Annotated in this window: 41 protein-coding genes and 1 pseudogene (1 of these 42 only partly in view); 13 read left to right on the top strand and 29 right to left on the bottom strand. The window is 38.8% G+C overall.

Going from position 1 to position 57,671, the window contains the following annotated elements; translation table 11 throughout:
• The 7 genes from H3Z82_RS06640 to H3Z82_RS06610 form a co-directional block, all read right to left on the bottom strand.
• Positions 1 to 364, bottom strand: partial view of a type I restriction endonuclease subunit R gene (locus tag H3Z82_RS06640; protein ID WP_182203937.1) — the beginning only. Its footprint begins 2,696 nt before the window's first position; the window shows 364 of its 3,060 coding nt (coding positions 1–364); the start codon lies at positions 362 to 364; its stop codon lies off the left edge, out of view.
• 11 nt (positions 365 to 375) lie between these two features.
• Positions 376 to 1,500 carry a Fic family protein gene (locus tag H3Z82_RS06635; RefSeq protein ID WP_182203934.1) on the bottom strand — a complete coding sequence of 375 codons (1,125 nt, stop codon included), beginning with the start codon at positions 1,498 to 1,500 and terminating at the stop codon, positions 376 to 378.
• A 241-nt stretch (positions 1,501 to 1,741) separates the two neighbouring features.
• Positions 1,742 to 3,118 (bottom strand): restriction endonuclease subunit S, encoded by a 1,377-nt coding sequence (locus H3Z82_RS06630; RefSeq protein WP_182203932.1) that lies wholly within the window; start codon positions 3,116 to 3,118, stop codon positions 1,742 to 1,744.
• 1 nt (position 3,119) lies between these two features.
• Positions 3,120 to 3,389, bottom strand: a complete 270-nt coding sequence (locus H3Z82_RS06625; RefSeq protein ID WP_182203930.1) for a hypothetical protein — start codon at positions 3,387 to 3,389, stop codon at positions 3,120 to 3,122.
• Between the two features lie 113 nt (positions 3,390 to 3,502).
• Complete coding sequence (locus tag H3Z82_RS06620) at positions 3,503 to 4,435, bottom strand: transposase (RefSeq protein WP_182203928.1); 933 nt, start codon at positions 4,433 to 4,435, stop codon at positions 3,503 to 3,505.
• Between the two features lie 183 nt (positions 4,436 to 4,618).
• Positions 4,619 to 7,006: a type I restriction-modification system subunit M gene (locus H3Z82_RS06615; protein ID WP_182203926.1), complete on the bottom strand. Its 2,388-nt coding sequence runs from the start codon at positions 7,004 to 7,006 to the stop codon at positions 4,619 to 4,621.
• Positions 7,007 to 7,423: 417 nt separating this feature from the next.
• Positions 7,424 to 7,816: a hypothetical protein gene (locus H3Z82_RS06610; RefSeq protein ID WP_182203924.1), complete on the bottom strand. Its 393-nt coding sequence runs from the start codon at positions 7,814 to 7,816 to the stop codon at positions 7,424 to 7,426.
• Between the two features lie 358 nt (positions 7,817 to 8,174).
• Between H3Z82_RS06610 and H3Z82_RS06605 the strand changes: the two genes are divergently transcribed.
• Together H3Z82_RS06605 and H3Z82_RS06600 are read left to right on the top strand one after the other, a co-directional pair.
• Positions 8,175 to 8,732: a porin family protein gene (locus H3Z82_RS06605; protein WP_182203923.1), complete on the top strand. Its 558-nt coding sequence runs from the start codon at positions 8,175 to 8,177 to the stop codon at positions 8,730 to 8,732.
• A 317-nt stretch (positions 8,733 to 9,049) separates the two neighbouring features.
• On the top strand, positions 9,050 to 9,853 hold the full coding sequence (locus tag H3Z82_RS06600; protein WP_182203922.1) for a class I SAM-dependent methyltransferase: 804 nt from the start codon (positions 9,050 to 9,052) through the stop codon (positions 9,851 to 9,853).
• A gap of 45 nt (positions 9,854 to 9,898) precedes the next feature.
• Here the strand turns inward: H3Z82_RS06600 and H3Z82_RS06595 are convergent, their stop codons facing one another.
• The 11 genes from H3Z82_RS06595 to H3Z82_RS06545 form a co-directional block, all read right to left on the bottom strand.
• Complete coding sequence (locus tag H3Z82_RS06595; protein ID WP_182203921.1) at positions 9,899 to 11,575, bottom strand: glycoside hydrolase family 10 protein; 1,677 nt, start codon at positions 11,573 to 11,575, stop codon at positions 9,899 to 9,901.
• 174 nt (positions 11,576 to 11,749) lie between these two features.
• Positions 11,750 to 12,568: a GIY-YIG nuclease family protein gene (locus H3Z82_RS06590; RefSeq protein WP_182203920.1), complete on the bottom strand. Its 819-nt coding sequence runs from the start codon at positions 12,566 to 12,568 to the stop codon at positions 11,750 to 11,752.
• A 29-nt stretch (positions 12,569 to 12,597) separates the two neighbouring features.
• Positions 12,598 to 12,900 carry a hypothetical protein gene (locus H3Z82_RS06585; RefSeq protein WP_182203919.1) on the bottom strand — a complete coding sequence of 101 codons (303 nt, stop codon included), beginning with the start codon at positions 12,898 to 12,900 and terminating at the stop codon, positions 12,598 to 12,600.
• A gap of 383 nt (positions 12,901 to 13,283) precedes the next feature.
• Entirely contained in the window at positions 13,284 to 14,774 is a 1,491-nt protein-coding gene (locus tag H3Z82_RS06580) for a calcineurin-like phosphoesterase C-terminal domain-containing protein (protein WP_182203917.1), read from the bottom strand.
• Positions 14,775 to 14,847: 73 nt separating this feature from the next.
• Entirely contained in the window at positions 14,848 to 16,311 is a 1,464-nt protein-coding gene (locus tag H3Z82_RS06575) for an NHL repeat-containing protein (RefSeq protein ID WP_235982391.1), read from the bottom strand.
• Positions 16,312 to 16,337: 26 nt separating this feature from the next.
• A complete protein-coding gene (locus H3Z82_RS06570; RefSeq protein WP_182203915.1) occupies positions 16,338 to 19,124 on the bottom strand; it encodes a M16 family metallopeptidase in 2,787 nt (928 codons plus the stop codon).
• Positions 19,125 to 19,127: 3 nt separating this feature from the next.
• Positions 19,128 to 19,589 (bottom strand): hypothetical protein, encoded by a 462-nt coding sequence (locus tag H3Z82_RS06565; protein ID WP_182203913.1) that lies wholly within the window; start codon positions 19,587 to 19,589, stop codon positions 19,128 to 19,130.
• A gap of 38 nt (positions 19,590 to 19,627) precedes the next feature.
• Positions 19,628 to 21,046 (bottom strand): RagB/SusD family nutrient uptake outer membrane protein, encoded by a 1,419-nt coding sequence (locus tag H3Z82_RS06560; protein WP_182203911.1) that lies wholly within the window; start codon positions 21,044 to 21,046, stop codon positions 19,628 to 19,630.
• Positions 21,047 to 21,055: 9 nt separating this feature from the next.
• The gene (locus H3Z82_RS06555; RefSeq protein ID WP_182203909.1) at positions 21,056 to 24,355 is read right to left on the bottom strand and encodes a SusC/RagA family TonB-linked outer membrane protein; all 3,300 of its coding nucleotides are present in this window, start codon (positions 24,353 to 24,355) and stop codon (positions 21,056 to 21,058) included.
• A gap of 131 nt (positions 24,356 to 24,486) precedes the next feature.
• Positions 24,487 to 25,599: a FecR family protein gene (locus tag H3Z82_RS06550; protein ID WP_182203906.1), complete on the bottom strand. Its 1,113-nt coding sequence runs from the start codon at positions 25,597 to 25,599 to the stop codon at positions 24,487 to 24,489.
• Positions 25,600 to 25,703: 104 nt separating this feature from the next.
• Positions 25,704 to 26,234: an RNA polymerase sigma factor gene (locus H3Z82_RS06545; protein ID WP_182203904.1), complete on the bottom strand. Its 531-nt coding sequence runs from the start codon at positions 26,232 to 26,234 to the stop codon at positions 25,704 to 25,706.
• A gap of 789 nt (positions 26,235 to 27,023) precedes the next feature.
• On the opposite strand from H3Z82_RS06545, the pseudogene H3Z82_RS19765 reads away from it, so the two are divergent.
• The 7 genes and pseudogenes from H3Z82_RS19765 to H3Z82_RS06510 all read left to right on the top strand — a co-directional run.
• A pseudogene (locus H3Z82_RS19765) lies at positions 27,024 to 27,380 on the top strand (alpha-ketoglutarate-dependent dioxygenase AlkB); the annotation flags it as partial.
• 217 nt (positions 27,381 to 27,597) lie between these two features.
• Positions 27,598 to 28,665, top strand: a complete 1,068-nt coding sequence (locus H3Z82_RS06535) for an endonuclease/exonuclease/phosphatase family protein (RefSeq protein ID WP_182203902.1) — start codon at positions 27,598 to 27,600, stop codon at positions 28,663 to 28,665.
• A 52-nt stretch (positions 28,666 to 28,717) separates the two neighbouring features.
• On the top strand, positions 28,718 to 29,539 hold the full coding sequence (locus tag H3Z82_RS06530) for an alpha/beta hydrolase (protein WP_182203900.1): 822 nt from the start codon (positions 28,718 to 28,720) through the stop codon (positions 29,537 to 29,539).
• A 391-nt stretch (positions 29,540 to 29,930) separates the two neighbouring features.
• Positions 29,931 to 31,136, top strand: a complete 1,206-nt coding sequence (tyrS, locus tag H3Z82_RS06525; RefSeq protein WP_182203898.1) for a tyrosine--tRNA ligase — start codon at positions 29,931 to 29,933, stop codon at positions 31,134 to 31,136.
• Between the two features lie 259 nt (positions 31,137 to 31,395).
• Positions 31,396 to 32,586, top strand: coding sequence for a di-heme oxidoredictase family protein (locus tag H3Z82_RS06520; protein WP_235982390.1), 1,191 nt, complete (start codon positions 31,396 to 31,398; stop codon positions 32,584 to 32,586).
• A 10-nt stretch (positions 32,587 to 32,596) separates the two neighbouring features.
• On the top strand, positions 32,597 to 33,037 hold the full coding sequence (locus H3Z82_RS06515; RefSeq protein WP_182203893.1) for a QcrA and Rieske domain-containing protein: 441 nt from the start codon (positions 32,597 to 32,599) through the stop codon (positions 33,035 to 33,037).
• Positions 33,009 to 34,247 (top strand): hypothetical protein, encoded by a 1,239-nt coding sequence (locus H3Z82_RS06510; protein ID WP_182203891.1) that lies wholly within the window; start codon positions 33,009 to 33,011, stop codon positions 34,245 to 34,247. The genes H3Z82_RS06515 and H3Z82_RS06510 overlap by 29 nt, the downstream gene beginning before the upstream one ends.
• A 228-nt stretch (positions 34,248 to 34,475) precedes the next feature.
• Here H3Z82_RS06510 and H3Z82_RS06505 read toward each other — a convergent pair whose 3' ends face one another.
• Positions 34,476 to 35,702 carry a C40 family peptidase gene (locus tag H3Z82_RS06505; protein WP_182203888.1) on the bottom strand — a complete coding sequence of 409 codons (1,227 nt, stop codon included), beginning with the start codon at positions 35,700 to 35,702 and terminating at the stop codon, positions 34,476 to 34,478.
• A 397-nt stretch (positions 35,703 to 36,099) separates the two neighbouring features.
• Here H3Z82_RS06505 and H3Z82_RS06500 point away from each other — a divergent pair, with 397 nt between their 5' ends.
• Both H3Z82_RS06500 and H3Z82_RS06495 read left to right on the top strand, forming a co-directional pair.
• Complete coding sequence (locus tag H3Z82_RS06500; RefSeq protein ID WP_182203886.1) at positions 36,100 to 37,488, top strand: MATE family efflux transporter; 1,389 nt, start codon at positions 36,100 to 36,102, stop codon at positions 37,486 to 37,488.
• A gap of 188 nt (positions 37,489 to 37,676) precedes the next feature.
• Entirely contained in the window at positions 37,677 to 38,615 is a 939-nt protein-coding gene (locus H3Z82_RS06495) for an N-acetylmuramoyl-L-alanine amidase (RefSeq protein ID WP_182203883.1), read from the top strand.
• Between the two features lie 650 nt (positions 38,616 to 39,265).
• On the opposite strand, the gene H3Z82_RS06490 is transcribed toward H3Z82_RS06495, so the two are convergent.
• The 5 genes from H3Z82_RS06490 to H3Z82_RS06470 form a co-directional block, all read right to left on the bottom strand.
• Entirely contained in the window at positions 39,266 to 40,324 is a 1,059-nt protein-coding gene (locus tag H3Z82_RS06490) for a CaiB/BaiF CoA transferase family protein (protein ID WP_182203880.1), read from the bottom strand.
• A complete protein-coding gene (locus H3Z82_RS06485) occupies positions 40,324 to 40,761 on the bottom strand; it encodes an acyl-CoA thioesterase (protein WP_182203878.1) in 438 nt (145 codons plus the stop codon). The genes H3Z82_RS06490 and H3Z82_RS06485 overlap by 1 nt, the downstream gene beginning before the upstream one ends.
• Positions 40,758 to 41,966, bottom strand: a complete 1,209-nt coding sequence (locus H3Z82_RS06480; protein ID WP_182203876.1) for an acyl-CoA dehydrogenase family protein — start codon at positions 41,964 to 41,966, stop codon at positions 40,758 to 40,760. Before H3Z82_RS06480 ends, H3Z82_RS06485 begins: the two co-directional genes overlap by 4 nt.
• 507 nt (positions 41,967 to 42,473) lie before the next feature.
• Complete coding sequence (locus H3Z82_RS06475; RefSeq protein ID WP_182203873.1) at positions 42,474 to 44,615, bottom strand: 3-hydroxyacyl-CoA dehydrogenase NAD-binding domain-containing protein; 2,142 nt, start codon at positions 44,613 to 44,615, stop codon at positions 42,474 to 42,476.
• A gap of 23 nt (positions 44,616 to 44,638) precedes the next feature.
• Positions 44,639 to 45,838 carry an acetyl-CoA C-acetyltransferase gene (locus H3Z82_RS06470; protein WP_182203871.1) on the bottom strand — a complete coding sequence of 400 codons (1,200 nt, stop codon included), beginning with the start codon at positions 45,836 to 45,838 and terminating at the stop codon, positions 44,639 to 44,641.
• A gap of 186 nt (positions 45,839 to 46,024) precedes the next feature.
• Here H3Z82_RS06470 and H3Z82_RS06465 point away from each other — a divergent pair, with 186 nt between their 5' ends.
• Both H3Z82_RS06465 and H3Z82_RS06460 read left to right on the top strand, forming a co-directional pair.
• On the top strand, positions 46,025 to 46,681 hold the full coding sequence (locus H3Z82_RS06465) for a transglutaminase-like domain-containing protein (RefSeq protein ID WP_182203868.1): 657 nt from the start codon (positions 46,025 to 46,027) through the stop codon (positions 46,679 to 46,681).
• Positions 46,682 to 46,707: 26 nt separating this feature from the next.
• A complete protein-coding gene (locus tag H3Z82_RS06460; RefSeq protein ID WP_182203866.1) occupies positions 46,708 to 47,307 on the top strand; it encodes a TetR/AcrR family transcriptional regulator in 600 nt (199 codons plus the stop codon).
• Between the two features lie 274 nt (positions 47,308 to 47,581).
• Here the strand turns inward: H3Z82_RS06460 and H3Z82_RS06455 are convergent, their stop codons facing one another.
• The 5 genes from H3Z82_RS06455 to H3Z82_RS06435 form a co-directional block, all read right to left on the bottom strand.
• Positions 47,582 to 49,177 (bottom strand): glycoside hydrolase family 10 protein, encoded by a 1,596-nt coding sequence (locus tag H3Z82_RS06455; RefSeq protein WP_182203863.1) that lies wholly within the window; start codon positions 49,175 to 49,177, stop codon positions 47,582 to 47,584.
• 229 nt (positions 49,178 to 49,406) lie between these two features.
• Complete coding sequence (locus H3Z82_RS06450) at positions 49,407 to 50,198, bottom strand: DUF4397 domain-containing protein (RefSeq protein ID WP_182203860.1); 792 nt, start codon at positions 50,196 to 50,198, stop codon at positions 49,407 to 49,409.
• A 10-nt stretch (positions 50,199 to 50,208) separates the two neighbouring features.
• Positions 50,209 to 51,825: a SusD/RagB family nutrient-binding outer membrane lipoprotein gene (locus tag H3Z82_RS06445; protein ID WP_182203858.1), complete on the bottom strand. Its 1,617-nt coding sequence runs from the start codon at positions 51,823 to 51,825 to the stop codon at positions 50,209 to 50,211.
• A 12-nt stretch (positions 51,826 to 51,837) separates the two neighbouring features.
• A complete protein-coding gene (locus H3Z82_RS06440; RefSeq protein ID WP_182203855.1) occupies positions 51,838 to 54,933 on the bottom strand; it encodes a SusC/RagA family TonB-linked outer membrane protein in 3,096 nt (1,031 codons plus the stop codon).
• A 607-nt stretch (positions 54,934 to 55,540) separates the two neighbouring features.
• The gene (locus tag H3Z82_RS06435; RefSeq protein WP_182203853.1) at positions 55,541 to 57,079 is read right to left on the bottom strand and encodes a beta-N-acetylhexosaminidase; all 1,539 of its coding nucleotides are present in this window, start codon (positions 57,077 to 57,079) and stop codon (positions 55,541 to 55,543) included.
• Positions 57,080 to 57,671: the final 592 nt, after the last annotated feature.

The following is a 57,671-nucleotide window of genomic DNA, read 5'->3' as shown; positions in this document are numbered from 1 at the left end:
TGAAATTAGCGTCATCAACTTGTAAGCCTTTTTTAAGTAAATGCAATACCCCGTATTTTTTTATCATACGATCATAGCGATTTAGGATTTTTAATTTCCAATCACTTTGCTTTTGTAGCTTCTCTAATTCTTCTTTTTGTGTAGTTTCTAAAAAATCCCAAAAGAACTGTTCATCTATAGCAAACTGTGCATTAAAATTAGCAGGCTGCCCAATATAGTAGCCTTTACCTGTTCTATACAGTGCAGCTTGTTCGTTTACGGCATCCACAGATTGCCCTTGCTGTTTAATATCCTCAAGGCAGGTTCCTGTTAAGGCTTTCTCTATAGCAGCCTCTAAAGCTTGTTCGTTGGTTTGGCTATGCATTCTTTTAATTATTAATCGTTAAATAAGTTGACATATTCTTTAAAAAGATAGAGGCGTCCTCGCTGTGCCCCAGTTATTTCAGTAAGGATGTCCAGATCCTCCAATACGTTTATGAGATTGTAGGCAGGTCTCATTGATTTTCCCGTTATCTCACTTACTTTATGAGCCGTAATAATGGGATGGGAATATAAATATTGCACTACTTTAAAAGCATCACCACTACGTGCGCCAATGTCTTTTAGCTTTCCATCTATTTCTTTTTGCAATTGCAAAATGCCATCAAAAGTTTTTACTCCATTTTTAGCCGTTTCAATGACGCCAGTCAGAAAAAACTTGAACCATTGATTAAGATCGTTGTGGGTGCGTACCCGCATTAAGTTGTCATAATATAAACTTCTGTTCTTTTCGAAAAAATCGGAGAGATAAAGAATTGGCTGTTTCAAAATCCCCTTGTTTACCAGGTATAATGTGATTAGCAAACGCCCCACTCGCCCGTTTCCATCCAGAAAAGGATGTACCGTTTCAAATTGGTAATGGATGAGGGCTACCTTAAGAAGATCTGGCAATGGGTTGCTATCGTCATTGGCAAATTTTTCGATATCGGACATCAGCTCGTTAACATCGGTGTGAATAGGCGGCACAAAAATCGCATCGTTAATACTTGCTCCACCAATCCAATTCTGACTGCGGCGGTATTCTCCCGGCATCTTATGCTCGCCGCGCACCCCGTGCAACAAAATTTTATGCGTTTGTTTTATAAGTCGGGAGGAAAATGGCAAGCGATGCAATAATTCAACCGCTTGCTTCATGGCCTGAATATAATTCTGTACTTCCTCCCAATCATCCCGTTTTTCGGTTAGGACATCTTCCTTGGCCAAGAAAGCATCTTTGATATTGGTTTGGGTTCCCTCAATTTTGGAAGACTGCACGGCTTCTTTGGCAATGTGCATCTGGATAAATAACTCAATGTGCACATACTCCGAATACATGTCCAAACGCCCCAAATGCCGATCGGCCTGACTAAGCAATTGCCACACCTGCATATCCGAAATGCGCCATCCCCGATTGATATAGGTAGGCTGGAAACTTTTATAATAGCCTTGTTGCTGATATATACCCAATTTATAATTATCCATTATTAAGTAAATTTAAACCCATTGCTATTTTACAATAATACAAAAAGGTATAATAGACAGCTCTCTTATTTTACTTTTATATCAAAAAGTAAAATAATAACACCTCTAAATTTACCTCTTACCTACCAAGTTTCTATTGATGGTGCTTTTTCACATGACTACTATTGAACAGCCTAGACTTCATCTTCTTAAAATTGCGCCATTCTTCAACTTCTTTTAACTTCATTTCTTAATAAGTTAATTAACACACTTTCACCTTCCCCGTTACCACACTATTGATCAAACTACGCTTATACTCCTGCAACTTCGCAATCTCTTGCTGTTTTAGGGAAATGGCAGTGTCGATTTTTTGGGAAGCCCTTTCTATATACTTTGATATTTCTTTTTGTTCTGAAAGTGGTGGTAAAACAATTGGTAAACTAAGAAATTCACCATGATTTAGATCTGGAATTGTGGTTACTCCAGCTGATAACATAATTAACTCTTGAATACCCTGAGTGTTTAAATAATTTACAAGAAAATCTCGTTCGATTTTGTTTTTATCATAATCGATTTTGAAAAAATTATTATGGAACACTCCTCTAATATTTGTGACAACTTCTCCTGTATTGCCAGTCCTACCTAATAAAACATCTTGATAATCACATATTACATTTTCTTTAGGCTTAGTAACATAGTGTTTTGGATCGTTTGGATTATGAATTGATTTTGTAGTAATATATTCTAAAGCATCACCAATTGGTTCTTCTAATCTTTTATCAATTGCTATTTGTAGTCCTTGCTGTAAACTAGAAATTCTTCTAAAAGAAACTGACGCCCAATGCTCCGGAATCTCTCCAACCCACTTGACACCTGAGTCCTTGAGTGGCACATAATCATCCAAACCTCTTGTCACCGCTTTGTGTATCAAAATTTGTTTGCGTTCTTTTAAAAGCGCTATTTGTTGCTTCTTAATGCAAATGGCTTGGTCTATCTTTTCGGTTTTGTCGTCTAAGAAGTTGGCGATGGCGGTTTGTTCTTGGAGGGGAGGTATTGGTATATCTATATTTCCTAAGATCGAACGACTAATCCTTTTCATTATAGCTCCTCTAGCTTCATTCTCTGTATGAGTAAAATACTGAGGTGAATTCATTAAATATACTAGAAAACCCCTATTAAAACCCTTGTCCGGACGAAAGACACACACATCTACTGATACGATAGATTTTTTATCAAATTTGGGAGCTATGCAACATCTTCCTAAAGGTACGTTTAAACGTGAAATTAGAATGTCATTTTCTGCTATGGCAGTGCAGTTTAACCTTCTAAAGGTATCATTTGAAATATATGACCTTTCTTTATCATAAAACTTTATTTCTCGGATATTTCCAGTTGTAAAATAGTAAACCTCATCACTTCCTAAGTCTTTACTTTCAATCCAATCTCCATCGATAAATAAAGAATTCTTTTCTTTAAATAAATATTTAATTTTTCTGACCTCCCAATGCTCTGGAATTTCCCCCAGCCATTCCACGCCAGAATCTTTATAGCGAGAATATGTCTGAACCGTTGATTTAGGTGGTGACGTGGTTAATGGCTTCTTTTCTTTTGATCCTATTTGGCTATTTATATTGTGCATATCAGTTTATTTGTATAAAATCTTCAAATCTTCTTAAAGCATTTATAAATGCGCTATGACTCCTTTTTCCAAATTCAGCTTCTTTCCCGTAAGGACCATACTTCTCCACATAAAACCTGATATTAAGACCCAAGTCTTTAATAGTTATATTTTCCCTTTCGCAAATCCTCTCAATCCGTTTTATATAATCGTAAACAGTCGATGGATTTCCAGATGGCGTCAATTCACTATAACCTTGATCAATTAAATATTTCTTAAATTTTTCTAACATAAATGACTTATTTTAATTGCACAACACATGTATCCATTCCTATTTGAATTGCTTTTGATTGTTCTGTTATTTGATATCATATATATCTCTCTACCTTCATTTAGGATTATGGATTAAGAATAAAATTTATCGGCATTCCAATTTTTGGGATTGTCAATAATATATTTTGTAATTTTTTGAAAGGCTGTTTCATTCCTTATGATATGGTCGTGAAATCGGGATTGCCACCCAAAATCGGGTTGCGTTTTTCGTATTTCAAAGGTGCATCGTCCTTTGTACCATCGGATAATTCGGGAAATGTTTTCATGAATCATTGGGTTTTTGTTGCCGGTTATCCCGCCGGTTGGTTTGGATGATGGCGTGGATGATGCGTTGAATGTTGACGCGGTGGATGATTCGTTGGATGATTTGTTGGACGACGCGGTGGGTGGTGCGGTGGATGACGTGGTGGATGGTGCGCGGGATGGCGCGATGGGTGACACGCGGGATGGCGCGCGGGATGGTAGAGACGCGATTAATCGCGTCTCTACGGTATCGTCATCCGAAACGGTATTGTCATCCGAAATGGAATTATCAACCAATACAATATCGTCAACCGAAACGGAATCGCCAACCAAAACGGTATCGTCATCCGAAACGGTATTGTCATCCGAAACATTATCATCAACCGATATGTTTTCGCCAATCAAAACGGTATCATCAACCGAAACGATGTCATCAACGGAATTGGTATCGTCAACCGAACCCCCATTCGCAATAACAATATCATCGGGTTTATTAATCATCAATATTCCGTGCACATGATTGGGCATGACCACAAAATCGCCCAATGCGACATATGGGAATTGGTTTGGGATTTGATACCAAATGTTTTCAGCAATTTGACCCGAATTGTTTAACATCATTTTTTGTTCAATTATGTTTCCAAAATAACATTCCCTGTTCTGCGTGCAAATGGTAATGAAATAGGCAGCATTACTACCGTAATCCCAATTTTGCAATCGTGCTGAGGCGATTCTATATTTATTTTGGAATTTTTTGGTCATTTTAATTTTGATCGTCGGGTGTTATTATAAAAAATGTTGTTGTTGTTGTTGTTGTTGTTGTTGTTGTTGGATGATACGCGATAAATCGATACGTGTTGAACCGGTACGCGATTAAACGATACGCGATAAAACGATACGCGATAAAACGATACGCGATAAAACGATACGCGATAAATCGCGTATCTACGTTAATTGTAAAATTTCTGTAATCAATCCATCACTTTGCTTTTCTAATTCAAGAATATCTTGTGTCACCGCTTCTATGCTTCGCAAAGGCGTGTGTTTATAGAAATATTTGTTAAAACTAATTTCATAACCTATTTTGGTATTATCCAGATTGATCCACGCTTCTTCTACGTGTGGCTGAACTTCTCTTTTGAAATAACTGTGAATATTGTCTTTCAACGGTACATTTTCGGTATCTCGTAAATCGCTTTCGGTTTCGTAGGTGATGTAGAGGTTTTTTTGATGAGATTGCTTCAATCGTTCCTCTTTCGCAATGACGGATTCGTAAGGAAAATATCCAAAATCGGCTAAGTCTTCTTCTTTGCAGCCTAAGTGGATGAGCAGATTCTGTAGCTTATCGCCCGTTAATTTTACCTTCTTTTTAATCACTTTTTCCGCATCGGCATCGTACCAGCTCACTGCATTTAGCACCGCTTTTTTATCGGAAGCTGAAGCATTTAATTTCTCCTTTTTAATGATGTCGTTGACTTCTTTTTCAAATGCATTATAGTCGGTATATAATGTATTGCCAAAATGCGCTTCTAACTGCTTTGCTAATTTTATATGGTGCTGGTGCTTTTTCCAAGTCTCCTTTTTTGTGAGTTTCTTTTTATTGGCGGCAGACAGGTTTAAATCGTTTTGCTCGCACCATTCTAAAAGCTCCTCTGCGTGTACACTTATATCGTCATAGACGCTTTCTCCATAAGTTTCATACGCATAGCGCATAGGTTCTTCTAAATACTTATCGTAACGTAAACTTTCTATACGTTCTGGGGTAAACTGTGCTTTCAATCGTTTTGGGCGTTCGATAGTAACTTTATAATATCCAAAGTCTTCATTATCGAAAATTTGAGCAGCGATGCCACTATCACCTTCGCGTTCTGCCACTTTCATTTCGGTATAAACCTCCAAAATTTCATCAATATGCTCTGGGGCGAATTCACAGTTTTTGTTTCCTAAGTTTTTACGCAGTTTTCTGTACAGCTCACCTGCATCTATCAGTTGTACTTTTCCCTGTCGGTGCTCTGGTTTGTTGTTACTTAAAATCCAGATATAAGTGGTAATTCCTGTATTGTAGAACAGGTTATTCGGCAATTGTACAATGGCTTCTAACCAATCGTTTTCTATAATATATCTTCGGATGTTACTTTCGCCACCTCCAGCATCACCCGTAAACAAACTGGAACCGTTATGTACTGAAGCAATTCGGGTTCCGGTTGGGCTTTGGGTTAAAGGTTTCATTTTAGATACCATTTCCATTAAAAACAGTAATTGTCCATCGGAAGAACGTGGGGTAGCATCAACCTCCTCCTCTACGCCCCAATAATCGGAAAGCATCACTTTAAAACGCGGATCAATCACATCTTTACCATCCTTTATATATTTCTGCTCACTGCTCCATGATTTTCCATACGGCGGATTGGATAACATAAAATCGAAGGTAGTTCCTGCAAATTCATCGGTAGATAAAGTAGAACCCACACGAATGTTTTCGGGGTTATTGCCCTTGATCATCATATCACTTTTACAAATGGCGTAGGTTTCATCGTTAATTTCCTTTCCGAAGAGATAGACATCGCCCATAGCGCGAATAGTACCCTCTTCGTCTTTGATAAAGTTTTGAGATTCTGTAAGCATTCCTCCACTTCCACAAGCTGGATCGTAAATGGTCATTACAGGTGGTAGATGGTCTTTAATAGGATCGAAAATGATGTGTGTCATTAATTCGATTACCTCTCTTGGTGTAAAGTGCTCTCCTGCTTCTTCGTTATTTTCTTCGTTGAATTTTCTGATCAACTCTTCAAACACATAGCCCATTCCTAAGTTAGACAGCGCCGGCAGTTTTCTACCTTCCGGATCTTCTTTCTCATACGGGGTTAAGTTGATATAAGGCGAGGTGAATTTCTCCAACACATCCAACAGCACATCTTTAGATGCCATGTGACGCACTTGACTACGCAGTTTGAATTTTTCTACAATTTCCTTCACATTAGGACTAAACCCGTTTAAGTAGTCTTCAAAATTGGCTTGTAGTATTTGTGTACTGTTGGTTGCGGTGTCTTTTATTTTTTGAAGGGTCCATTTGCTGGTATTGTAAAACACATAATTAGAAGCTTCGCGCAAACCCGTTTCGTCCCATTCGGTAAACTTAGCTTCGTCTCGTTGAAAAGCTAATTCTTCTAGAACGGCGTCTTTAGTAGGTTCTAAAAGGGCGTCTAAACGACGAAGGACCACCATTGGTAATATAACGTCTCTATATTTTCCGCGTACATAGACATCTCTAAGGCAATCGTCAGCGATTGACCAGATGAAGGATACTAATTTATTGTGTGAGGAGTGATTCATATATTTTATTTTCGATATTTAAACACAGACTGTAACTAAACAAACTTAAATATAAACCATTTAAACGAGTGATTTGATAGTATCCGAATATAGTCGCTTGTTTATACCCAAACGATTATAATAGAATAACAACTGAAATGTTTGTTAAGTTTTAATGTAGAACAATTTTCTGAATCATTATAGGTTTGATCTTAGCTTAGTTAAACACCATAACCGTTAGGGCAATTATAGCGTGGTAAATTAGATATTGTTAGGAAAGCTCAAGATATGAAGATTTTTCAATATTTATTGAGCTTCTTGAATTCCATTCATGAAGTTTTTATGAAAATACGTAGAACTACGTATAGGAGCATGCGAAATTTTGTAGCGCTTAACTAAAAATCGTTAAACAACATTGTTGTATAATAGAAGATATCATCAAAACGGCATATCCGTATCAAACCAATCAGACTGCTCTGTACATCTATAAATATCCGTAATCTCCCCCTGGGTGAATTCAATGTAGATGGCGTACTTATGCCCAGACCTATTCCCTGTGAAGACAAACACAGGTTCACTGCACAAACAGCCTGTGCAAATATTGGTGGAGATGTTCAAATAGGTATCGCCTATTTTGTCAAATTTTGAAAAAATCTCTTTTTGTCGGTAAATGAAACTGGGCTTTTTTAGGTCTTCGTAGTAGGCATCGTCATCCAATAAATCATTTAAGCTATGATAGTCCAAATTTTGAAACGCCTCCAAAACTTTTAAGAGTTGCGTTTTTACTTCTTGTTTTGTTGCTATTTTCTCTACTAATTCCACTGCTTCCATAAGACCATTATTTCCTTTAAAACTACTGAAATATTTTATAACCCTGTTTAACTAAGACCAAAATATCACAAAGACACAGGACTTAATTTATAGATATAACCGTCGAAACTTAGCTGAAAAACACTCTTAAAGAAGGAGCCCACCCATGAGTCTAAAACCGATCATTTTAAGTTTACTGCCGATTTTTCATCGCTGCCATGAGGTTTTATGACAGGACAAGTCAGAAAAAAACACTCTAACAACATATAGATTATCAACCACTTGAATCCTATCACTAAAATACAGACTGTGGGGCTTGCTTTTTGGAATAATTATTGAAACACTGCTTCTCTTTAATTTAATATTTAAACAATCAATTATGAAAAAACTTTTATTATTGTCAGCCTTTGTTGTTTTCGGACTTTCGACTTCAATTAAAGCCCAAAATGTTGATTTTGGATTAAAAACAGGTCTTAATATTGCCAACTTAACCGGTGGTGATGTTGACAAAAACAACCTCTACAGTTTTCACATTGGTGGACTGGCTGAATTTAAATTAAGTGATACTTTTGCACTTCAACCTGAATTGTTATACACCAGACAAGGTTCAGAAGTAGAGAATTCAATGAAAGTCAAATTAGACTATCTTGCCATTCCTGTGATGGCCAAATACTATCTAACCGATAAATTTAGCTTGGAAGCAGGTCCGCAATTCTCATTTTTAATCGATGATAAAGCAGAGTTTGATGACAGCGCTCTCCCTGATGCCGAAACTGACGCTTCAAGTTTTGATTTCGGACTTAATATTGGTTTGGGCTATGCTATTACCCCAAATATATTTACCCAAGCACGCTATAACTATGGGATAACTACGGTTGCAGAAAACCCAGATATCAAAAATAGCGTCTTTCAAATCTCGTTAGGCTATAAGTTCTAAATGCGATTCTAATGCTAAAGAAAAAGACACCTTATTTATGGGGTGTCTTTTTGATTTATACCCCTTTGGATTCAGGAAGTTTTTGGCAAATAACATCCTAAGCCCACATATTACAGGCACTATACAAGATTAATCACGCTGCTGTTACCAAGTAAAAACCTCACTTTTAATAGAGACAATTTAATGCTTGAAGCAAACCTTTTATCACTGATTAAATGTAACCCAGAAAACATCTAGGCGCACAAAGCATAAAATATCCTTTAATCGGGCAGGAATACGCTTATATTTGAGGCGAAAATTTAAGGGCCATAAGCGAGATGAAAAAAGGACAAATATCTACACTATTACGCCAACTCGGATTACTATATCCGGCAGATTGGGCGCGCTATAATTTGGAGAAGTTCAAAAACAGAAAGATCAATAAACGTTTTAAATTGGAACATCCCCATGTAAAACTACCGCCAGATTATCTAATATATGAGTCCTTTCAATTAAATTATCAGAAATATTACACCGGGAGTATTAAAACTGCCAAGTGGTTAAAAAACCATTTTAAGAAACATATTGAACTGAAAGATAAACGCATACTGGATTGGGGATGTGGTCCTGGGCGGCTTATTAGACATTTGCCAGAGGTCATCGGTAATGGCTGCGAATATTATGGTACGGATTATAATAAAAAATCGATTGCCTGGTGTTCAAAAAACCTGCCCGATATTCACTTCAATAACAACGGGCTAAATGCTCAATTACCCTACGATGATAATTTTGTAGATGTTATTTATGGTATTTCAATTTTCACCCACCTTTCTGAGCAACTCCATTACGATTGGTTTAATGAGCTATACCGAATTTTAAAGCCTAACGGCATTCTATTCCTAACCACCCAAGGCGACAATTTCAAGATCAAGCTCACCAATGCCGAGTTAAAATCGTATAATAATGACGAGCTGGTGGTCAGGGGAAACGTCAAGGAAGGCCATAGGACCTACTCCGCGTTTCAACCAAAAGCATTTATGGAAAAGTTATTCAGCACTGTTGAAATTTTAGAGCATATTGAAACGGCACCTGAACATGCCGGTTGGTTGCCACAAGACATTTGGATCATCCGCAAACCTTAAAACTGGTCTGAGCCATTCAGGTGCAAAAACCCCTAATGATCAGATTTAAAACTCGTCCAATAAGCGGACTCCCACATCCGTCTCATTGAAACTGCTCTGATTCCCCGATTTATTGACCGCGGTAACGCCAATGCGCGTAATAAGATCCCGATCCATTTCTAAGGAATAGAGCGGCAATTCAAAGCTATTTTTGGTTCTGTCCAAAATGACATACTGCCACGCATCGGCATACTTATAAAAAACCACCCATTTAAAAACAGTTTCCCTTTTGGGATGTGTCCATGAGACGACAACTTTGTCATCTACAACCTGGGTATTTACCACTGGTGCTTGTGGAAATTTAGTTGTAAGCCACGGACTTGCAGGCACTAAGGCTTGTTGGTTATAGGGGCCATTGACCAAAGCTTCGGAGAGGTTGGGGTATTTTAATAACGGGCCGATACTCCAATGGGCTGTCCCCATACTTGGTGAAGTCAGACCACGTGTCAGCAGAATCTGATTGATGGTTTCATCCACATTGGCGGCATCGCCACCATAGTCAATTCTGATTCCTGGCCATAAGTGCCGCTTTTGGGTGTTTTCATTTTCCCACCAACCCAATAACAACGGAAAACTTTGCCCTACTTGATTGATCTTCCAATACAATTGGGGAGCGAAGTAATCAATCCAGCCTTCGTTCAACCACAATTTGGCATCAGCATATAGTTCGTTGTACTGATCCATACCCACAATAGATTTAGCGGGATCAGGTCTCCAGATGCCAAACGGACTGATTCCAAATTTCACATCGGGTTTTTCAGCTTTAATTTCTTCATAGATGCGTTTTACAAATCCGTTGACTGCTGCTCTGCGCCAATCGGGCTTGGAGAGCATTCCTCCCGCTTTTAAATAGGCCTGATAACTCTGAGCATCAGGAAAATCCATGCCTCCATTATAAGAGGCATAGGGGTAAAAGTAGTCGTCAAAATGAATCCCATCTACGTCATAGCGCTTTAGAATATCCATAACCACTGCCGAGGCATGATCTTGGGTGGCCTGCTTGGACGGGTCCATCCACCACATGCCGTTTTTTAGGCTGACCATAAGTTCAGAATGTGTGTTCACCAGCGAATTTGATGCCACCACGCCACCTGTAGTATGGTGCGCCCGATAGGGATTCATCCAAACGTGCAATTCCATACCACGGTCGTGGGCTGCCTCTATCCAGAATTGCAGCGGATCATAATACGGTGATGGTGCTTTGCCCACTTCCCCAGTCAGAAAGTAAGACCAAGGTTCCAAGTCGCTTTTATATAAGGCATCCGCCTGTGGTCGGGCTTGGAAGATGACCGCATTATAATTATGATCCTTTAAAAAGTCCAATAGCCTGAGCGCCTCATCCTGTTGTTGTTGGGTAGTTAAGCCAGGCTTACTGGGCCAATTGATATTTGCCACCGTTGCAATCCACGCTGCCCTAAACTCGCGCATCACCTCAGGACTCTCATTAAACAACGGGAGTTCACGCATTTTTTCCTCTTTTTTTAACGGTGCTTTTACTTTAGATTCCTGCGCTTTTATTGAATCTATTGTGATTTCAGGGAGCTTAGGTTTTGGCTTTGCAACTACTCTTGAAGTCTCTCTTTTTGAAGGTGTTGGTCTGGAAACTGTTTTTGGTGCTTTACAAGACTGCACCACAAGCAGAAGAAACAGAAGAATGACAACAGATTTGAGTTTATGCGACATAAAATTAGGGGAAAATGTTGAGCAAATTTTAAACATTAAATCCAACATTCAAAATCTATTTGCAAAAAGAAAAAGATTGAGGTGGTGGCTCTAATATCTACTGTATCGTGTATAATATGCCATATTCCGTTATGGAATACAAGATCTTAGGGGCTTTAAATCCTGCAGGTAGCATTATACATTGCCCCGTGCAATGTTCTTACATTTGTTTCGCAACATTCTAACATTATTGATAACGCCTGGGTTACCGGAAAGATTTAATAACGGTAAGTGTTCCTTAATTAATTTTGCCTCCAAATCCTTAAGATCGGTATCCGTGGCAATCCAATTAAAAATGAGATGCTCCTCAATCCACTGTATAATCTCTTCCTCATGTTCAGGAGAAAACTTATAATTATTTTGATTACTCTTACCTATCAATGAGCCGGGTTCAGGCACATAACCAAGCACCGCCCCAATAGTTCTAAAAAAAGTACCGTGTCCTTTAGCCCTTAGTTCTTGCTCGTAGAACTGAGTTCGCAAGCTTTTGGAAGCATGGCCGATATACATAATGGTGTGATTTCGTTCAGTCAAGACATTTAAAAACACAATATCCAATGCTTTTATATCTTTAATCCGAACCGCATAAAGTCCGGGAGCGTCTGGTACGTTCTGTTCGCACTCCGTAATGGATTTAAAGTTTTTTTCATTGATCAACACCTTCATCATCAACTTAGGGTCCAAGCCTATTTTCTTTACCGACACTTGTTTTTGCTTGGGGGTCGATTTTTTGGCCACGATGCCTTCTGTACTCTTTAGACCAATCAAATTATTGGTACGACTAAATAGATGCGAATGGGTTTTAACGCGAGCCGACACCTGACTGCCTTTAATGTCAGACCCATCCTTTTTACTGTACCAGCTATTCGCATTTAAAATTTCAGCAATTTCTGAAACCGTTAAGGATTTTCCAGCTTTTAATAACGCTTGTTGTATCGCTTCGTGCAATGTCATATTATAAACTACTTTTTTATTAAATCTATTTAAGAATTGGGGACTACCGATTTGAGTTTTATTATCTCAACACTCCCACTTAAGCCATTACTAGGTGTTAATATGGTCAGCCTTTTGGGTGGAAGGTATTGTCTGCACCAAACATTCTGTGGGTATGCCCTTTTGACACCATAATCATGTGCTGTTACCGTTGGTACCAGTCCGTCCAATATTAATGCTCCTGATCCACCAGTTTTGGCAGATGCAGGTGTTGAAACAAGCTTGGTAGATGGATTTGGATTTAGTGCTACATTAAAGCGCATGTCTATTAAAAACAGATAAATTTTGTACACTATAGGATGAAGCTGTAAATTTAGGCAAAAAATTTGAATTTAAATTCCAACATTCCACATCAATTTAGAAAAATTATGATGTTGGACAGTGGCTGCAACCCACACTACCCATCTCTAATCAAACTTTGATGCCTGCCGGTAACGCCGCTATTTATGACTTATACCAAATTAACAATATAATATCGCATTCAAACTCGTTCATTTTCCGTTCTATTTCCTTGCTCATATTTTCCATAGCTATGGCTATGCAAAACAATCGCAGCGTCATATAACGAAAAAGCAACTTCGTTTTCTATGCGACATTATAAAATTAAATTGGTATTAAAAGGTTCAAATGCGCTATAAACCAAAGGCAGACCATAATATTAATGGGGACTACCGGGTTACTCCTTGTGTATCCAAAAGGACTGTCTAATGGTTGCCAATTGTGGGTCTTGAATCACAATTTCCATTTTATGATAGCCTTCAGATAAGGTATCTGGCAATTCCCCTTTCCAGATATGATGTGATTTTTTTCTTAAGTACGGTGCTTTTTTACTGTTCTTATCAGGGCTGTTCCCTTCACGTTGCGATTGTTTGATATAATTGACATGAGGATCAACCATATATTCCTTTTTTAAGAAAAGTGTTTCCCCATTTGGTAATGTTATAGAAACCTTGGTTTTGTTTGAGCCTGCAAAAACGTTTACAAAAAATGTGTTGTTTTTTGACAAAGAGGCCAAGGGCTTATCATCTCTATCACCGAGCCACACATTAAATTGTTTACTTTCTGGCAGATCTACCCCCTTGTATTTTATTTTATAATCCGTTTTGTCAAATTCAATTTCAAAATACCCTCTTGGTGTGCCACAACTCATCAAGGATAGTGGAATGCCTTCATAGTCTTTTTGTCCGGTCCACCAGTTTCCGGACACTGCACCCGCTGTGAGTTCGTGGATGATATTGCCTGACGACGTTTCAATATAATTTTGAAATACCGTATGAGAGTGACCTGTTAAAAATAGTACATTCTTAAATGGGTCTAAAATATCAAGAATCTCTTTTTTGTTTTTCATCCATACCAGAGGTATGTGTTGGTTGATTACTATAGGATATTTAACATCTATTGTTTTGAGTAAGTGGGATAAAAAACGGAGTTCTTTTTGTTGATATATTCCTGTATAGCCAAACTTTCCTTTTGGGGTGATACTGTTTAATGAAATAAATAGTACATCATTATAAAAATAAGCCTGTGTTTCTGATCCAAAATGTTCTCTAAATTGATGTGGCTGTTGGTTTTGACCACCATTAAACCCTCTATCATGATTACCATAAACCACCCATGACTGCTGAGGGACGTCATCAATTAATCTTTTTAGAGGTTGAAACAGTTCTGGAGAATCGTTTACCAGATCGCCCAAATAGATGCTAAAATCAAAATCATCTCTATTGAGCAGTTCCTGCAATATTGATTTTGTGGCTTGGGCCAACTCAACCTGAGTTCCAACTTGAATATCACCTATTGCCAGGAATTTAAACTTTTTTTTCTTTTTAACCTTTTGCAGTCCAAAAGTTATATCAAAGGTTGACGCTTCATCTAAACTATCCGGTACTTTGTACCACCACTTTTTTGGATTTACGTATTTATAACCAGAAGGTAAAATGGGGAAAATGACTTGGTCTGGTTTTATAGGAATTTTGAATATTCCTTTTCTATTTGTTTTGACAATAGTGTCACCATTAGAAACCATTACATTATGGAGTCCTCTACTCTTTTTTAATGACTTTGTATATTTTACAACATTGCCACTAACCCAATGTGCTGAGTTTTGAGCGTAAGAAAAGGTTGTCAGTGATAAGAAACATATAATAAGAAACTTAAAAATGGAGTCCATAGCTATTGTTTTAAAAATAAATAAGCGGAGATTATTATACTCCGCTTATTTTTCACTATTGCATTACATTTGTTTATTGATTATCTGGAGAATCAAATTTATGTAAACTTAATTGATTGCTTACTAAAAATGACGCATACGAAATGCCGTTAGGTGCCACTTCAAGTTTTAAGCTACTAGCATCTGATGCTGCAAACGATACCTGAGTTCCCCAGTTATTGACATCGTTGTCAAATGGCAAGAAAGTTGGTGTTTTGGTATCATCTTGAAATAACAACATCGGTACGTTGAATTTGTTAACGGCAAGCGCAAAATCTCTAACTTGAGACGTTGCCACCAAATCACCAATAGTGCTCCATGTGGATGCTTCTGCGTCATACTTTTTAACGCGTAACTGATAATCAGTACTTGGACCGTTATTTTCAGCATAAGCTAAATAAACGTTGCCGTCTTCGTCGACATCTAATTCTAAATCATAAGAATAAATAGTGTTTTCTTCATTTTCTTTCATTTTATCTGCCAGTGTCGTCCACGCACCATTTTCGTATTTATATACTGATACAGATTGCAGGTTTCCAAAGTCGAGTGCGGCAACATAAACCACATCATTCATTACTTTGGACTTTACCACTCTTGCTGCTCCAGACCTTCCAGTTATGGTAAGGTCAGACCACGCACCACCAGAAAAGGTTTTTGAGAAGACACTACGTCTGTCGTCACCTCTTTCATCGTGTATATAAAAGCCATAAATCGTATTGTCACTAGTAATTGCTAAGGCATTGTCACCCGCTTTTGTACCAGTATAAGGTGCACCACCAACATAGCCCCATGAACCGCCTTCATAGGTCATTATCGAGGCTTCTCTCACATCTGTATTTTCTAAGAAGCTAACAAAAGGATCGCCCGCAGCATTAAAGGCCAAGTCAACTGATCGCGCTCTGAAATTTGAAAAATCTTGAGCACCAATTCTGTTCCAAGCGGTACCATCATAATTGATAAGATTCATTTTTCGATCGTCTGGACTTTCTCTTTGACTAATATAAGCAACGTATGGTAAACCGGTTGAAGGGTTAATTCTTAATGAAATGTCTGAAATATCATCTTCAGTATACGAAGCGTACAAACTCCATACAGAGCTTGCCATTTTACCAACAGAAACTGTATAGATTTCGTTCGTGGTGCCTTCAGTAACCAAGTATTCTACTGCTGCAGAAAAATCGTTGGGTGTAGTCCCGCTAACCTGCACTACAGAACCTACTTTTACTACATCACCTTCGGTAGTTGTAAAGCTTGCAACTAAGTTGGTTAAATCGGTTTCATTAGGAAGTGATATACTAATATCATTGGTTGTTATATCTTCTATGACATAATCACTCAGTAATACTCCCGGATTATCGTTTGCATAAAAACCAAAACTTTTCATCCCTACTTCCGCTGGAGGAGCCGGCTCTGGTGCATCATCATCGCTGCTGCAGCTTACTGCCAGCGAAAAAATTGCTGTTAAAACAAATAAATGTTTGAGTGTTGTTTTCATCATTCTAATAAATATTTAAAGGTTAATAATTAATAATTTTTTGGGTATAAGACGGCCTTAATACGAGGTGTCTTTAGGAAATATTTTTTCGCGTTTTTTGAAATCTCTTTTTCAGTAATTTTGTTAACCATATCTTCATAATCTGTTACGAACTTCCAATTATCATATTGGTTAAAATAGTAATCTCTAATGCTCTTTGTCCAAAAAGAATTTCTTTGCTTATTGAGATGGAAGTTTTTAATAAGGTTTGTTTTTACTGTTTGCAAATGATGCGTGATATTAGTTTTTCCTGAACCAATTCCTTTTAGAATTGATTTTATTTCTGTAGTAATTTTATCAACGTCGGATGGATTACACACTAATGCAATAGTCTGTCTACTTAAAGGTGTAGGATGTTTTGTAGCGCTTATGGATACGCTCACCCCGTACACAACGCCCAATTCTTCACGGAGACGCTTATTCATTTTTAGTTTTAAAATGGCTTCTAAAAGTTGGTTCTGTACTTCTAAATTTGGAATGTCCTTTAATTTGTGGTCTTGTTGAAATACTAATGAGAATACCGCCTTAGGTGAATCGCCATTGTGCTTTATATAATCAACATCCTTCTTATGAATGGGCTGTGGTTGATATTTGTAAGAATTGTCAAATTCTCCTTTTGGTATGCCTCCAATGTATGTTTTTATATAAGGGAGAACGTCCTCTAATTCTTTATCGGTGATGATCGTCAGCACATAGTTGTCGGCAACGCCAAAAAAGTCGTTGTATATTCCTGATAATGCCTCCTGCTGTAATTTAATTTCTAGGCTTTCTTTAGACTCGGACACCGTCGTATAATCTTTGCCACGGACTATATATTTTAATTCCTTTTGAAAATTTTCCCGAGCCGATTCTGGCTTACTTGAGATTTTGGCAATAGCCATGTCTTTTAATTGCTTAAAAAGTAAGCTATCAATTCTTGGCTGTGTGGCTTTTAGATAAAACAGTTCAAAAAGCGTTTCAATATCCTGAACATTAGAACTTCCAAAGATACCAGATCGTGTTTTATCAATCAGAAAACGGACCTTGGCGCTATTCCCTGCTAGATAATAACTTAAAGCTTCTCTTGAGAATGCTCCGTAACCACTCATAGCGACCGTAGGGGCCGTATATTGTACATTAACGTAGTTGGTACTGTCCATAGCATAAAAACCACCCTTTCTAAAACCAGCCAATAAAATTTTATCCCGATCTAAAGACGATTTTTTATAAATCACTTTTGCCCCGTTACTTAAATGTATTTCTTGAGCATCAATCTCAGGAACGGCGACTATACGTTCAACTGAACCATTTTTTGGAGGTTTTTGCAGTAAAAACTCAGGAACTTCAATGGTACTTTTATAAGGCGTTGTTTTTTGTGATTTAACTTTTTTTGCAGCACTTAATAATTCCTGGTGACTAGGCAAACTACTTAAATCGTCACTATTGGTAGTCAATAAATAATGAAAAGGGGCTTTCTTTTTGTTTGCTTTTAGCGCCTTTAGGACTTGAACAGAATCAAGTTCCGAAAAGCTATTTTTCATTAATTGGTATTCATCTTCCATGGATATAATCATATTTCCGTAAAAGAAATCCTGATACATTTGCCTTATCATTCCTGATGCTGAAATGGATTTTCGATCTAAAGACCGTTTAAAAGAGGCCAGCATCGTTTTCTTTATTTTTTCTATTTCCAAGGATGTAAAACCATATTGGAAAATTTGCTGAAAATGAGTATTGAATTCACTGATGCCCTCTATAGCATTTTCCGGTTCAAACTCAATAGTGGCCACTAAGGCACCTTTCGATTTTAAGAAATTGCCAACGCTAATATTTCCTTTATTGTAATGAATATCATCAAAGGATAGTTTTGCCAATCGTTCGGAGGTCAACTTGTTTAACACACTTCGGTTAAGATAATTCTGATAGGCAGTTTCAGTATTCACATCCTTAAAGACGTCTTGTAATTGAATATAATTCAATTCTGTCTTTTTGGTCCATTGATCGCTATAAACAATTAAACTATCTGTGGCATAATCAGCAATATTTCCTAAAGTCAATTCTGGCTTTTTTGAGGGTATGTTTGCAAATTTTTCAATAATAGCCTGTTCTACCGCTTCGGGATTAATATCTCCGCTAATCGCTACAGCTATTAAAGAAGGGTCATACCATTTTTCATAAAAAGCTCTCAACTCGTCCAATTTAAAATGCTTTAGACTCGTGGTATCTCCAATAACTTTTCTTTCGCTATAAAAAGATTTATTTAACAACACATCCAAGAATACTTGTGTGCTTTGAATTTTAGGTGATTGTTTAGAAAGCCATTCTGATAACACTACGCCACGTTCCTTTTCCACCTCCAACGGATCCAATAGCAAACCGTGCACCCAGTCAGACATAATGGTGAGAGTAGAATCTACTACAGCAGCTTCCTTTGTCGGAATCTTTAATTTGTAAATTGTTTCTTCAAAAGAGGTATGTGCATTTAAATCATGACCAAATTTAGAGCCTTTGCTTTCCAGAAACTCGATTAGTTCATTGGCTTCAAAATGTTTTGTCCCGTTAAAAGCCATATGCTCCAAAAAGTGTGCTAACCCACGTTGCTGTTCAGTTTCCTGTAATGAACCGACCTTTACGAAGAGCTGAAAATGCGCTTCTCCAGCAACTTGATCTGTAGGATAGATGTAATACGTTAATCCATTATCCAATTGCTTTTTTATAAGTACACTGTCCTGAACCAGGTTTTGAGAGATTCCTGAAAATGCAATAAAATATATTATGAAACTTAAAATGTTACGCATAGCTTAATTATTGACTTTTTCTAATACCAATTTACTTTGGTTTGCATCTGGTCCCGGGAACCCTACTGTTACATTTAAGTTAGTGGAATCTAATTGTATGGTTAAGGTGTTATTTTTTGTGGGGTCTATAACATTATCCATCCATTGAATTTGTATAGGACGTCTCGTGATTCCAATAGGAAAAACCATTGGATATTCTGTAGTTATAATTTTAAAATCTACATTTTCTTTGAGGCCATCACCCACAATTATGGAATAATCTAAGAGCATATCCTGGTCAAGTGGTTTTGAACTTAAGTAGATATAATAAGAGGCAATATCTTTTCTACTTGAGTTGATATTTGCCTTTGAGACATTATTGAAGTTGATATGTACAAAAGGTTCATCAAATACAGATATCTCATCTTTATTACAAGAACTTAATGTGAGGCATAAAACCAATATTGGAAGTATTATATTTTTCATGGGTTTATTATTTAAAATTGTATACACTATAAACACGTTTAATACCCTTCATTTTGTATCATGGCTGTGTTGACATCCATTTCTTTTTGCGGAATTGGTAAGATAAACTTGTAGCTTGGGTATAGTACCTCCGTTACGCTGGAAGTCGTGTTTTCATTACGAATCATATCTTGCTTAGTCCGTGTTAAGTCGTATAAACGGTGACCTTCAAAAGCTAATTCTCTTGCACGCTCCTTATCTATTAAGTGGGCTACCTCTGCCTTGGTATTTTCCGCGATAGAAATATCAGCTACATCTTGTTGGTAATTACGAGCTAAGAGTGTTTTGATATCATCAATTGCCAAATCAATATTGTTTAAATGGTTATTGGCTTCTGCCCTTATCAGGTACATTTCAGAGGTTCTCAATACAATGATGTTATAATACTTTTCGGCGGTGGGCATATCTTTTTTCACATATTTTAAAGTCCCCGATAAATTATTGAGAGTATTTATTTCTAGTAATTGAAATCGAATATCGTCAGGGTATTCATTCAGTAGGCCCATCAGTTTAGCGTTTGCGTATCCTGAAGGACTTTGCAGATTATAAAATTTTATGAGTTCAGGGTTCTTTAGTTTACCATTCAATTTAAATAACGTTTCATCTTGAGCAGGAACCCTCAAAAACATATCTAAATATTCTTGCCCCTCTGACAGTGGGGTGCTTGCAATAGCCAAAGTTGCATAATCAACAGCTTCCGTCCAATTTTCCATATATAAATAAGTGCGTGCAAGCAAGCCATAAACCGATCTTTCAGACGCATAATAACTCGATTTTTCGCTTGGATTATGTGCAAAAAGTGTTTCAGATTCCTTTAAGTCTTTTAGAATTTGGGCATAGGTTTCTTTAACACTGCTTCTGGGCACATTGTCATCAGAGCTCGGCGTTTTTAGTAAAACAGGTATTCCAATATGACTAGCGTCAGCAGTGTAATTATACGGTTGTGCATATACCCTTACCAAATCAAAGTGAATTAGCGCTCTTAAAAAGAGAGCCTCTGCTTTGATAACTCTTAACTCGTCTTCACTTTTTGGATAAGCTTCAAGCAAGGACGGGTAATAGTAAAGGATATTATTTACGTTTACCAATGCTTCATAGGCATCTGTCCAGATACCACCTACAGCAGTAATTTCTTGATCAGGGTTGGAGTCATAATTGTATTGGGCGATCATCGAATTATCTCCCACGGCGTTTAATTCAAGCATGTCTGCCGCCACATCTGGATAAAGTAGAAACTCTTCTCCATAATACTTATAAACCGAACTATAGGCCCCAGGCAGTGCAGCTCGAACCCCGTCCATATCCGAAAAGAATACAGGAATGGTGGATTTTCCGGTTTGATCAACTTCTAAAAAATCATTGCAGCTACTGAACAAAAGAACGCTAAAAATGCTGATGTAGGTCTTTATATATTTCATTTTTTTACTTTAAAAAGTTACATTAATACCCAAAGAAATTTCTGTTTCCATAGGATACCCTCCTATATTACTTTTGTATGAATTCCTGTTTTTCTTGTCATGAGGCGTCCACACCAACAAATTATTACCAATAAGTGATAACGCTAATGATTGCAGCCCCAATGATTTTGTCAGCCCGTCATCAAAAGCATAATTAAACGCGGCATTCTGTATTTTAATATTGGTTTTACTGTATAAGAATCGGGTAGAGTTTCTAACCGATCCTGTACTAACACCCCACATTGGCTTAGGCGCTAACGCTAATTGTCCCTCACTTTGCCATCGGTTCAATTGATTAACTGATTGATTGGCTCTATCAATACTATAGCCGTCCGAATTGACACTTCTGGCAAACGAACTAAAGCTATGGCCACCAATGGTGTACCCCGCAGTAATACTAAAGCTAATTCTATTTTTAAAAGAAAAAGTGTTGGTCATACTACCAAACACATCTGGGTTGGAAGATTTTTCGGCCACTCTATTATTATTGCTAAATTCTTTGGTAATATTTCCTTGGGCATCATACCACATCGGGTATCCGTCACGAGGATCCACTCCTGCCCAATTAACCAGATAGTATGTATCTGTACTATTACCAACTTCCAAGCGTTGATTACCTAAGTTTTTAGGGACATCGTTATATAATTTCAATAACTTATTTTGGTTGTGGGAAGCAATCAGACGTGTTTGCCAATTAAAATTTTTGGTCACTATATTTTTGGTTTCAAGGGTCATCTCAATGCCCTTATTTTCAAGCTCACCAACATTTCTAACCATTGTGGTAACTCCTGTTAGTCTTGAAGCATCCAATTTGCTAATTAAGTTTTTAGTTCTGTTTTGGTATACCTCTGTAGAAATATCCACTCGGCTATTGAATAACGCTACTCTCAGGCCTATATTGGTCATATATGTGGTTTCCCAACTTAAATCAGGATTTGCACCGGTAGAAATTCCAGCACCAATTAAATCACCATATTGATAAGAGTCACTAATAACATAAACACCTTCTGGATCTTGATTGCCATATCTCGAGTTACCATTGGTGCCGTAACTCCCCTTTAAACTCAAAATATTAATTACATCACTGTCAAAAAAGGATTCTTTATGAATGTTCCAAGAAGCACCTGCTGATAAGAAACTGGCACGCCGTACATTCTGACCGAAATTTGAATTGCCGTCATTTCTACCATTTAGGGATAGATTGTAACGGTTGTCGTAGGTATAAGATATCTGGCCTAAGTACGAGGCTTTGGTTGTTTTTCTTTTACTACTGTTTCCATTTCTAAAAGAGGCATAGCTCACTTCTCTTATATGGTCGTTGACAAAGCCTGATCCATAAGATCCGATTGTAGAATAATGGTCTGCGCCAAATTCAATCCCTGCCACACCAGAAAATTGATGATTACCAAATTGTTTATTAAAGTTTACTCTGTTGATAACATTCCATTTTAAGAAATTTGAATTGGAAGCGTAAGCATAGCCTTCAGGCTTACCTTCCAAATTAATTCCCGACCAGTTTTTCATGGATTTATAGATGTTTTCGATGTAATTATTATAGTCCACACCAATTTGAGAACTCAAGGTAAACATCTCATTAATTTCGTAGCTTAAGCGCGTTGCAGCCTGCAAGGCCAAAGCATTTTGTCCATTATCATTTTGCTCACGCTCAGCAAGTCTATTGAAAAACTTTTTCTCTACCCATCTCGGTGTTCCATCTGGGTTTCTACCATCTATAATTTTATACTTCTGTCTATAAGTCCCATCCGCATTGTATGGCGAAATTATTGGTAAAGCACTGTGGTAATCCTCACGTGGTGTAAATGTTGAATTAATGTTATAAGAGCCTACCAATGAAAAGTCCAAACTCAACTTATTTGATAATTTAACGTTATTGTTAGACCGCAAAGACATACGCTGTTGCTTATTGCCTTTTAGCGCCATATTGTTTTCAAAATACGAGCCTGAGATCCGGTAGGTTGCTTTTTCACTACCGCCAGAGGCAGATAAATTTATCTGCGATGTGGTACCGACATCAAAAAACACATCGTACCAATCTGTATCTGTTGTTGAATAACTGTTCATATCATTATCCGTAAAAGGAAAAAGATCCATTGGGTTTCCTGCATTTGCGAACGATTCTTTGGCCAACGTCAAATATTGTTCGGCATTGAGTACCTTAAACTTTGTTCCACTATTAATAAATGATGCTCCCGATTTTACGGACAAATTTATTTGGGTTTTATGTGCTTTACCCCTTTTTGTAGTGACCAATATCACGCCATTGGCACCGTCGGCACCGTAAATAGTTGTGGCAGATGCGTCTTTAAGCACCGTCATTGACTCAATATCTTCGGGGTTTAAAAATGACAACGGACTAACACTAGTTTCAATTCCTGAAATCATGTTCGTCCTATTTCCTGTATTTATCGGGATTCCATCAACAATCCATAGCGGTTCATTAGATGCGGATAATGATGCTTTTCCTCTCACAATCACAGAATATCTCGGTCTTGCACTTGAGGCACCCGTACTTTGAGGATTTATTTCCAAACCCGGTATAATCCCTTCCAATAACTGGTCAATACGCTGCTGTGGTAGGTTAGAAATGTCCTTTGACGTAATTTGATAGGCACTAGATACTAAGTTAGATTTCTTTTGAGTGGTACCATAATTACTTGTTATTATCACCTCTTCTAAGGATTGGACATCTTCTTTTAAAACAATATGTTTATCTGTAGCATCTACTACTACGAGCTCTTGACTGACAAAACCCATACTGGTTATTTGCAAGACATCTCCTTCTGAAATACCATCGATACTGAAATTTCCATCAAAATCCGTAATGGCCCATTTTTTATTATTATTCTTTACTACAATAGTGACACCACTTAATGGTTCACCAGAAACATCTGTAACTACCCCCGTAACATCAAATAATTGTTGGAAAAGTCTACTGAAGATATTCTTTGTATTTTGATTTTCATTTTTATAAAGCACCACCTGTTTACCAACCACCCGATGTTTGATATCCGTTCCATTTAGGATTAGCCTTAACAGACTTTGGATATCTTTATTGACCACGTTAAAACTAACTTCCTTACTCAAATCTGACGTATTTAATCCAGATTGAACAAATACATAACCGGAAGTTTTTTCAATTTTATCAATGACATCTTTAATTGTAGCCTTCTGAATACTTAAGGTTATTTGGTCAGACTGTGAATTTGCTGCAGTGGCCTGTAAAGTGGAAAATATTGCAACCAATAGCATTAACAGGTGATTTAAAAGTGTTTTATTTAGACGGGACGACAATTTGAAAAGCAATTTACTTGATTGGTTTTGGTTCATTATTAATGGTTTCTAAGGGTGTTTTCTGACTATTTATATTAAGCCCAATAGCTTTATTTTTCTTTCACTTTAAACGAGGTACTTGATAATACAGAAAGTGTTTCTAACACATCTTCAAGATTTGATGATAAATAAATTTTACCAGTGCAGGTTTTATCTACAAATTCATTTTGAGTCTCTAAGAATGTAACATTGTAATATCTCGATAGCTCTAATAAAACATCTTCAATGGGGGTTTCATCAAATTCCAAATAACCGTTTTTCCATGACGTGTAAAATCTCGGATCGACTGTTTTTTTCACCATTTGGGATGGTGTAATTTCTAAAGATTCATTGGGCATCATGGAAGCGCTCAAATCATTATGTGAAATAACACTGACAGCACCTTCCACCAAGACGACGCGTTGGTTTTCAGAATCTTCATAGGCCTTTACATTAAATGCCGTTCCGTACACGTTGACATCAAAATTAGAAGTGCTAACTGTGAATGGTTGCCATTGATTTTTTGAGACGTCTATAAAAATCTCACCTTCTATAAAAATATTTCGAGAGCTGTCATTAAATTTTGAAGGGAATTTAACGGTAGAGCCAGAATTAATCCACAATTTTGATCCATCGGCCAATACTAATTCAGAACGTTTCCCATATGGCACTTTCAACACAATAGACGTGGTGGTATCATTTAATTCTATATGTTCTCCCTGTAAACTTAATACACCTTCTTCTTTTACGGTCAACACTTCATTATCTGAAAACAAATATGTTTTATTATTTGTGATTAACCGTACAGGAAGCCTTTCTGTTGATTCTTCAACCACGACTTCAAAATCCTTAGGGTGTTTTAATGTGGTGTAAATCCCTATAGTCATAAAAACCAAAACAGCAACAGTAGCCGCAAGCAAAGATCTTTTACGCCGCCGTCTTGTTACAACGATAGGCTTGGCTTTGTTTATAAAAATCCTGTTATGTAAATGCTTACGCTCCTCTAAAGACATCCGTTTTTTGTTGACTTTAACCGTTTTGAACGCAGCTAAAGCCTTCTCAAAATTCGTTTTGTCCTCAGGATGGTTTTTTAAGTATTTATCCCAATAAGTGATAGCATCAGGATCTTTAGTAAGCATATAGAAAATAAATAAATCATTTTCTAAGAAGTCTTTTACGGTCATTAAATGGATGTCAAATGGTTCACTCTATATACAAGACTGAGATATCACTAGTATATCACCTATTTATATGTTAATAATTTGTTAAGAAAAATTAGAATGAGAAATTAGTGCTGGGGACAGGTTAAGAATAGGTAAAAATTGCCCATTTTATTTTTACGAAGATGTTTTAATGCTTTGAGCATTAAATTTCTACATGCAGGTAGCGTAATTTCCAAGATTTCAGAAATTTGTTGGTAATTATAATTTTGGGTATAGCGTAAATAAATAATTTCTCTTTGTCTGGGGGTTAAACTTTGCAAAACCTCTTGAATTTTAGATTTTAGAAATGCTTTGTCTTCTTGATCCATAATGGCATCTTCGACATTCACCTCAAATTCGAAAGGTAAACTCTTGTTGTTAGGGTCATATAGGGAATGAATTTGGCTTCTTTTATAGTCATCCAAAAGTTCGTTTCTGACACTTTTTAATAAATAAGCTTTGGTATTGTTTTTATAATCTAACTTCTTATTAATTAGAAGTTTTTGAAAAACATTATGAATAGCGTCCATAACGACGCTATTATTAAAACCAAGGTGTAGGCCATAAGCGTATAAATCATCCACGTGTCGCTTATATATACTCTCTATTCTTTCCATTTAACCTACAAAACTCCCTGCTTTAAATCTGAATTCAAAAAAATATCCACGTATTCAGCAAAGTTGTGAAAAAGATTTCTTTATTAACAGCCGAAGAATCATATAATTTGTTAATTTTTTGAATCTTGTCAGTTCCAACATCATAGGTGATAAAAAATTTGAAAATTTTAAACGTAAGTTCTGAAAGTTCACGTTCTTGCATTTTTTCAGGTTATGAACAACTAAAAGCTATTGTCCATCAAGCAAAGATATTAAATAGAGGTGCGTCAACCAATTAACCAAACTATTTAAATATTTCGAAGTCAGACTCGGGTTAGCCTGGTAAATTTCCACTGCTTTTTCTGGCAAAATATCATCCTTTAACGATTAATGTAGATAAATGTTTTGGCGAATCTTATGGAAGTCGCAGTGATGCCGTTTTTCTTTCCTTTGTCATCCACACCATGCATCAATAAAAGAAAGAACTAAAAATTTTTGAAGATGGACTTTTTTAATGGCCATCGGATTGTAAACACTCTACAATTTGAAGGCGATGGCCACTATTACGGGAGCATTCTGAACCCTATAAAACGCTGCACATTATTTTAAACGCTTATTGCAACACATAAAATGGCGGGCACGCCCACGTTCGCATTTTTAGTAAAATGATCTCCAAACGCGAGTCACCCTGATATAAGAACGAAGACTTCACCTATACCTATTCCAAGACTTCCAAGACTGCCCTACCAAGGACCAAACAGCTGCTATAAGAAAATATAGGGGGACGTCTTTGGAGACACCTATAACTCCTCTCTGCTTAACCTCTACCATCACGGTATAGAAGGCTTGTCTTGGCATAGCGATGACGAAAAAGATCTAAAAAATGCTGCCATAATATCCATGAGTATAGGTGTCGTTCGTAAATTCCCATATAAGTATAATACGACAAGACCAACGGTATCCATCCCCCTAAAAAATGGCAGTATATTGATTATGAAAGGTGCCACACAATTCTATTTGCGGCACCGCCTCCCCCCTACTAAAAAAGTTGATGTGTCAAAAGTAAATCTAAGCTTCCACACCATAGAGCCGCTAATAATTCCATTTGAAGTAGGATTGATTAAGGGTCTGAAACAATTTAAATTGGGTGCATATCAGGAGGTCTGATTGTGTAGTCCATTTACTCCCCAAACAATTGCGGTTCTATTATAAACGATTAATGTTTCTTAAGTTTTTAGTTTTTAATATCTTGTAGCATCAAATAGAACCGTCATGGATTTAGGAAATTTATTTTTTTGACCAACTTGTTGTGATCACTGAAATTTGGGCCGCAATTGGGCTTTCCTTATAATTCTTGTTCAGACTAATATTTTAAATTGATTTTGTGAACACTTTTGAAATCATAACACTTGCATTCAACTTAATCATCTGCATTCCTAGTCTCGCGTCGGCTACCAGGTTTGATTCGTGGTGGATCCGCGGATTTGATTTTCCCAGAATTCAAATTTCATTTTTAATTCTAATCAATTTAGGTCTTGCTTTGGTGGCCTATTCATTTCAGCAACCATGGCATTTTATTATCCTTGGGGCCCTAGTTTTATGTTTAGCGTATCAGTTCTGGCTCATTTTTCCATATACCATTTTAGCAAAAAAACAAGTACTTGATTATAAAGGCGGTCCAAGTGATAATGAAATCAGCATTCTGGTGAGCAATGTTTTAATGACCAATAGAGCGTACCAAAAATTAATTGATTTAATCAACTATAGAAATCCCGATATATTCTTAACCTTAGAATCTGACAAAGACTGGGAAGAAGCCCTGGATCAGCTAGAGGACAGGTATCCTTATACCGTTAAGGTGCCTTTAGATAATTTATATGGTATGCACCTTTACTCCAAACTTCCGTTGACAGATATGGAAGTGCGTTATTTAATAAAAGATGACATCCCATCCATTCATGGTTTTGTAGGCTTAGAAAACGGCCTTAAGGCAAAAATACACTGTCTCCACCCCAGACCTCCGAGCCCAAGCGAAAGCGACACCTCCACCAATCGAGATGCAGAGATCTTATTGGTAGGCGATAAGATTGAGAAAAATCCAAAACTGACTTTAGTTTTTGGCGATTTAAATGATGTTGCGTGGTCGAGAACAACCAAAATATTTCAGCGGGTTAGTGGTTTGATGGATCCCAGACGTGGACGAGGCTTCTTTAATACATTTACAACAAAATATTACCTCTTACGTTGGCCATTAGATCATGTTTTTCATAGTGACGATTTTACGTTGATAGACATCTCTCGTGAGAAACATATTGGATCTGATCACTTTCCCATGTACATCAAACTGAATTATGCACCAGAAAAGAAAGCCAGTCAAGAAAAACTTGACTTAGACGAATCCCAAAAGGAATGGGCAAAAGAGAAAATACAGAAAGGTAAAGAGACTAACTAGTCATTCTTTTTTATAGCTCGTGAATACGCTCAAGACATCATATCCAATTACCATGAAACAAAAATTATTGATCCTCCTGTTAGCTTGTTATAGCCTCACTGTCCATGCCGCCAAAGTCGATACGGTTACGGTTTGGAGTGCGTCTATGAATAAATCCATTCCGAATTTGGTCATTCTACCAGATCAATATGCCGACACCAAGCTAAACTTCCCTGTTTTATACTTACTTCATGGTGCTGGCGGCAACCATACCAATTGGCTTGCTAAGGTGCCAAGGCTCAAAGCGTATGTGGATGCCTATAATCTGATTATTGTTTGTCCTGATGGTGGCGAAACAAGTTGGTATTTTGACAGTCCCGTGGATGATCAAATGAGGTATGAAACCTATATGGCGGAAGAGCTTATCTCGAGTATAGATAGCATCTATAATACTTTAGCAGATAAATCTGGGCGCGCCATCACTGGATTGAGTATGGGTGGCCACGGTGCGTTGTACCTTGCCTTTAAACATCAAGATATTTGGGGTGCTGCAGGAAGTATGAGCGGTGGGGTTGATATTCGACCGTTTCCTAACAACTGGGATTTGCCTAAACGCTTAGGAACTTACGCTGAGCATAAAAACAATTGGGAAGAACACACCGTAATCAATCTGGTTTATAAACTGCAAGCGGACCGTCTGAAACTTATAATCGATTGTGGTATTGACGATTTCTTTTATGAAGTCAATAAACGATTGCACGAAAAGCTGCTGGAAAGAAATATTCCACACGACTATATTGAACGTCCTGGACAACACAATTGGGCCTATTGGAAAAATGCAATAGCCTATCAGTTACTGTTTTTTGATAAACATTTTAAGAGGTCAGACCGATAGTTTTTGGGTTGATGCTATATATAAAAATGGAGATAATAGGGTTAAGGATTTGATAACGACCCGCTCATATTACTACTAATTAGACCTTGGCTTATTCAATGTTAATTTATTTGAAATATCTTAGGGCAAGCTTTTGAACTGGTATAATCCGTTAAAATAAACGATCTTATGTTAAAACAACTTGTACATGCTATAAGTTTACCTACCTTTGCCCTCGAAATGAAAATTTTGAACCACATATTGCGCCTTCCGTATTTCAGCACTTATTATACTTCTAATATTTGCTCGGATAGGTTATATGCATACGTGAACGTGATTTAAAACAAACCATATATAGTAACATACCTAAGGCCCGAGCATTTTGCTCGGGCTTTTTTTATTTCAAAATGATATGAAAACAGCAATTAGATTAAAAGAAAACGTAGAGATCATCCTACCAGAAGGTGGATTAGACCAAAAGTTGGAACAGGCCAAAAAAGATGGTAAACAGCTCATCATCAAACTTGGATTTGACCCCACGGCCCCCGATTTACATTTGGGTCATGCAGTTGTGCTCAAAAAATTGAAGGAATTTCAAGATTTAGGGCATCAAATCGTTATTTTGGTGGGCGATTTTACCGCAAGAATTGGCGATCCGACGGGGAAAAATAAAAGTCGACAACCATTGAGCAATGAAGAAGTTGTGCAGAATGCTCAAACCTATATTGCACAGCTATCCAAGATTATTGATGTTGAAAAAAGTGAGATTGTTTTCAACTCCGATTGGCTGGACCAACTCTCATTTTCTGAGATTATTCAGATTTTATCTAAAGTAACCGTGGCCCAATTGATGCACCGTAAGGATTTCAATCAACGTTATACCGAAAACACACCTATAGCCATGCACGAGTTGGTGTACCCCATCTTGCAAGGCTACGATTCCGTTAAAATCAACTGCGACATTGAAATGGGTGGCACCGACCAGCTTTTTAATTGCACCATGGGCCGTCAATTGCAACAAACTTACGGTATGCCAGCACAAACGGTTATGTGTATGCCGCTATTGAGAGGATTGGACGGGAAGGAAAAAATGAGCAAATCCTTGCACAATACCATTGGTTTGACCGACGCCCCAAATGAGATGTTTGGTAAAACAATGTCTATGCCTGATACGTTAATTACAGAGTTTTTAGAATTGACCACCGACTTTTCTGTCGAAGAAAAGCAAGCCTTTAAAGAGCGATTGGCCGCTGGAGAAAACCCTATGAACATCAAAAAGATCATCGCTAAAAACATCATTACCCAATATCACAATGCTGAAGAAGCCCAAAACGCCGAAGACTTTTTTACCAATCAATTTCAAAACAAAACCTTTGCGGAGAAAGTATTCGAACCTGTTGCCATATCAACCATGACTTCTAAAAATGGTAGTCTTAGTTTGATTGATTTATGCAGCCACCTCAAAGATGATTTGAGCAAGTCTGCACTAAGACGACTCATTGAAAGCGGTGCCATTCAAATCGATACCGAAAAGATGACCGACCCGTTCCAAACTATTCCGCTGAAACCGGAACTACGGATCAAAATTGGGAAACGTGGGTTTTATGAATTGAGGTGAAACGGGAAAGGCATTAGGTGTTAGGGAAAGGGAATATGGAATTGTGCTTTAACAATGAGGTCTGCATTTACCTGCCTTGTCGGAAGTTAAAATTTAAGCGTGTGCAGATTATGACTGATTATTAAGTGCAGTACTTCCATATTCCAAGTTCCGAAGGTCGTTTTAGTGAAACAAAACCACAATATTTAGATTAACCTAAAAATATATTTGCTTCATTATTAATATTGTTTAGCTTTGTCTAAAATTATAAATTATGAGAATGAAAAGTTATCTATTTGGAAGTTTATTATTACTTCCATTATTTTTTTCTTGTGAGGTTTTAGCTCCACAAGAACCCGAAGAGTATGAACTGCTCGATGGTCCTGTTGAAGATTTGACCATGGCAGAAGCCCAACGTTTTATCAAGGGCGATGTGGCTTTTAACGATCAGATATTTACCGTAGAAACCGGGTTGGGCCCAATTTTTACCGGAACGAGTTGTGTGAGCTGTCACGCTGGTGACGGAAAAGGCCATCCTTTTGTGAAATTCACAAGGTTTGGACAATCCTTCCCTGGGGTTAATGAGTATTTGAAGCAAGGCGGCCCCCAGTTACAAAACCGAGCCATTCCAGGTTATGAGCCAGAAACCTTGCCACCAGGTGCCCCGCATACCGATTTGATTGCGCCTATTGTTACGGGCTTGGGGTTCTTGGACGCGGTAACTGATCAGGACCTTATCGATATGTCCGACCCAGACGATTTGGATGGTGACGGCATCAGTGGTCGGGTACACTGGAACACCAGACCCGACTATGTCAAGGACCGCCCGGAAACCATTAGTGTTGATGGAAAGTACATTACACGTTTTGGAAAAAAAGGAAATATGTATGATCTCCTGCATCAAACGGCCGATGCCTATAATCAAGACATTGGTATTACCTCCTACTTTGAACCTTATGAAACGTATAGTGGCGACAAAATGCCATCGGAAATAGACCGACAGACCATTAGCGACGTAGTGTTTTATTTAAAAACTCTAAAAGCGCCCATCCCAAGAGACCAAGACGATCCAGATGTCATGGCTGGGAAAGCTTTGTTTGGTGATCTACAATGTGCCGCTTGTCACAAACCGACCTTAACTACAGGATATTCGCCTATTGTAGCCATTTCCTATAAAGAGTTTCATCCCTACACTGATTTGTTGTTACATGATATGGGACCAGATCTCGATGATGGCTATACCGAAGGTTACGCACATTCTTACGAATGGAAAACACCGGCATTATGGGGCATCGGTTTGGCGAAGGATTCGCAAGGCGGACAGTACTTCTTGCTCCACGATGGAAGGGCCAGAAGCATTGAAGAAGCCATTTTGTATCACGGTGGCGAAGCTGAAAATTCAAAAAACTTGTACCTGGGCCTGAGCCAAACTGAAAAAGATCAAGTCTTAAAATTCATCGAATCCTTATAAAACCACACTTATGGATCGGAAAAAATTCTTAAAAACCTGCGGGATGGGCTTGATAGGTCTTCCCTTTGCCTCCGCCCTCCTGACCTCTTGCGAGAGCATTTATTATGCCACGAGCAGCATCAAAAACAATAGCCTTATTGTGCCACTTTCGGAGTTTGAGATAGTCAAAAAAAACACCACAACCTATAGGACTTTTGTGTTGGTCAAGACCTCTAGGGAGGACTTTCCCATTTGTCTTTATAAAACTGGAAACAATGAATATACGGCGGCACTAATGAAGTGTACGCATCGCGGTTGTGAGCTTAATGTGGGTGGCGGTATTTACAGCTGTCCGTGCCATGGCAGTGAATTTGATACCAAAGGTGGCGTTTTGGAAGGGCCAGCCGATCAAGATTTAAAAACATACAAAACAAGCATTCAAAATGAAAATATCTACATTGAACTTTCTTAAAATCAATTTATTAATTATAGCAATATGCTGCTTCGGTTCGGCACATGCCCAGGAAGAAGACCCCGAAAAGGGTGAAGAAAACAACGAACAAGAATTAAACATGGACGCGGTTTTTAGTAGACCCACTTTGAGCTTTGATAAAGTTCCCGTAACCGTGGGTGGCTATTTGGAAGCCAATACCATGCACAGAACCGAGGAGGGCATCACGGATGGCTTGTCTTTTCAAGCCCGGCGATTGACCATATTTATGGCTGCTTCCATATCGGAGCGTATCAAGTTCTTGACCGAAATAGAATTTGAAGACGGCGGGAAAGAGGTCGCTATTGAATTTGCCGCTTTGGATGTGGCCTTTCATCCGTTGTTCAACTTTCGAGGTGGAATTGTCATGAATCCCATTGGTGCTTTTAATGAGAACCATGACGGTCCGAAGTGGGAATTCGTAGAACGCCCTGATGTTGCGGTCAATATGTTGGCCGCTACCCTATCTAACGCTGGGTTTGGAATGTACGGAAAAACCTATTCGGGCAATTGGATTTTCGGCTATGAGGCTTATTTGACCAATGGCTTTAGTAGCAGAATCATTTCCAATGAGCAGGATAAAACCTATCTACCCGCACATAAGGATGGCGACAATTTATTTGAGGACAACTTAAGCGGAAAAGCCATGTTTTCTGGAAAATTGGCGGTAAAAAATAGAAAGATAGGAGAAATTGGGGTCTCTTATATGGGAGGCACCTATAATAAGTTTCAAGATGATGGCGAAGACGTAGAAGACCAAGCAAAAGTAGATGTTTTTGCTATAGATTGGAACACGACCATCAAGGCTACTGGAACTTATATCGTGGGAGAAGCTGCTTGGATTTGGGCGGAAACCCCAGACACCTATACCCAACAATACGGAAATAAACAGCGTGGCGTGTTTATGGATATTGTCCAACCGGTTTACAAAAGCAAAATTTTTGAATGGGAGGATGCCACCTTTAATGTTGCTGCGCGATTTGATTATGTCGATTGGAATGTTGGTCGATTTAAGGAAACCAACACAAGAATTGGCGATCAACTCCTTGCAGTTACCCCAGGGATCAGCTTTCGACCTACTCCAAAAACAGTGTTCCGCATCAACTACCGTTACGAATGGAACAAAGATATCCTTAACAACCCTACCGAAAGAGCAGCAACTTGGTATATGGGGTTTAGTAGTTATTTTTAGACGACAGCGAGTAGCCGATAGAACGTTGAATAAAAATAAATACTGCGAGATGGGTTGGTTTGTATACAGCGAATCAGCGAACCAAATTTCCCATCTATACAATTGCCATTTTCCAACACATAAATAAGATCAAAAAAATGCTCCATATCGGAGCATTTTTATTGATTCTTATTATTGTTTTTCAAGGATGTTTATCCATTTTAAAATTAGAAACAGTCTTATCCGCAGTTAATCTTTAATGGGTTTCGCCTCATTTTTAGCCATAAAAAGATCAGAATTTGCTAAGTACAACAAGCCTTCGTCCTTCTGATTGATAATTCGTTTGGTACGCAAATATCTATCGTAGTTGTATTTGTCAAAATCGTCAGCTTCAGGGTCCATATTACTGATATGGACGTCGCCCATGGCATGAATAAATTTGTTGTCGCCAATCCACATCCCTACGTGCACCACTCTTTCCCTTGAGGTATCAGTCGCTTTCCTTCCAAAAAACAGCAAATCACCAGGTTCCAAGTTTTCAAAGTTTTTGGTAGAATCCACCATCTCACCTGTATGGATCTGTTGCGAGGCGTCTCTTGGAATGATCAAACCGTTTAAAAAGAAAACTGTTTTTGTAAATCCGCTACAATCCATTCCCTTAGGAGAAGTGCCACCCCACAAATACGGCGAGCCCATCATCTTTTTAGCAGAAGCTACCAAATCTTCCTGAGACTGATCTACTGACGCCACCCATTCCAAATACGGCTTGGCCTTGTCTTTTTCAATAAATGCTTTTTTACCATCAGGATATTTAATCTCATAAAATCCATTTTTTTCGCCCAGTACTTCTATAATATTGCCTGCCACCAAGTCTGAAACCACTTGACTATTTGTGTCCGGATTTACGTAAGATGCGCCATACGTGTTGAGATATATCAATTTGTCAGCAGCTTTCCAATCGGCAAATTCCTCATCGGTCAAACTCACAATTCCGCCATTATCAACCCAAGAAATATAACCTTCAGGCGTTTGGATCAAGCTCCATCCCGGCGTATGCTTAAGAATGGTCAAAGGAGTGCCCAACATGGCTTGAGTTACCAATTCAGCCGAATGGGTTCCCTTTCCTCTTAAGTTGGCTACAGATATTTTTACGAGACCGCGAGCCTTTTTACTCCCCTTTGCGGGAAGCACCTGAACGCTATCGGTGTAGGAAATAGACTCCGCATCTAATTTCTCTTTTAACGCGCTTACCGCATCTGGTAAATTTGATTCACCTTTTAATATATAATTACCCTTTAACTTTTCAGCATGTACATCAAATAGAGCCACTCGTTTATCTGGAGCAAACTCCTTTTTAACATCGGCAATATAAGTCTCAGCTATATCAGCTTCCTTTTTATTTATACTCTCATTACAGGACGCCAATATAAAAACTCCTAATAGGCTAAATAGGTGGATTCTTTTTAACAGATTCATTTTACAACAATTTAATTTGTGTTTAATTATTATATGTTCGAGCCCTATTTCATAATTAAATTCATTCGGAAACACAGCTCTTTTTAACTTTTGGGCAATATAAACCTTTTTGGCAAATTTCCACAGGACAATATCCCGGGTATGAGTCTATGTCTCTTGCCAAATAACAGAATTGGCTCAATGATCAGAACTTATACACTTCACTTTAAAAGCTTGAAATTGCACCAACCCACAAAGATAATTATTTTAAAAACGATAATTTGCCAATTTAAAAGCGTTGAATAAATCATCTTAATTCCCTATTTCAGTTATACATATTGCGGATTAGGCCAACATATTATAAGTATTAAGAATAATTTAGGCATCACATCAAAAAGGTTGTTATAGTTTTGCAAGAATGAGTTCCACAACTAGAAATAAGTTTACAGAAGGAAATATATTTAGCTCACTATTGAGTTTGGCACTGCCCATTATTTTTGCCAACATTCTTCAGTCCGCTTATCAACTAATTGATACGTTTTGGTTGGGAAGATTAGGGGCTGATGCTGTTGCTGCCGTGAGTCTTAGCTTCCCCTTGTTATTTCTTGTGCTTTCCATTGGCTCCGGACTTACCTTAGCGGGTACCGTTCTGGTGGCACGGTATAAAGGTGCCAACAATCAAAAGGCGGTCGACTTCAGTTCGTCACAGAGCGTCTTTCTGATTTTATTAACTTCTATTTTGCTGGCGGTCTTAAGTTATTTTGCTTCTGGACCGTTAATGAAAGTTATTGGGGCTGGACCGGACATCATTGACGATTCGGTCACCTACTTTAAAGTCTCTGCCCTGGGCTTCGTTTTTCTATTCCTCTTTTTTATATTCCAGTCGCTTATGCGCGGTATCGGCAATGTGATGCTTCCCGTGTATATCGTACTTTTCACGGTAATCCTTAATGCGGGGCTGGATCCGTTGTTTATTTATGGCTATGGGCCCATCCCAGGCTATGGCGTAGCGGGCGCAGCGGTATCAAGCGTCGTTACCCAAGCTATTGCGGCGGCTATCGGATTGATCATTATGTTTAGAGGGAAACACGGTATTAAAATTTCTTTAGCCTCCATGTATTTCAATATGGAAAATCTGAGAAGAACTTTTACCATTGGTTTTCCCGCAAGTATCGAACAATCTACCCGGGCTCTGGGGATGACGTTTATGATGGTGATCGTGACCAGTTTTGGAAGTGATATTGTAGCGGCCTATGGAATTGGTGCGCGCATGCTGAGCTTTATTGTGGTACCCGCCTTGGGTCTGGGGATTGCCACCACCTCTTTAGTGGGTCAGAACATTGGCGCACTGAAAATTAAAAGAGCTGAAAAAGTGGCCAATCTGAGTGCCAAAATCGCCTTTTTTGGATTTACAGGCTTAGGGTTTATCATGTTTTTGGTGGCCGTACCATTAACAACATTCTTTATTCCTGATGATCCGAAAGTCATCCACGACGGAGCCCTGTTCATTAAGGTTATGTCCATAAGTTTTGGATTCATGGGGCTGCAACAGGTAATGAACGGCACCTTTAATGGCGCGGGATTTACCAAAGCCTCTATGTTTATTTCCATATTAGGCCTTTGGGTTGTACGATTTCCTTTGGCCTACATTCTTTCCTATACTTTAGAAATGGGTCCTGTGGGCATTTGGTGGGCGTTTCCGATTTCTAACCTCATCGCGGGTACGGTAGCCTTTATTTATTTCAAAACTGGGTATTGGAAAAAACGGGTATTTAGGGATCGGAGTTTTTTGACGGGGTATGAGTAAAGTATCATGAATCTGTCATTTGTTACAACATTAGTGTTGGAAACACCAATAATGGCATGCAAAAAAACCACCTGTAGTGGAGATGAGTAGATTTTAAAATTTAAATAGAAGTAAGTTTGTCCACACCAACCGGATGACAGCATTTATCATTAATTTTGAAATTATAATCTCTGAAGACACCATTTCCAATGAAAAGAATAAACGCCATCATCTTATCATTTGCCATTATTTCTGTAATTGTTTCATGTGCAGGTAATCCTTATGCCCCCACAAACAGAGTACATAAAAAACAAATCAAAACGCTTACAAAGGAATTAAAAGTCCTACCTCCACCACCCCCTGGAACTACGGCCAAATTTAACTACGCCGAGGATTGGGTGGGCACTACAAATTTCAGTTTACGAAGACCTAATTTGGTGGTCATCCATCATACCGCACAAAATTCGGTGGATCAGACCCTCAAAACATTTACCTTGCCACGGACGCAAGTCAGCTCGCATTATGTGATTGGAAGAAATGGCGAGATCTATCAGATGCTCAACGATCTTTATCGCGCCTGGCACGGGGGTAGCGGACAATGGGGCTCCAATACCGACATCAACTCCGCATCGATAGGCATTGAATTGGACAATAACGGCTTTGAGGAATTTTCACCGCTGCAGATTGCCAGCCTCCTCAACTTATTGGAGGATCTCAAAACCAAATATAAAATCCCAGCCGCCAATTTTATTGGCCATTCGGATATTGCTCCCACTCGGAAAAATGATCCGAATAGAACGTTTCCATGGAAATTGCTCGCCCTAAAAGGTTTTGGCTTGTGGTATGATGAACCCATTGATATTATTGGCAAACCCTTGGAAGGCAGCAGTACTGCCGTTGGAATAGAACCATCTGAATTCAGTAGTGTTAGCAACGATTCGGTGCCAACTTCTGATTCGGTAAGTCAAAACCCTGAATTATTGGATGTGAGTCCCGCCATTGCGCTTAAGATTATTGGTTACGATGTGACCGATCTGCCTGCCGCCATCAAAGCGTTCAAACTTCATTTTATACAAACGGAAGTGGATACCAATTTAACTGATCACGATTTAAGGGTGCTCAATAATCTTTATAAGAAATATTTGTAAAGGACGGAATCTAAAGAAGGCTTTTTCAGCCATTAAAAGGGTAATAGTTTAATTTTAGTATAGAATTTTCTTCATTGCAATACCTCTGGATGGTAGAACAAAAAGTATAGTATTGGAGGATTTGAAAAAGTTTTAGAACACTTAAAACGTTTAATATTGCTACCTTTTTTGATGTCGCCCCCGTGGGGCTTGTTTGTTATAAGTCATACGCTTTACAAAGATGTCATCCCTCTGGGATTTTTTCTATGTCTGCCATTTCCTGTTTTCATAAAATGTACTTCGACTCAACCTGACGATTACGCTCAATCTGATATTTGCTCTGACTTTATAATTGCGCTCAAACTGACATTTGCGCTTGAACTAACAATGTTTTATTAACAGTGGTTTCGACTGCGCTCAACCTGACATTCGTGATCATCCTGATATTTATGCTCAGCTCGATATTATTTAGTTATAATCGGTTTCGACTGCGCTCAACCTGACAATTATGATCAACCTGACATTTGCACTAACTTGATAATTGCGCTCAATCTGACATTTGCGCTTGACCTAACAGTAGAGATCAATTTGACAGTAGTTAATTAAAAGCGGTTTCGACTGCGCTCAACCTGACAATTACGCTCAACCTGACAATTGTGGTCAACCCGAAATTAACTATACGTTTTAAAAGGAGCCGCATAGGTTTTTATCGTGCGATTCTTTATCGTGCTATCATTAAATACATTCCGTTCCGTTAGATGTGTGTTCTTGGTTACTTCCTCTATTTCGAGAATTGGCGACAAGCATATATCGTGGATAGCGCTTAAACGGGCCCACTCGTCTCTTGTTTTCGTTTTAAAAAGTACGTCCAATTCTTTCTTGGGAAAAACACCGTTGATCAACTCCAATTCTGATGTTCTTTTCCATTCTGGTTTGTCCACCATATCACAGAAGGCATTCCAAAACTTCATTTCCAAAGCACCCAAGGCCATCCATTTTCCATCGGAACATTCGTACACATTATAGTTGACGAGCATGCCACTTAAAATGGGGGTTTGTTTATACGGAGCGCCGCCCTCAGCCATACTATGTGCAATGGCATTTAAGGGCATGGTGGCATCGAGCAAACTCAGATCTATATATTGTGGTTTATTCTGTAGTTTCTGAGCCAACAATCCAGATGTACAAGCCGAAAGCAACATATAAGATCCACCCGCAATATCGGCGATTTGAAATCCAGGAATAACGGGTTTCCCTTTTTCATCTCTATTTAAGTCCAATAAACCCGCTGTGGCCAAATAATTAATATCATGTCCAGCTTTGGTGTGTAATTCGCCACTTTGCCCATAGCCTGTGATAGACACATAAACGATGTTGGGATTAATCTTTTTTACCGTCTCAAAATCCAAATTAAAACTGGCCATGGCCCTCGGTCTGAACTGCTCAATCAACACATCAGCAGTAGCTATTAAACCGCATACGTTTTTATAACCTTCCTTAGTTTCATAATCGATATTTAAAATCTCTTTTGAATGGTTCATCGTGTAAAACATAAAAGAACTATCGTCCAGTTTAGGCTCGTAAAAACGGGTATAGTCCAAGCGTTTTGGACTTTCAATCTTCATCACTTTTGCGCCCAATTGACTTAATAAATGAGTGCCCAAAGGGCCTGGCAACAATCGGGTGAAATCGATAACTGTTACACCTTGCAATGGTTTTGTTTCTTGCATTAATTTTCTAATTGGTTTATATCCTCTATAACCGCTTTGGGAAGTGCGATTTTTTGTTGCTTGTTATAATCGACAATGACCACCTCATGAGTCTTTAGGGCAACCAAACGTTTTTGTTGGGTACTGAAAAAATAAGAATTCAACACAAAGCGATCGGATTTAATCTCTTCAGTTCTGGTACCAATAATAATAGTGTCTGGATAAAGTACAGGAGAAATATACTTTACCGACTGAAATCCTAAAATCGGAGCATAGAGCATCTTTTTAGGATTCTGATTTATAATAAAACCCATGGCCTTAAAATAATCGATGCGAGCAGTTTCTCCCCACCGCACATAATTGACATTATTAACATGTTGGAAGGCATCCATTTCGCCCCACTGCACAACTATCGTTGTTCGCACTTTAAAATCTGTAATGCTAAGTTCTTGTTTCATTGTTTCTTTTGTTGCTTTCGCATGGCCTTCATTTCTGCAAAGAGCTCTTTAAACAAGCCTCTGGCCACCACCAATTTCATGATTTCGTTGGTACCCGCATAGATACGAGCCACGCGATTATCGGCATACATTCTGGCGATAGGATATTCCCACATATAGCCGTAACCACCAAACAGCTGTAAGCATTCGTCCACTACTTTACTGTGCATATCAGTTGCCGAAAACTTCGCCATAGACGCACTTTCTGCAGAGAGTTTATGCTGTGATAACTCTTCCGTACAGCGATCGACAAAAGTTTGGTGAATTTGCAATTGCGCCGCCGCTTCAGCAAGCTTGAATTGCGTATTTTGAAAACCGGCAATAGGTTGTTTAAAAGCGGTTCTGGTAGAGGTGTAAGCAATGGTATCTTCAATGGCGCCTTCAGCACCACCAATAGCTGCCAAGGCTACTGAAAGTCGCTCACGGGCCAATTCGGTCATCATAATTTTAAAGCCCTGGCCCTCTTCACCCAATAAGTTTTCTTTGGGCACTTTTACATTATCAAAAAACAACTCGCAGGTATCTTGAGCCTTCATTCCTATTTTTTTGAAAGGCACTCCCTTTTCGAAACCTTCCCATTGGCTTTCCATAATTAGTAAGGAAACGCCTTCTTCTGGGGTTCCAGGTTTAGTTTTTACAGCGATAATGGACATGTCCGATAAGTACCCATTAGTGATGAAGGTTTTTTGTCCGCTTACGAGATAATGATCGCCCTTGTCCACAGCTTTGGTTCGTAGGGCTTGTAAATCGGAACCACAATTAGGCTCAGTCATGCCAATAGCGGTAATCATTTCGCCTGTGGCCATTGGTGGCAAATACTTCTTTTTTTGTGCCTCTGTTCCATATTTGAGAAGGTATGGCGCTACAATATCCGAATGCAATGAGAAACCAGGTCCAGTGATGCTCTTTTTTGTCAACTCTTCCATAAATAAGGCACTAAAACTAAAATCAAGTCCTGCGCCGCCATAGTCTTCTGGCATATCAATACACAGCAAACCTAAGTCGCCTGCCCTTTTCCAGATCTCGCGACTCACCATGCCCTCCTTTTCCCAGGTTTCCACTTGGGGCAAGATTTCATTATTAATAAAATCCTGGATCATGCCCTGCATCATTTTGTGTTCTTCAGAGGCATATATTTTTCGTTCTAATAATACGTTTTGTAACATGGCTACTTTTTTTAGTGATTATTTTGGTTTTAATTGTTGTAAATTCAGGAATCAAGACCTGCCTAACGGCAAGCAGGCGCTTCGCTTATACCTGTCTGCCGAACAGACAGGGAACAATCCCGAAACCTTTCGGGATGATTATAACAATCTAACAAACACCTCAATTCAAATTAAAGTTGCCCGAATACACTGCTGTAAAAAACTTCAAAATAGTAAGATTTCCACTTGAAAACCCAGTATATCAATTACTTTAAAAGGCTTTCTTAACTTTTTTTGCATATCCGCAATTAATCCCAAAAAATTGAGGTTGCTCATTTAAAATCCGAATAATCATTGCCCCTCCCGATAGTTATCGGCCCTAAAGGGTGGCTTATTCTCCGATTAATTAATCATTTGAGATTTTTTGCTCCCTTTAGGGCGGGGCAAACAAAAAATCGGTATTGTATTTTCAGTTTATAATTCTAATGTCTAAGAGCGGATATGAAAACTTTTTTTACGGCACTAATATTAGTTTTTATAGAACACGCGATTGTTTCCTGCTTTTTCAATCCGCTCTATAAGGGATTCAGGCAATTGAAATCGCTCGCCATACTTTTCAGCCAAACCAGCGGCATAGTCTTTAAATTGCTGTCCACCAATATAATCAATATAAGACATCACTCCTCCCGTATAAATTGGAAAACCAAGTCCCAAGATAGAACCGATATCCGCATCTCTTGGTTCTGTTAAAACACCACTGTCCAAACATCGGTACGAATCAATAACCATTGAGAACAATAGGCGTTTTCCTATTTCCTCTTCATTATATTTTGTTTGTTGTGGGTAAATAGTGGACCATTCCTTCCAAAGGTGTTTTTTGCCCTCTTTTGGATAGTCATAAAATCCTTTGCCTTCCTTTTTACCTGGTCTTTTGTGAGTATGGACTATCGTCGAAATTGTTTTTTCCAGTTCTTTTTCAAAATCCGTCAAAGTAGGATCTTCACTCATAATGTCTAACATGAGTTTCAAATTGACCTCATCAGATATGGCTAAAGGGCCCACCGGCATGCCGATCTTCTTGGCTACATTTTCTATAACTGCTGGCGGAATACCTTCCGTTAACATGGCGATGCCTTCATTTACAAATTTCCCAAAAACGCGAGAGGTGAAAAATCCGCGACCATCATTTACCACGATAGGTACTTTTCTGATTTTTGTAACGTAGTCTATAGCTGCCGCCAAAGTTTCATCTGAGGTTTCTTTACCTACAATAACCTCTACCAAAGACATTTTATCTACCGGCGAAAAGAAATGCAATCCGATAAATTTATCAGGCTTAGAAGATGCTTTTGCCAGAGTGGTGATGGGGATGGTGGAGGTATTACTGGCGTAAATGACTTCAGGACTGATGACGGCTTCTGTTTCTTTGGTCACTTTATATTTGAGCTCTAAATTCTCAAAGACCGCTTCGATAATTAAATCGCAGTCCTTTAAATCGTCCACAGCATCCGTTGGATGGATTTTATCCAAAAGCTGGGCCGATTTCTCTTCGGTACTTCTCCCTTGATCGATTTTCTTCTGCTCCAATTGGTTAGAATATGCTTTTCCTTTTTCTGCACCTTCCAACGAAACATCCTTTAAAACCACATCCAACCCTGCTTTTGCAGACACATAGGCAATCCCTGCACCCATCATTCCGGCTCCTAAAACACCCACCTTCTTATAAGTTGCTTGCTCAAATCCTTTTGGCTTCGCTTTTCCTTTGGACGCATCACCAATAAATACAAAAGCCGCCCGAATGATATTTTTTGTTTCCTTAGAGAATAAGGTATCCACAAAATAACGTGCTTCAACCTCCAAGGCTTTATCAATGCCGGTTGAACTCCCGTGATATATGGCGTTCAACACATTTTTAATATGGGGCATATTGCCGTGGGTTGTTTTATAAGCCATGGCATTGGATACGGAATAAAATTCAGTAAAACCTGACATTTGACCGATTCCATTTGGCGTTCCCGGAACCACAAACCGCTTATCATCCCATGGCTGGGACACTTCAGGATTTTTTAGTATCCATGCTTTGGCCAAGGCATTGATATCATCGGTTGGTGCCGCGAGCTGATGGACCAACCCGTCCTTTAGGGCTTGTTCTGCCGACAATTTTTTGGACTGGGTGATATATTCTATGGTTTTTCTTGGACCCAACAATCGCAAAAAACGTTGCGTCCCACCTGCTCCAGGGAATAAACCTACAGAACATTCCACCAATCCGATTTTATTTATAGGATGATCGGTCATAATGCGATGGTTACAGGCGAGGGCAATTTCCAATCCGCCACCCAAGGCAAGGCCACTTAAAGCAGCAACGATCGGTTTTGTAGATAATTCCATTTGACGCATGGCTTGATGGGTTTTCATCAGCATTTCAAAGGACTCCTCTTTGGTGGCCTCAAAATTTAAAAACCACTTTAAATCGCCTCCCGCTATAAAATCCCGTTTGGCCGAGTTGACCACAATTCCTTTGACAGCCTCATCATTAATGGCTTGATCTATGGCAGTGAAAAACTCTGAAATGGTGGCTTCGTTCATGATATTCACTGGAGAATTGGCGACATCCCAAGTAATAAAAGCAATGCCGTCCGTATCAATGGTATATGTTATATGTTGCATTTTTGTTTCTGTTTTTTTAGCGATTAAATACGTTCGATTATTGTAGCAATGCCCATACCGCCACCTACGCAGAGTGTGGCCAAAGCCGTGCCTTTATCTTGCTTTTCCAATTCGTCCAATGCCGTCCCCAAAATCATACAGCCCGTAGCCCCTAAAGGATGGCCCATAGCAATGGCTCCGCCGTTGACATTCACAATTGAGTGGTCTATGTTCATATTTTCCATAAGACGCAATGGCACTACGGCGAATGCCTCGTTGATCTCCCACAAATCGATATCTGAAGCAGTCATTCCGGCTTTGCTCAAAGCCTTTTTAGTGGCTGGCGTAGGACCTTCCAACATAATTAATGGTTCCGAGCCGATGATGCTTCCCATTTTAATTTTCGCTCTTGGAGTCAATCCTAATTTTTCTCCAATTTCTTTGGAACCAATCAGCATTAGTGCCGCACCGTCCACAAGTCCAGAGGAATTTCCGGCATGATGCACATGGTTTATACGCTCAACTTCAAGGTAGGTATCCAAAGCCGTTTGATTAAATAACATGGCCCCCATCTGTTCGAAAGACGGATTTAATTTACCCAAAGCTTCTATTGTAGTGTTGGCACGAATATATTCGTCTTTGGCCAATATTTCCAGTCCGTTAATATCGGTAACCGGAACTATCGATTTATGAAATGCATTTTTAGACCAAGCTGCTGCAGCTCGTTTTTGCGATTCTACGGCAAACCTATCCACATCATTTCGAGAATACCCATATTTGGTAGCGATTAAATCGGCCGAAATACCCTGTGGCACAAACTTACCAAAGGCAGCATCCGGCTCCATCACCCACGCAGAACCGTCGATACCCATGGGTACACGCGACATGGATTCAACCCCTCCAGCAATAATTAAGTCAGACCACCCCGATCTCACTCGCGCTGCGGCCTGATTGACAGCCTCCAGTCCTGAAGCACAATACCTGTTTAGAGACACTGCCGCTAAATGATCGCCGTAGTCAGCCACCTGCGCAGCCACTTTAGCAATATTACCGCCTTGCTCACCAGCCTGCGTGACACAGCCCAGGACGAGGTCTTCAACATAGGACGTGTCTAAATGGTTGCGCTCTTTTAAGGCCGAAAGCAAAGTTGTTACTAATTGCACAGGGCTTACTTGAGACAAGCTCCCTGTTTTTTTACCGATTCCACGGGGTGTTCTTACAGAATCATAAATATATGCCTCCATCTGATGTTGTATTTTAAGAGTTACTGGGTGGTAACATATAAAGTAAAAAAATATGTGACCACATGGTTACAAATCTAAACTAAAGATTTATATTTGTCAAGCAAAACGACTTAAAAATAGTAAAAACTCACAAAATCTAATGTTAATAAACACTATTATTAACTATAAGGCATATAATTAACTGATATGACATATTTGGAAGAGAATTATAATTTTGATTATTCGTCTCAAAACATTCAAAACATCATAAAAAAAATAAGCGAAGACAGCAGCAAAGACACACCTTTGGATTTTGCAATAAAAGCCTATTACTATATTCGGGATGCCTGGCCTTATAACCCCTATAGGATTAGTTTAAAGCCAAACGATTGGCGAGCGTCCGAGATAAGCACCCATACAACAGGCCATTGTTTGGATAAAGCTGTTTTATTGATCAGTGTTTTACGCGCTAAAAACATTCCCGCACGATTGGGTCTGGCAAAGGTTAAAAACCATATTGCTGTGGATGATATCATTGAAAAATTTGGTAATGATGTCCTGGTCCCACACGGTTATGTTGAACTCTATTTAAACGGCAAATGGGTGAAAGCAACTCCGGCGTTCAATAAATCCTTATGCGAAAAAATGAATGTTGCGCCCTTAGATTTCGATGGGACAACTGACTCTTTGTTTCAGGCTTATGACAGTTCGGGCACCTCGGTATTTATGGAGTATTTGGAAGATTATGGGACCTTTGACCACGTTCCGTTAACCTATATGTTCGATTTAATGAAAGACACCTATCCCCCTTTACGAGAAAATAAGGTAGAAATAGGAATGGTATTAAACCTCAAAGATTTATAATACCAATTAAACATTCAAATGATATCATGAAGAAAGATAGAGCCGCAACCGAAGAAAAAATATACGAAAGCTTTTTAAGCCTTTTGGAAGAAAATGGACCGCAAGCGGTAGGCATTAATGCCATTGCCAAGAAAGCCGGAGTGTCTAAAGAATTGATCTACCGGTATTTTGGTGGATTGGAAGGCTTACTTCTACAACTGGCCAAGAAAGGTGACTTTTTTAAATCGATGTTGGCGCTTCACGATAAAGACTTGGCGACGGTTGAAGACCTCAAGGAGTTTGCCATGGCCGGAACAAAAGAGCTTCGAGAGAACAAACTCACCCAAGAAATTCTGCGATGGCAATTGCTTGAAAACAACGAGGCAACACGCGATTTATTTAAATATAGTAATAAGGAAATGGGGAAAATTTTTGCCATTTCTGATAAGAACAGTTCTCTTAACCACGCCTTTCAATTGATGATTGGCGGGTATGTCTATTTTACACTGTTGTCTAAATTCAATAAAAAGTTTATCACCACTGACTTGACTTCTCAAGAGTCATGGGAGAAGTTTGATAAAGCGATTGAAAAGACGATTGATTTGTTTAATCAAGAACCTCGACGCAAGTCCACTGATGCGAATTAATAAAGATTTGGCGGTCCATCTCCTCCAAAGGGCCGCATTCGTCTGACGCGATGGGGCATACCAATTAGCAGTTCAATAACAATGATGGTCATAAATTAGATGATTCATGAGTTTATAAAATATAGACTAACTACATCTTAATTTCACTGGATGGACACCAACATCTCATTCCCATAGATAAAAGAATGGTATCTAAATTAAAACCTTCTTTCAGACATCGGTATTTTCAGGTAAAATCTGCTATATCTAGAGCATACAATGAGCGTCATGACATTCAATATGTCATCTCAATTTCATTAAAACTGCTCTGGTTTCCAGTTCGATCTATTGCTGTAACCCCAACTGCAGATAAAGCCACCTGATTTTCATTTGTGGTTTTATTCAATTCCAATTCCGTCGTATTTTGTGTCCTGTCCATAATCTTATACTCCCAATTTTCACCGTATTTATAGAAAACCACCCATTTAAATACCTCTTCTGGTCCAACGGGCTCCCAAGAGACAACTACTTTTTGTCCCTCCCTTTCGGTGCGGACCATTGGCACATCAGGAAGTTTGCTGTTGAGCCATGGACTCGCAGGAACCAGGGCCTGTTTTTTATAAGGACCATCCAATAGGCCCTGTGCAAGGTTGGGATAGGAAATCAGCGGTTTGATACTCCAATGGACGGTGCCCATGCTTTCTGGTAACATACCTCGCGTTATCATAATTTGATTGACGGTTTCGTCAACATTCTCAGCGCCACCACCATGGTATAGGCTAATGCCCGGCCATAAGTGCCGGTTTAAGGTATTTTCACTTTTCCACCAACCCAACAACACTGGAAAACTTTGTGGAATTTGGTTGATTTTCCAATACAATTGGGGTGTAAAATAATCGATCCACCCTTTATTTAACCAAAGCTTGGCGTCAGCATACAAGGCATCATACTGATCCATACCGGCAATAGAACTTGGATGGCCAGGCCTCCAAATCCCAAATGGACTCAAGCCAAATTTAACTTTAGGTTTTTCCGCTTTAATTTCACTATAGATCCGCTGCACAAAACTATTGACCGCATCTCTCCTCCAATCCGATACTGACAGTGAACCTCCTTTGCTTAAATAAGTTTGATAGCTTATGGCGTCGGGAAAATCCTGGCCATCATTGTAGGAGGTGTATGGGTAGAAGTAATCATCAAAATGAACGCCGTCAATATCATAGCGTTTTACTATATCCATGACTACCGCTGCAGAATGATCTTGGGTTGCTTCTTTGGAAGGATCCATCCACCACATTCCGTTTTTCAACGGTACCATAATTTCAGGATGTGTATTTACTAAAGATTTTGGACTCAATTCACCTCCCGTCGTGTGATGGGACCTATAAGGATTTAACCATACGTGTAACTCCATACCTCTGTCATGAGCTGCCTCGATCCAAAAACTGAGAGGATCATACCAAGGTTCTGGAGCTTTGCCTACTTCTCCAGAAAGAAAGTAAGACCACGGCTCCAAAGAGCTGTTATATAGGGCATCTGCCTGAGGTCTGACTTGAAAAATTACGGCGTTATAGTGGTGATCCTTTAACAGATCGAGTAATTTAAGGGCTTCCTCCTGCTGTTCTTGGGTGGACAGTCCGGGTTTACTGGGCCAATTGATGTTAGCGACCGTTGCAATCCATGCCGCTCTAAATTCACGCATCACTTCAGGGCTGTTCTTAGACTGCTGCTCTATATCGGGGTTTTCGTCCATCCGTGACTTGTCATTTGCTTCCCGTGGAAATTCCACAACGGTTTTTGAAGGAGGCCCAGAAGGTTTTATAGATTTACAAGAATTTAGAACGATACCACAGAGGAGTATCAACATAATAGATCGAATGTTCGTTGACATAAGAAAGTATGATTAGAGTGAAATGAATTTTATAGTATTATGCTCATCCTATAAAAAAAGAAAGAGCCACAATTAGTGTCTCCTTCTCCTTCTTTAAGGTTTTTTGATTCCCACCAGTGGGTTTAATTACCGCGAGACTTGTTTCGACAGAAAAATAATTCCTTGTACATGTGTCGTAGGCTTATCCGCCCGTTTCGATCGGACAGGCCCCGAGGTTATTAATAAAGGCTTAACGCTCTCTCCAGTAGTCAATATTTTTTGAACCTGGTGTTGGCGTATAGGTTCCTCTAATTTGCGTAGAATAAACCCGCCCTATACTTGCAAGCGTAATGGAATTTTGAATATAAGGGGTTGATGTTTCCACATCATAATCAGTCCCCGACTCAAAAATTCTGTAGTTATACCTGCCTGGCTTTAATTCTTTATAATCTCCTGCTTGTTTGAAAGCTATCCCAGTGCCCAGAGTAACAATCTCAACAGGTTCTGCTGGGGTGTCCTCTGTGGCTGGTACCGCAGCTCTCACCGCATAAGCATCTACTGCAAATGGCATATTGGACATGGAATTGACAAACCTCCAATAGATCTTTTCATAATTAGCTTCTGGGAGATCATCTTCGATAGTAAAAATCTCATAATTCTCATCGGTACCCCCAAGATAAATGGAATGATGTGAATCTGCCGCAAGGGTCAGAGAAGTGGCAGCCACAGTATTTCCTTCCAAGTCGCGTGCCGTCACATTAAATGTGCCAGACGGAATCAACGCATAGGCGTTGGATGGAAAAACAGAGCCGTAAACATTTCCCTTGACTTCATCTGATGTGGATGAAGCTACCGAACTCACCTTTTTTTCATCAAAATAAAAGTTTACCGCGGGAGCGTCCTGTACATGAAAAAAGAATTTGGCATAGGTTCCACCATCGGGAACGTTCTCCGTAACCTCAGGAATTGCATTTTCATCGCACGCATTAAAAACGAGACTTACAGCGAATAATAGTAGTATAGTATTGAATGACTTTCTCATAATTTTATAGTTATTCAGGTTTGCTAAACCAAGTTTCATAAGTGTGATAATCTTCTTCATAAGCACCAATAACCTCTAATGCCGCTTTGTTCCACATGTATTCTGAGTTATACCTTGGCCTGGCACGATAGGCTGGTTGATCATTATTGGTAATATACAGCGGATCTGGAAGCTCAAAGCCCTTATAGACAGGATCGGCAGCATCAACATCATAATGATAACGTCTCATATCAGACCAGGTTTCCATAAAGCCCCATCCCCAGGTAGCAATATATTTTTGAAGCATGATCTTGGATAAGGTCAAGTCTTCAGTAGCCACCGGAAACAATTCGGTACTCGACAAATAAACCGTTTTTCTTTCTTCAAAAATTGTAGGATCCGGTGCATATTGTTTTGAAAATTCAATATGCGATTTCACCCCTTCTTGGTAGGCAGTAAGTGCCACGTCTTTTTTGTTGGAGATAAATGCAGCTTCTGCCTTGATAAATTGTAGTTGCGCATAGGTCATCAATGGAAATCTCTCTGAGTTATTAAAGATGTAAATCTGAGGTGATGGCGATGAGCCTTTGTAGCCTACCTCATTCCAGAAGTTCTTAGGCACCTGGTTTGCCTCTGCGGCAGACCATTCATTGATTCCTAATTCAGGAGAAATACCTCGGTACTGTCCATCTGGAGATGGTGCCATCATGGCAGTAATACGCGGATCTTTAAGATGATCAGCAGAGTTTTCAGGCAATGGATCCGCACCAATGAGACTAGGATCTGTAAGTTCTGGATTGGTGCCATCAAGAAGCCCTACCATAAATTTTGTCTGGCGATAATATCCGATATTATCTCTCAGAGGTCCAAAAAAGTTAGTATCAGAACTTATCGTGCCATCAAAACCGATACTGGCATCATCTTGGTTTCCAGCCAGTGACTTATTAACATAAGCAATTACTTGGTCGGCATCATAAGAACTTTTATTGGTGAGACGGTGGGCATTTATGGCGAGTAAGCCATAGGCGAATTTGATCCACTTGTCACGGTCGCCACTATATATAAGATCAGCTTCACGTAAGCCTGAATCGTCAGGTCCCAATCCGTCGGTTCTTTCCAAGTTTTCTATTCCTAAGAGCAACAGTCTTTTAATCTCTTCATAAACCACCGGTTGTTCATCATAATCAAAAACCCGCTGACTGGAATTAAAAGCTTCTGTTACAATAACCGGCCCGTGATAGTCGGTCAACATTTGCCATCCGTAAGCTCTCATGATATGCCCTACTCCGACAAAATCATATTTTTTATTGAGCTCTCCGCTTTCAATCATATCGGATAGATTGTAGCCCATACTCCAATAAACAGCCCTCCAAAGTTGCGCGTAAGAATCGGACAACGGATTGTTATGGAGGTTGAGAGAATAACTCGATCCAGACGTGTAGGCCCAGTTTTGAGTGTAAAACCCTGTAAAACGTCCGTCCCATTGTACGGCCACTGCCATCTCAGATTGTATCTGTGGCAGGAATAGTTCAGGTTGCAAAAGTGCATCCGGTCCATTGGGATTGGTATTGACGTCCAAATAATCAGAACAACCCGAAATGGTCAATGTACCGGTAATTATTAAAAATGTGTATATTATTTTTTTCATCGCTATTTTTATTTAAAATCCAACTTTTAATCCAAAATTCAATCCCCTTGGAAGCGGAAAGTTTCCGTAATCCAATCCTGCACCTCCGGCACCACCTACAGCAGCGGAGTTTCCATTAGCCACAGGATCTAAACCAGAGTAATTCGTAAATAAGAACAAATCAGTCCCTGTGATAAATAAACTGGCGCTTCTTAAGAACTTCGTTCTATCCAAAAAGCTTGATGGCAAATTATAACCTAATGTGACATCTCTTAAACGCACCCAATTGATATCCTTTTCAATAAAACTTTGATGCGGGTAGATTGAACTCCAATAGGATGAGTTGCGGTACAGGTCAATAGGAATATTGTTTTCCGTAGGATTGGCGGAATTTTCGTTACCGTCTTTTAGGACCCCGGTTACAATTCGTGGCACTTCTCTATCCAAAGTTCTTTTACTTAAGCCTCTTGTAGTTAAATAATGTTCGGTAGCGTTATATACATCGCCGCCAACTCTGAAATCCAATAGGAAGTTCAAAGAGAAATTTTTATATCTAAAGGTATTGGTTAGACCCATGGTGAATTTTGGGTTTCTATCTCCAACGATGATCCATTCGCTTGTATCCAATATCGGCAATCCGTTGGAAGGATTAATCAACACTTCTCCTTGGTCATTGCGCTGATAATCATAACCGGTGAATGTCGTCAAAGGACCACCCACTCTCGAACCCACACGTACGTTTCCGTATAACCAGGTATCAGAATTATAAAACTCTTGAACATCTCCAGGCAATTTTATAAGCTCACTCTTGTTTTGAGTGTAATTAGCTAAAATATCCCAACTGAAGTTATCGGTTCTTACAGGCGTGGCATTCAATTGGAGTTCAATACCTTCATTTTGGATTTCACCGGCATTGAATGTCATAAGTACGAAGCCTGTAGCGTAGCTGAGCCTTAGATTTTGAACAATTTGATCTACAGATTTTTTGTTAAAATAGGTCACATCCAACCCTAACCTGTTTTTAAGTAATTTCAACTCAATACCATACTCATAAGAAGTGGTCATCTCAGGTCGTAAATCTAAACTTGGTCCTGTAAATCCATATCTGAATCCGCCTCCCGTAGTCAACGCATTTGTGTAAAATGGTCGAATATTATACGGATTCGCGTCCTTTCCCACTTGCGCAATAGAAGCTCTCAGTTTACCGTAAGACAGCACATCTTTAATGCCTTTTAAAGGCTCCAATTCCGTAAAGACAAAACTTAGACCGGCCGATGGATAAAAGAAGGAATTGTTCTTTTTTGGTAAGGTAGAACTCCAGTCATTTCTAGCGGTTAAACTAAGAAAAACCATATTGTCATAATTGGCATTAAAGGTAGCAAAGGCGCCAACCAATCGACGTTCAGTCAAATTATTGAACGCTCTATGAGTCTTTAAATCGGTGTTATTAATGGACCACAAGTCTGGAGCCTGAAAGTCTTCTCCTCCGGCCGCAGCACTGAATGTATTATAATCATAAACCGCACTACCAATTTTGATATCCGTAGTAATTTTATCATTTAACAATTTTGGTGGTGTAATTTGTGTATAGTATTGGAATGTCAAATTTCTTGTAGTTACCAAGGCTTGATCAAATATCCCGTTGCGACTTTTTCCGGTGTTTGATTCCGGATGTCTTACAATCGTACTTTTGGTAGTGAAATAGTCAATCCCTACTTGTCCCACAAACTTTAACCAATTTAATGGTGTGACCGTAAGTGATGTGTTTAATTTATAACGATCAGTAAGGGAGTTAAGAATATTCTTATTGACATTGAAGAACGGGTTTTCAACCGCATTGGAATAATCGGCGTAATCCCGTCTTTTGCCTGATGGTGTCAAATAGTTACTGGCATCATCTGTAGAAGGCCATAACAATAAATGCAATAAAGGACCACCAGCACCTCTAAACGTTTGATCATTATCTGATCGGGTATAATCAAAGGTGACATCGGCAGAAAGAAATCGGTTGAATTCTGCAGTGAGCGCAGAGGTCAAATTCAACTTCTCCAAGCCTGTGTTCGGAATAAAACCTTCTGAACTTGTATTGGATGCAGATACACGGTATTGGGTTTTTTCACTCCCTCCCGAGACCGAGATATTATGTTTTTGACTGTAGGCATCACGAAAGAAGCTCTTCACATTGTCATAAAACTGTGTTCCTGCCGGATAGGGCTGTCCAAAATAGTAGAGTGATTCGTTGCCTTCTTCAGTATAGCCGTTGGCACCTCTATCATAAACCTGCTGTATATCTGGATATTCTACAATCCGATCCACTCTAACACTTGTGCTGTAGTCGATACGCGGTGTCCCAGCCTGTCCTCTTTTGGTAGTTATCACGATAGCTCCTGAGGCTGCTTCTATACCATACAAGGCAGCTGCTTCCGGACCTTTCAAAATGGTTACCGAGGCAATATCTTCAGGATTGATGTCAGCACCTCTGTTGGTAAAATCGATACCTCTGTTTTCAAAAGAGGTTGCCGTATTAAGAGAGGAGGCAAAAACTGAAGTGGAGGTAGTATTGTTACTGATAGGAAGACCATCCACTACAAATAAGGGCTGATTATTGCCACTCAATGAACTGATACCCCTAATGACAATGGATGACGAAGATCCTGGAAGTCCGGAAGTACTATTGACTTCAACACCTGCCACCCTACCGGCTAAACCATTGACAAAGTTTTCACGTTGAGTTTCTGCCAAGGTAGAACCTTTAATTTCAGTGACGGCATACCCAAGTGCTTTTTTCTCTTGTTTGATACCCAATGCAGTGACCACCACTTCATCAAGTCCTTCCAAGTCTTCCATTAGTGTGACATCAAACCGGTTGCGGGTACCGATTATTATTTCCTGTGTGTCAAAACCGATGGACGAAATAACCAATACTGCATCATTACTATCTGGCGCACTAAACGTGAAATTTCCGTCCATATTGCTCACGGTGCCCTTACTAGTGTTCTTTATATACACTGAAGCACCTGCCACAGGCAAACCTTTCTCGTCAATGACCTTTCCGGTCAAGATCCGCTCTTGGGCAAAAGCTTGAAATCCCAGAAAGCAGAGTAAAATTAAAAGTAATCGTTTTTCCATAATGTGAACCCCTTTTAAAAATTGTTATTAGTTGATATTGAAATATTCAAATTGCACTTCACTATTTGACTAAGTAATTTTAGACAATCAATATTAAGGAATTTTTTCTTAAAAAACGTTAAAATTGCAGATGTTTTATCAAAAGAAATTAAAATCATGCCCATTTTATGAGACCTATTTAGCTATTTATGCAGTAATTGTGCCTTAAACACGCATTTTATAAAATCCCTGACTTTAATAGGGTTAATTGAAATTTCCTCAGTATTTATGAATAATATAAGACCAAAGGCCTTAAAACGCATTTTTAAAATTAGCATTAAGGATAAGTTTTCATTTTTTTTATAACGGTATCAAAAAAAATTGAAAGTAGGATTTCCCCTTCATCTTAATACGTTCAAAATCGTATCAGAATACGAGGATGTTGCTCTTTATAATAAGAAGGACATGAAGTTTAAGTGGGCAAATATCAAATCCTGCACATACGCAATGTCGTGCTATCGTATTTAATATTTATTATTTATTCTTATCCTATATTAAGATATACAGCATAAAAGCATGAATTTTTTGAATTCATATTTTCGAATACATACGTACTATGGCCTACTTATTACGGGTTAAGTTCTGGTGCAGGATAAAAGTTTATTTTCAAAGCTTCCAATCTCGACTTATGCAGACTTAAACGTTTGGAAAATTCTTTAAAATCATCGTGGGACTCCGACCAGCCAATTTCCGCAACCGCCATCAAACGTGGCCACAATCGGTTGTCCAACATGGCATCCGAAATTACCAACTCCGTCCATACGGGTGCTTCTACGCCAATGATTTGGTCCGCCTTATCATTGAAATTGTAAACATCTTCCAATGATACACCAGATTTTTGACACCAGTTATTGGTTTTTTCCTGTCCTGCTACATTGGCATGGTCAAAGTAAAAGCTTGTGCAAATAGATTCAATTACCTTTGACCTTTTTAATGGTGTGGTTTTGCCATTCCATCTCTGAACTATCAATTCTTGGCTGACATCAGCTTTAGAAACTTCCTCCCAACCTATTGGGATTTTACCATAACTTCTTACCATAGAATCTGCCTTTACTACAAAGTCTTCATAGAGGTCGTCATTTATTTCATCGCCACCTATATGTACCCAAGGGCCAACAGTCATTTCCGACACTTCTCTTAAAACCTCGGCCACGAAGCTATAAGTCTCAGGATCTTTGAGACACAATTTGCTCCATCCCACTTTGTAGCCATCAAATAATTCTGGTGGTGTAGCCATTTTCGGATTAAGGTTACTCAAGTCTTCACAATTAAGCTCCGGATAAGCCACCAACGCAGCATAGATATGACCGGGCAGATCAATCTCCGGAATTATAACAACATGCCGTTCTGCTGCATAATCTTGCAGCTCCTTATAATCTTCTATGGACAAAAAGCCCGATTTACCATCTTTTACTGCACTTTTACCAGCGATTTCTGTAAGAAGTGGTTTGCTTTTTAATTCAATTCGCCAACCTTGATCATCCGTTAAATGGAGATGTAAACGATTCAACTTATAGAGTGCCATTCTGTCGATATGCCGTTTTAAATATTCCATACCGAAAAAACTACGGGCAAGATCTATCATATTTCCGCGCCAACTGTACTTTGGAAAATCCTCCACATGAAGTTGAGGCAATACCAAAGGTTTCGAATCTATTGTCGTGCTTTTCAGATTGGCTGGCAAAAGTTGCGTTAAACTCTGTATGGCATAAAATAGCCCAACCTCTTCCGCTGCTTTAATCGTTACACCGTGCTTATCGATATCCAAAGAATATCCCTCTTCACCCAACTGGCCACTCAAAGCAGGATCTTGGACTAATTTAAAGTTTGCTCTTTTAGACTTGGCCTGAATGGTGCTTTGGAGGCTGGCATCCTGAAGTAATTTACTGAGCCATTGACCTGCTATTTCTGCAGATCCTGAAAAAGAGATGGTGTTTTGTTTTGGTATTTGATAAACACCATTGTGGCGCACCAACACTTGTGGTTTTGGAATAATAGCTACAGTTTCACTAGTTAAGGATGCTTGAACAGGCTTTTTTGTAGAAGAACATCCAAAACTTGAAATTCCGACAATTAAAACGATTAGAGTTTGAAAATAACGTATCATAGAGGTGCGAATTAAGAACGATATGTGACAATAGATTAAGTATTCTGTGTATGCCTATTTTGTAAATGTCTAACAGGATTAAGACCACTGATTAATATCAAGAGATTTTTAATTTTGAAAAGTCCTGACTTTTTATTGCTGATAACACGGGAGTAATTTAGTAGGATTTTACGACAATTTGTGACTTTGTTATCAATTATTTTACTATTAAAAATTAGAATTATATTTTAAATGGCAATAAAGAAGCATCAACCGGCACCTTTTAGCGGTGGTTCAAATAAGGCTGCCTTTAAGTTTATTCAACATTATTTTGAGTCGAAAATAATGTTCAGAGGCTTCTAATAATATTGATAGGGTGGTTAAACTAATGTCCGATTTATATATTAAATTAATCACTATAGGCGATACAAACTCTATAATCAGGATTGTTATCAGGAAGCGGTAACAATGTCGCAGCACGAACAATAAATTGACTGATTCATAGTCATCTCATCTCTACACTTAAACAGCATTCAAAAAAGCTTCTACATCAGTCTAAAAAACTATTGTATTCATTAAACTTATTGATAATCTTCAGGAAATAAGCTGTACA

The organism is Gelidibacter maritimus, from assembly GCF_014062315.1.
Taxonomy (GTDB): domain Bacteria; phylum Bacteroidota; class Bacteroidia; order Flavobacteriales; family Flavobacteriaceae; genus Gelidibacter; species Gelidibacter maritimus.
The sequence above is the reverse complement of the archived record's forward strand: the minus strand, read 5'-3'. Positions and strand labels throughout refer to the sequence as shown.

Bases quoted from the DNA above. Each gene is read 5' to 3' on its own strand.
- H3Z82_RS06460 (WP_182203866.1), top strand. From the start codon at position 46,708: ATGAAGAAAGATAGAGCCGCAACCGAAGAAAAAATATACGAAAGCTTT.
- H3Z82_RS06510 (WP_182203891.1), top strand. From the start codon at position 33,009: ATGAAAATATCTACATTGAACTTTCTTAAAATCAATTTATTAATTATA.
- H3Z82_RS06480 (WP_182203876.1), bottom strand. From the start codon at position 41,966: ATGTTACAAAACGTATTATTAGAACGAAAAATATATGCCTCTGAAGAA.
- H3Z82_RS06520 (WP_235982390.1), top strand. From the start codon at position 31,396: ATGAAAAGTTATCTATTTGGAAGTTTATTATTACTTCCATTATTTTTT.
- H3Z82_RS06635 (WP_182203934.1), bottom strand. From the start codon at position 1,500: ATGGATAATTATAAATTGGGTATATATCAGCAACAAGGCTATTATAAA.
- H3Z82_RS06485 (WP_182203878.1), bottom strand. From the start codon at position 40,761: ATGAAACAAGAACTTAGCATTACAGATTTTAAAGTGCGAACAACGATA.
- H3Z82_RS06625 (WP_182203930.1), bottom strand. From the start codon at position 3,389: ATGTTAGAAAAATTTAAGAAATATTTAATTGATCAAGGTTATAGTGAA.
- H3Z82_RS06440 (WP_182203855.1), bottom strand. From the start codon at position 54,933: ATGGAAAAACGATTACTTTTAATTTTACTCTGCTTTCTGGGATTTCAA.
- H3Z82_RS06505 (WP_182203888.1), bottom strand. From the start codon at position 35,702: ATGAATCTGTTAAAAAGAATCCACCTATTTAGCCTATTAGGAGTTTTT.
- H3Z82_RS06600 (WP_182203922.1), top strand. From the start codon at position 9,050: ATGAAAAAAGGACAAATATCTACACTATTACGCCAACTCGGATTACTA.
- tyrS (WP_182203898.1), top strand. From the start codon at position 29,931: ATGAAAACAGCAATTAGATTAAAAGAAAACGTAGAGATCATCCTACCA.
- H3Z82_RS06470 (WP_182203871.1), bottom strand. From the start codon at position 45,838: ATGGAGGCATATATTTATGATTCTGTAAGAACACCCCGTGGAATCGGT.
- H3Z82_RS06515 (WP_182203893.1), top strand. From the start codon at position 32,597: ATGGATCGGAAAAAATTCTTAAAAACCTGCGGGATGGGCTTGATAGGT.
- H3Z82_RS06605 (WP_182203923.1), top strand. From the start codon at position 8,175: ATGAAAAAACTTTTATTATTGTCAGCCTTTGTTGTTTTCGGACTTTCG.
- H3Z82_RS06590 (WP_182203920.1), bottom strand. From the start codon at position 12,568: ATGACATTGCACGAAGCGATACAACAAGCGTTATTAAAAGCTGGAAAA.
- H3Z82_RS06465 (WP_182203868.1), top strand. From the start codon at position 46,025: ATGACATATTTGGAAGAGAATTATAATTTTGATTATTCGTCTCAAAAC.
- H3Z82_RS06435 (WP_182203853.1), bottom strand. From the start codon at position 57,079: ATGATACGTTATTTTCAAACTCTAATCGTTTTAATTGTCGGAATTTCA.
- H3Z82_RS06580 (WP_182203917.1), bottom strand. From the start codon at position 14,774: ATGGACTCCATTTTTAAGTTTCTTATTATATGTTTCTTATCACTGACA.
- H3Z82_RS06495 (WP_182203883.1), top strand. From the start codon at position 37,677: ATGAAAAGAATAAACGCCATCATCTTATCATTTGCCATTATTTCTGTA.
- H3Z82_RS06565 (WP_182203913.1), bottom strand. From the start codon at position 19,589: ATGAAAAATATAATACTTCCAATATTGGTTTTATGCCTCACATTAAGT.
- H3Z82_RS06490 (WP_182203880.1), bottom strand. From the start codon at position 40,324: ATGCAAGAAACAAAACCATTGCAAGGTGTAACAGTTATCGATTTCACC.
- H3Z82_RS06550 (WP_182203906.1), bottom strand. From the start codon at position 25,599: ATGACCGTAAAAGACTTCTTAGAAAATGATTTATTTATTTTCTATATG.
- H3Z82_RS06575 (WP_235982391.1), bottom strand. From the start codon at position 16,311: ATGATGAAAACAACACTCAAACATTTATTTGTTTTAACAGCAATTTTT.
- H3Z82_RS06595 (WP_182203921.1), bottom strand. From the start codon at position 11,575: ATGTCGCATAAACTCAAATCTGTTGTCATTCTTCTGTTTCTTCTGCTT.
- H3Z82_RS06445 (WP_182203858.1), bottom strand. From the start codon at position 51,825: ATGAAAAAAATAATATACACATTTTTAATAATTACCGGTACATTGACC.
- H3Z82_RS06500 (WP_182203886.1), top strand. From the start codon at position 36,100: ATGAGTTCCACAACTAGAAATAAGTTTACAGAAGGAAATATATTTAGC.
- H3Z82_RS06610 (WP_182203924.1), bottom strand. From the start codon at position 7,816: ATGGAAGCAGTGGAATTAGTAGAGAAAATAGCAACAAAACAAGAAGTA.
- H3Z82_RS06455 (WP_182203863.1), bottom strand. From the start codon at position 49,177: ATGTCAACGAACATTCGATCTATTATGTTGATACTCCTCTGTGGTATC.
- H3Z82_RS06570 (WP_182203915.1), bottom strand. From the start codon at position 19,124: ATGCGTAACATTTTAAGTTTCATAATATATTTTATTGCATTTTCAGGA.
- H3Z82_RS06560 (WP_182203911.1), bottom strand. From the start codon at position 21,046: ATGAAATATATAAAGACCTACATCAGCATTTTTAGCGTTCTTTTGTTC.
- H3Z82_RS06620 (WP_182203928.1), bottom strand. From the start codon at position 4,435: ATGACCAAAAAATTCCAAAATAAATATAGAATCGCCTCAGCACGATTG.
- H3Z82_RS06530 (WP_182203900.1), top strand. From the start codon at position 28,718: ATGAAACAAAAATTATTGATCCTCCTGTTAGCTTGTTATAGCCTCACT.
- H3Z82_RS06475 (WP_182203873.1), bottom strand. From the start codon at position 44,615: ATGCAACATATAACATATACCATTGATACGGACGGCATTGCTTTTATT.
- H3Z82_RS06630 (WP_182203932.1), bottom strand. From the start codon at position 3,118: ATGCACAATATAAATAGCCAAATAGGATCAAAAGAAAAGAAGCCATTA.
- H3Z82_RS06555 (WP_182203909.1), bottom strand. From the start codon at position 24,355: ATGCTATTGGTTGCAATATTTTCCACTTTACAGGCCACTGCAGCAAAT.
- H3Z82_RS06545 (WP_182203904.1), bottom strand. From the start codon at position 26,234: ATGGAAAGAATAGAGAGTATATATAAGCGACACGTGGATGATTTATAC.
- H3Z82_RS06450 (WP_182203860.1), bottom strand. From the start codon at position 50,198: ATGAGAAAGTCATTCAATACTATACTACTATTATTCGCTGTAAGTCTC.
- H3Z82_RS06615 (WP_182203926.1), bottom strand. From the start codon at position 7,006: ATGAATCACTCCTCACACAATAAATTAGTATCCTTCATCTGGTCAATC.